Annotated in this window: 68 protein-coding genes; 23 read left to right on the forward strand and 45 right to left on the reverse strand. The window is 56.6% G+C overall.

Features of this window, described 5'->3' with window-relative positions; genetic code table 11:
- Position 1 precedes the first annotated feature (1 nt).
- The 29 genes from rpsK to rpsL form a co-directional block, all read right to left on the reverse strand.
- Positions 2-391: a 30S ribosomal protein S11 gene (gene rpsK / locus H586_RS0101185; protein WP_011368121.1), complete on the reverse strand. Its 390-nt coding sequence runs from the start codon at positions 389-391 to the stop codon at positions 2-4.
- A gap of 142 nt (positions 392-533) precedes the next feature.
- Complete coding sequence (rpsM, locus tag H586_RS0101190; RefSeq protein ID WP_011368122.1) at positions 534-902, reverse strand: 30S ribosomal protein S13; 369 nt, start codon at positions 900-902, stop codon at positions 534-536.
- A gap of 18 nt (positions 903-920) precedes the next feature.
- Positions 921-1,034, reverse strand: a complete 114-nt coding sequence (rpmJ, locus tag H586_RS0101195) for a 50S ribosomal protein L36 (RefSeq protein ID WP_011368123.1) — start codon at positions 1,032-1,034, stop codon at positions 921-923.
- Positions 1,035-1,155: 121 nt separating this feature from the next.
- Positions 1,156-1,920: a type I methionyl aminopeptidase gene (map, locus tag H586_RS0101200; protein ID WP_011368124.1), complete on the reverse strand. Its 765-nt coding sequence runs from the start codon at positions 1,918-1,920 to the stop codon at positions 1,156-1,158.
- A gap of 2 nt (positions 1,921-1,922) precedes the next feature.
- Positions 1,923-3,236, reverse strand: a complete 1,314-nt coding sequence (gene secY / locus H586_RS0101205) for a preprotein translocase subunit SecY (protein WP_011368125.1) — start codon at positions 3,234-3,236, stop codon at positions 1,923-1,925.
- 2 nt (positions 3,237-3,238) lie between these two features.
- Positions 3,239-3,688, reverse strand: a complete 450-nt coding sequence (gene rplO / locus H586_RS0101210) for a 50S ribosomal protein L15 (RefSeq protein WP_011368126.1) — start codon at positions 3,686-3,688, stop codon at positions 3,239-3,241.
- Complete coding sequence (gene rpmD / locus H586_RS0101215) at positions 3,688-3,858, reverse strand: 50S ribosomal protein L30 (RefSeq protein ID WP_011368127.1); 171 nt, start codon at positions 3,856-3,858, stop codon at positions 3,688-3,690. The genes rplO and rpmD overlap by 1 nt, the downstream gene beginning before the upstream one ends.
- Positions 3,859-3,869: 11 nt before the next feature.
- Positions 3,870-4,361, reverse strand: coding sequence for a 30S ribosomal protein S5 (rpsE, locus tag H586_RS0101220; RefSeq protein ID WP_011368128.1), 492 nt, complete (start codon positions 4,359-4,361; stop codon positions 3,870-3,872).
- Positions 4,362-4,379: 18 nt separating this feature from the next.
- Positions 4,380-4,742: a 50S ribosomal protein L18 gene (gene rplR, locus H586_RS0101225; protein WP_011368129.1), complete on the reverse strand. Its 363-nt coding sequence runs from the start codon at positions 4,740-4,742 to the stop codon at positions 4,380-4,382.
- 15 nt (positions 4,743-4,757) lie between these two features.
- Positions 4,758-5,297 (reverse strand): 50S ribosomal protein L6, encoded by a 540-nt coding sequence (gene rplF, locus H586_RS0101230; protein WP_011368130.1) that lies wholly within the window; start codon positions 5,295-5,297, stop codon positions 4,758-4,760.
- Positions 5,298-5,308: 11 nt separating this feature from the next.
- The gene (gene rpsH / locus H586_RS0101235) at positions 5,309-5,689 is read right to left on the reverse strand and encodes a 30S ribosomal protein S8 (RefSeq protein ID WP_011368131.1); all 381 of its coding nucleotides are present in this window, start codon (positions 5,687-5,689) and stop codon (positions 5,309-5,311) included.
- 18 nt (positions 5,690-5,707) lie between these two features.
- Complete coding sequence (locus H586_RS20325; RefSeq protein ID WP_011368132.1) at positions 5,708-5,893, reverse strand: type Z 30S ribosomal protein S14; 186 nt, start codon at positions 5,891-5,893, stop codon at positions 5,708-5,710.
- 12 nt (positions 5,894-5,905) lie between these two features.
- Positions 5,906-6,445: a 50S ribosomal protein L5 gene (rplE, locus tag H586_RS0101240; protein ID WP_011368133.1), complete on the reverse strand. Its 540-nt coding sequence runs from the start codon at positions 6,443-6,445 to the stop codon at positions 5,906-5,908.
- 11 nt (positions 6,446-6,456) lie between these two features.
- Positions 6,457-6,780 (reverse strand): 50S ribosomal protein L24, encoded by a 324-nt coding sequence (gene rplX / locus H586_RS0101245; RefSeq protein WP_011368134.1) that lies wholly within the window; start codon positions 6,778-6,780, stop codon positions 6,457-6,459.
- Between the two features lie 9 nt (positions 6,781-6,789).
- Positions 6,790-7,158 carry a 50S ribosomal protein L14 gene (rplN, locus tag H586_RS0101250; RefSeq protein WP_011368135.1) on the reverse strand — a complete coding sequence of 123 codons (369 nt, stop codon included), beginning with the start codon at positions 7,156-7,158 and terminating at the stop codon, positions 6,790-6,792.
- A 9-nt stretch (positions 7,159-7,167) separates the two neighbouring features.
- Positions 7,168-7,434 (reverse strand): 30S ribosomal protein S17, encoded by a 267-nt coding sequence (gene rpsQ, locus H586_RS0101255; protein WP_011368136.1) that lies wholly within the window; start codon positions 7,432-7,434, stop codon positions 7,168-7,170.
- Between the two features lies 1 nt (position 7,435).
- The gene (rpmC, locus tag H586_RS0101260; RefSeq protein ID WP_011368137.1) at positions 7,436-7,624 is read right to left on the reverse strand and encodes a 50S ribosomal protein L29; all 189 of its coding nucleotides are present in this window, start codon (positions 7,622-7,624) and stop codon (positions 7,436-7,438) included.
- A 1-nt stretch (position 7,625) separates the two neighbouring features.
- Positions 7,626-8,039, reverse strand: coding sequence for a 50S ribosomal protein L16 (rplP, locus tag H586_RS0101265; protein ID WP_011368138.1), 414 nt, complete (start codon positions 8,037-8,039; stop codon positions 7,626-7,628).
- On the reverse strand, positions 8,039-8,680 hold the full coding sequence (gene rpsC / locus H586_RS0101270; protein ID WP_011368139.1) for a 30S ribosomal protein S3: 642 nt from the start codon (positions 8,678-8,680) through the stop codon (positions 8,039-8,041). Before rpsC ends, rplP begins: the two co-directional genes overlap by 1 nt.
- Positions 8,681-8,688: 8 nt before the next feature.
- On the reverse strand, positions 8,689-9,021 hold the full coding sequence (gene rplV / locus H586_RS0101275; protein WP_011368140.1) for a 50S ribosomal protein L22: 333 nt from the start codon (positions 9,019-9,021) through the stop codon (positions 8,689-8,691).
- Between the two features lie 14 nt (positions 9,022-9,035).
- On the reverse strand, positions 9,036-9,317 hold the full coding sequence (gene rpsS / locus H586_RS0101280; protein ID WP_011368141.1) for a 30S ribosomal protein S19: 282 nt from the start codon (positions 9,315-9,317) through the stop codon (positions 9,036-9,038).
- Between the two features lie 9 nt (positions 9,318-9,326).
- Complete coding sequence (rplB, locus tag H586_RS0101285) at positions 9,327-10,157, reverse strand: 50S ribosomal protein L2 (protein WP_011368142.1); 831 nt, start codon at positions 10,155-10,157, stop codon at positions 9,327-9,329.
- A gap of 3 nt (positions 10,158-10,160) precedes the next feature.
- The gene (gene rplW / locus H586_RS0101290; RefSeq protein WP_011368143.1) at positions 10,161-10,451 is read right to left on the reverse strand and encodes a 50S ribosomal protein L23; all 291 of its coding nucleotides are present in this window, start codon (positions 10,449-10,451) and stop codon (positions 10,161-10,163) included.
- A gap of 13 nt (positions 10,452-10,464) precedes the next feature.
- The gene (gene rplD / locus H586_RS0101295) at positions 10,465-11,085 is read right to left on the reverse strand and encodes a 50S ribosomal protein L4 (protein ID WP_011368144.1); all 621 of its coding nucleotides are present in this window, start codon (positions 11,083-11,085) and stop codon (positions 10,465-10,467) included.
- Positions 11,086-11,101: 16 nt separating this feature from the next.
- Entirely contained in the window at positions 11,102-11,731 is a 630-nt protein-coding gene (gene rplC / locus H586_RS0101300; protein ID WP_011368145.1) for a 50S ribosomal protein L3, read from the reverse strand.
- Positions 11,732-11,743: 12 nt separating this feature from the next.
- The gene (rpsJ, locus tag H586_RS0101305) at positions 11,744-12,061 is read right to left on the reverse strand and encodes a 30S ribosomal protein S10 (RefSeq protein WP_010938597.1); all 318 of its coding nucleotides are present in this window, start codon (positions 12,059-12,061) and stop codon (positions 11,744-11,746) included.
- Positions 12,062-12,786: 725 nt separating this feature from the next.
- Entirely contained in the window at positions 12,787-14,868 is a 2,082-nt protein-coding gene (fusA, locus tag H586_RS0101310) for an elongation factor G (protein WP_011368146.1), read from the reverse strand.
- Positions 14,869-14,886: 18 nt separating this feature from the next.
- Positions 14,887-15,357 (reverse strand): 30S ribosomal protein S7, encoded by a 471-nt coding sequence (gene rpsG, locus H586_RS0101315; RefSeq protein ID WP_011368147.1) that lies wholly within the window; start codon positions 15,355-15,357, stop codon positions 14,887-14,889.
- A 15-nt stretch (positions 15,358-15,372) separates the two neighbouring features.
- A complete protein-coding gene (rpsL, locus tag H586_RS0101320) occupies positions 15,373-15,744 on the reverse strand; it encodes a 30S ribosomal protein S12 (RefSeq protein ID WP_011368148.1) in 372 nt (123 codons plus the stop codon).
- 624 nt (positions 15,745-16,368) lie between these two features.
- On the opposite strand from rpsL, the gene sat reads away from it, so the two are divergent.
- A complete protein-coding gene (gene sat, locus H586_RS0101330; RefSeq protein WP_011368149.1) occupies positions 16,369-17,652 on the forward strand; it encodes a sulfate adenylyltransferase in 1,284 nt (427 codons plus the stop codon).
- Positions 17,653-18,094: 442 nt separating this feature from the next.
- Here sat and H586_RS0101335 read toward each other — a convergent pair whose 3' ends face one another.
- The gene (locus tag H586_RS0101335) at positions 18,095-18,748 is read right to left on the reverse strand and encodes a M48 family metallopeptidase (RefSeq protein ID WP_162147933.1); all 654 of its coding nucleotides are present in this window, start codon (positions 18,746-18,748) and stop codon (positions 18,095-18,097) included.
- Positions 18,749-18,897: 149 nt separating this feature from the next.
- Here H586_RS0101335 and H586_RS0101340 point away from each other — a divergent pair, with 149 nt between their 5' ends.
- The 7 genes from H586_RS0101340 to dsrP all read left to right on the forward strand — a co-directional run bounded on the left by H586_RS0101340 (position 18,898) and on the right by dsrP (position 25,648).
- Complete coding sequence (locus H586_RS0101340; RefSeq protein ID WP_027181182.1) at positions 18,898-19,911, forward strand: hypothetical protein; 1,014 nt, start codon at positions 18,898-18,900, stop codon at positions 19,909-19,911.
- A 217-nt stretch (positions 19,912-20,128) separates the two neighbouring features.
- Entirely contained in the window at positions 20,129-20,659 is a 531-nt protein-coding gene (locus tag H586_RS0101345; protein ID WP_011368152.1) for an RsbRD N-terminal domain-containing protein, read from the forward strand.
- A 30-nt stretch (positions 20,660-20,689) separates the two neighbouring features.
- On the forward strand, positions 20,690-21,694 hold the full coding sequence (gene dsrM / locus H586_RS0101350) for a sulfate reduction electron transfer complex DsrMKJOP subunit DsrM (RefSeq protein ID WP_011368153.1): 1,005 nt from the start codon (positions 20,690-20,692) through the stop codon (positions 21,692-21,694).
- 9 nt (positions 21,695-21,703) lie between these two features.
- Positions 21,704-23,314 carry a sulfate reduction electron transfer complex DsrMKJOP subunit DsrK gene (gene dsrK, locus H586_RS0101355; protein ID WP_011368154.1) on the forward strand — a complete coding sequence of 537 codons (1,611 nt, stop codon included), beginning with the start codon at positions 21,704-21,706 and terminating at the stop codon, positions 23,312-23,314.
- 2 nt (positions 23,315-23,316) lie between these two features.
- Positions 23,317-23,697 (forward strand): sulfate reduction electron transfer complex DsrMKJOP subunit DsrJ, encoded by a 381-nt coding sequence (gene dsrJ / locus H586_RS0101360; protein WP_011368155.1) that lies wholly within the window; start codon positions 23,317-23,319, stop codon positions 23,695-23,697.
- Complete coding sequence (gene dsrO / locus H586_RS0101365; RefSeq protein WP_011368156.1) at positions 23,697-24,473, forward strand: sulfate reduction electron transfer complex DsrMKJOP subunit DsrO; 777 nt, start codon at positions 23,697-23,699, stop codon at positions 24,471-24,473. The genes dsrJ and dsrO overlap by 1 nt, the downstream gene beginning before the upstream one ends.
- An 11-nt stretch (positions 24,474-24,484) precedes the next feature.
- Positions 24,485-25,648: a sulfate reduction electron transfer complex DsrMKJOP subunit DsrP gene (gene dsrP, locus H586_RS0101370; RefSeq protein ID WP_011368157.1), complete on the forward strand. Its 1,164-nt coding sequence runs from the start codon at positions 24,485-24,487 to the stop codon at positions 25,646-25,648.
- 412 nt (positions 25,649-26,060) lie between these two features.
- Here dsrP and hydF read toward each other — a convergent pair whose 3' ends face one another.
- From hydF to H586_RS0101445, 13 genes are all read right to left on the reverse strand, one after another.
- A complete protein-coding gene (hydF, locus tag H586_RS0101380; RefSeq protein ID WP_027181183.1) occupies positions 26,061-27,263 on the reverse strand; it encodes a [FeFe] hydrogenase H-cluster maturation GTPase HydF in 1,203 nt (400 codons plus the stop codon).
- A complete protein-coding gene (gene hydE, locus H586_RS0101385; RefSeq protein ID WP_011368159.1) occupies positions 27,256-28,269 on the reverse strand; it encodes a [FeFe] hydrogenase H-cluster radical SAM maturase HydE in 1,014 nt (337 codons plus the stop codon). The genes hydF and hydE overlap by 8 nt, the downstream gene beginning before the upstream one ends.
- Before the next feature lie 100 nt (positions 28,270-28,369).
- Positions 28,370-29,779: a [FeFe] hydrogenase H-cluster radical SAM maturase HydG gene (gene hydG, locus H586_RS0101390; RefSeq protein WP_011368160.1), complete on the reverse strand. Its 1,410-nt coding sequence runs from the start codon at positions 29,777-29,779 to the stop codon at positions 28,370-28,372.
- Between the two features lie 13 nt (positions 29,780-29,792).
- A complete protein-coding gene (locus tag H586_RS0101395) occupies positions 29,793-30,050 on the reverse strand; it encodes a TM1266 family iron-only hydrogenase system putative regulator (protein ID WP_011368161.1) in 258 nt (85 codons plus the stop codon).
- Positions 30,051-30,151: 101 nt separating this feature from the next.
- On the reverse strand, positions 30,152-30,493 hold the full coding sequence (locus H586_RS0101400; protein ID WP_011368162.1) for an iron hydrogenase small subunit: 342 nt from the start codon (positions 30,491-30,493) through the stop codon (positions 30,152-30,154).
- A gap of 9 nt (positions 30,494-30,502) precedes the next feature.
- Positions 30,503-31,822: a [FeFe] hydrogenase, group A gene (locus H586_RS0101405; protein WP_011368163.1), complete on the reverse strand. Its 1,320-nt coding sequence runs from the start codon at positions 31,820-31,822 to the stop codon at positions 30,503-30,505.
- Positions 31,823-32,308: 486 nt separating this feature from the next.
- Entirely contained in the window at positions 32,309-33,961 is a 1,653-nt protein-coding gene (locus H586_RS0101410; RefSeq protein ID WP_011368164.1) for a hydantoinase/oxoprolinase family protein, read from the reverse strand.
- Positions 33,945-35,042: a 4-hydroxythreonine-4-phosphate dehydrogenase PdxA gene (gene pdxA / locus H586_RS0101415; RefSeq protein WP_027181184.1), complete on the reverse strand. Its 1,098-nt coding sequence runs from the start codon at positions 35,040-35,042 to the stop codon at positions 33,945-33,947. Before pdxA ends, H586_RS0101410 begins: the two co-directional genes overlap by 17 nt.
- 102 nt (positions 35,043-35,144) lie before the next feature.
- Entirely contained in the window at positions 35,145-36,050 is a 906-nt protein-coding gene (locus H586_RS0101420) for an isoaspartyl peptidase/L-asparaginase family protein (RefSeq protein WP_011368166.1), read from the reverse strand.
- A gap of 304 nt (positions 36,051-36,354) precedes the next feature.
- Positions 36,355-38,271: a 1,4-alpha-glucan branching protein GlgB gene (glgB, locus tag H586_RS0101425; protein WP_027181185.1), complete on the reverse strand. Its 1,917-nt coding sequence runs from the start codon at positions 38,269-38,271 to the stop codon at positions 36,355-36,357.
- Position 38,272: 1 nt separating this feature from the next.
- Entirely contained in the window at positions 38,273-39,736 is a 1,464-nt protein-coding gene (gene glgA, locus H586_RS0101430) for a glycogen synthase GlgA (protein WP_011368168.1), read from the reverse strand.
- 23 nt (positions 39,737-39,759) lie between these two features.
- Positions 39,760-40,230, reverse strand: a complete 471-nt coding sequence (locus H586_RS0101435) for an NUDIX domain-containing protein (protein WP_011368169.1) — start codon at positions 40,228-40,230, stop codon at positions 39,760-39,762.
- Between the two features lie 365 nt (positions 40,231-40,595).
- Positions 40,596-41,231, reverse strand: coding sequence for an L-threonylcarbamoyladenylate synthase (locus H586_RS0101445; RefSeq protein WP_081701737.1), 636 nt, complete (start codon positions 41,229-41,231; stop codon positions 40,596-40,598).
- A 136-nt stretch (positions 41,232-41,367) separates the two neighbouring features.
- On the opposite strand from H586_RS0101445, the gene H586_RS0101455 reads away from it, so the two are divergent.
- Positions 41,368-41,835 (forward strand): 23S rRNA (pseudouridine(1915)-N(3))-methyltransferase RlmH, encoded by a 468-nt coding sequence (locus H586_RS0101455; RefSeq protein WP_011368171.1) that lies wholly within the window; start codon positions 41,368-41,370, stop codon positions 41,833-41,835.
- Between the two features lie 53 nt (positions 41,836-41,888).
- Entirely contained in the window at positions 41,889-42,107 is a 219-nt protein-coding gene (locus H586_RS0101460) for a hypothetical protein (protein ID WP_011368172.1), read from the forward strand.
- On the opposite strand, the gene H586_RS0101465 is transcribed toward H586_RS0101460, so the two are convergent.
- Positions 42,068-42,757 carry a 16S rRNA (guanine(527)-N(7))-methyltransferase RsmG gene (locus tag H586_RS0101465; protein WP_027181187.1) on the reverse strand — a complete coding sequence of 230 codons (690 nt, stop codon included), beginning with the start codon at positions 42,755-42,757 and terminating at the stop codon, positions 42,068-42,070. The two genes, H586_RS0101460 and H586_RS0101465, sit on opposite strands and share 40 nt — an antisense overlap.
- A gap of 217 nt (positions 42,758-42,974) precedes the next feature.
- Between H586_RS0101465 and H586_RS0101470 the strand changes: the two genes are divergently transcribed.
- The 8 genes from H586_RS0101470 (at position 42,975) to H586_RS0101505 (ending at position 50,209) form a co-directional block, all read left to right on the forward strand.
- Positions 42,975-43,919 (forward strand): ACP S-malonyltransferase, encoded by a 945-nt coding sequence (locus tag H586_RS0101470; RefSeq protein ID WP_011368174.1) that lies wholly within the window; start codon positions 42,975-42,977, stop codon positions 43,917-43,919.
- A gap of 152 nt (positions 43,920-44,071) precedes the next feature.
- Entirely contained in the window at positions 44,072-45,727 is a 1,656-nt protein-coding gene (argS, locus tag H586_RS0101475; protein ID WP_011368175.1) for an arginine--tRNA ligase, read from the forward strand.
- A 37-nt stretch (positions 45,728-45,764) separates the two neighbouring features.
- Entirely contained in the window at positions 45,765-46,463 is a 699-nt protein-coding gene (locus H586_RS0101480) for an SPOR domain-containing protein (RefSeq protein ID WP_011368176.1), read from the forward strand.
- A gap of 88 nt (positions 46,464-46,551) precedes the next feature.
- The gene (locus H586_RS0101485) at positions 46,552-47,364 is read left to right on the forward strand and encodes an MlaE family ABC transporter permease (RefSeq protein WP_011368177.1); all 813 of its coding nucleotides are present in this window, start codon (positions 46,552-46,554) and stop codon (positions 47,362-47,364) included.
- Between the two features lie 12 nt (positions 47,365-47,376).
- A complete protein-coding gene (locus H586_RS0101490) occupies positions 47,377-48,198 on the forward strand; it encodes an ABC transporter ATP-binding protein (protein WP_011368178.1) in 822 nt (273 codons plus the stop codon).
- Between the two features lie 32 nt (positions 48,199-48,230).
- On the forward strand, positions 48,231-48,677 hold the full coding sequence (gene mlaD / locus H586_RS0101495; RefSeq protein WP_011368179.1) for an outer membrane lipid asymmetry maintenance protein MlaD: 447 nt from the start codon (positions 48,231-48,233) through the stop codon (positions 48,675-48,677).
- Between the two features lies 1 nt (position 48,678).
- Positions 48,679-49,326 (forward strand): Tgt2/MlaC family protein, encoded by a 648-nt coding sequence (locus tag H586_RS0101500; protein WP_027181189.1) that lies wholly within the window; start codon positions 48,679-48,681, stop codon positions 49,324-49,326.
- Positions 49,327-49,360: 34 nt separating this feature from the next.
- Positions 49,361-50,209, forward strand: coding sequence for an MlaA family lipoprotein (locus tag H586_RS0101505; RefSeq protein ID WP_027181190.1), 849 nt, complete (start codon positions 49,361-49,363; stop codon positions 50,207-50,209).
- Positions 50,210-51,014: 805 nt separating this feature from the next.
- Here H586_RS0101505 and H586_RS0101510 read toward each other — a convergent pair.
- On the reverse strand, positions 51,015-51,332 hold the full coding sequence (locus tag H586_RS0101510) for a cupin domain-containing protein (protein WP_011368182.1): 318 nt from the start codon (positions 51,330-51,332) through the stop codon (positions 51,015-51,017).
- A gap of 255 nt (positions 51,333-51,587) precedes the next feature.
- Between H586_RS0101510 and H586_RS0101515 the strand changes: the two genes are divergently transcribed.
- The 5 genes from H586_RS0101515 (at position 51,588) to H586_RS0101535 (ending at position 54,932) form a co-directional block, all read left to right on the forward strand.
- Positions 51,588-51,872 carry a LysO family transporter gene (locus tag H586_RS0101515; protein ID WP_011368183.1) on the forward strand — a complete coding sequence of 95 codons (285 nt, stop codon included), beginning with the start codon at positions 51,588-51,590 and terminating at the stop codon, positions 51,870-51,872.
- Entirely contained in the window at positions 51,862-52,464 is a 603-nt protein-coding gene (locus tag H586_RS0101520; protein ID WP_011368184.1) for a LysO family transporter, read from the forward strand. The genes H586_RS0101515 and H586_RS0101520 overlap by 11 nt, the downstream gene beginning before the upstream one ends.
- Before the next feature lie 136 nt (positions 52,465-52,600).
- Positions 52,601-53,341 carry a basic amino acid ABC transporter substrate-binding protein gene (locus H586_RS0101525; RefSeq protein ID WP_027181191.1) on the forward strand — a complete coding sequence of 247 codons (741 nt, stop codon included), beginning with the start codon at positions 52,601-52,603 and terminating at the stop codon, positions 53,339-53,341.
- A 78-nt stretch (positions 53,342-53,419) separates the two neighbouring features.
- Complete coding sequence (locus H586_RS0101530; protein WP_027181192.1) at positions 53,420-54,205, forward strand: amino acid ABC transporter permease; 786 nt, start codon at positions 53,420-53,422, stop codon at positions 54,203-54,205.
- Positions 54,192-54,932: an amino acid ABC transporter ATP-binding protein gene (locus H586_RS0101535; protein WP_011368187.1), complete on the forward strand. Its 741-nt coding sequence runs from the start codon at positions 54,192-54,194 to the stop codon at positions 54,930-54,932. Before H586_RS0101530 ends, H586_RS0101535 begins: the two co-directional genes overlap by 14 nt.
- The last annotated feature ends 86 nt before the right edge of the window (positions 54,933-55,018 follow it).

Raw genomic sequence — 55,018 nt, forward strand, 5'->3', positions numbered from 1 at the left:
ACTAAACGCGGCGCCGTTTGGGAGGACGGCAGCCGTTGTGGGGAATGGGGGTGATATCACGGATGAATGCCACCTTGAAACCGGCGGCATTGATAGCGCGCATAGCGGACTCACGTCCGGAACCGGGGCCCTTAACAAAGATACCCACTGTGCGCATTCCGTTTTCCTGTGCACGACGGGCTGCCTGATCGGCAGCTATCTGTGCGGCAAAGGGAGTGCTCTTACGCGATCCCTTGAAGCCGCTCTGTCCTGCACTGGCCCAACTCACCGTGTTACCCCTGGTATCAGTGAAGGTAATGATGGTGTTATTGAACGTCGCCTGAATATGGGCAACCCCGACGGGGATGGACTTTTTCTCTTTCTTCTTGCCCACGCGCTTAGGTCTTGCCATAACTTCACTCTCTGTGATGGTTTTCTGATTAGGCTGGGGGAACCTCTAACGAGCTCAGTTATGAAAAGAGCCGTGCACGCTGACGACAGAGTTTACTGCAGCCAGGTGAAGTTCCACGCCGATATTGATGCCTAAAAGCTGACTATTTGCGCTTACCAGCCACACCGCGACGCGGTCCCTTACGGGTACGTGCGTTGGTCTTGGTACGCTGACCTCTAGCAGGCAACCCGCGACGATGACGCAGGCCGCGGTGGCAGCCGATGTCCATCAGACGCTTGATGTTGCTAGATATTTCACGGCGGAGATCGCCTTCAACCTTGTGATTCTGTTCGATTTCCTTACGGATTTCGTTCACTTCGTCGGCAGACAGGTCGTCAATGTTACGAGTCCAGTCAACACCGGTGGTATCAAGAATCTCCAGGGCAGTAGCGCGACCGACGCCATAGATGTAGGTCAGCGCGATATCAACCCTCTTGCCACGGGGCAGATCAACTCCAGCAATTCTGGCCACAGTCGAACTCCTGTTCGATTATCCCTGGCGCTGCTTGTGCCTGGGGTTTTCGCAGATCACTCTCAAAACGCCCTTGCGTCGGATGACCTTGCATTTGGGGCATACTTTCTTCACAGAAGGCCTGACTTTCATTTTAGTCTCCGTATTTGGACCTTTAGTGCAACAACGTGCCTGGGTAAAAACAGACCCAGAACGCGGTTAAGTATCACTGCGTCCTGTCTGAGTCAACCCTTATACTTACAAACGTATCCGGTTACGCCTGACTCAGGATTACCGGGCCGTCGGAGGTAATGGCAACGCTATGCTCGAAATGCGCCGAAAGCTTCCTGTCCTTTGTCACCGCTGTCCAGTTGTCGGACAACACCTCCACTTCATACGTTCCCGCCGTCACCATGGGCTCGATAGCAAGCACCATGCCGGGGCGCAAAGGTACGCCGGGAAGGCCGAACGGTACAAAGTTCGGAATTTCGGGCTTTTCATGCAGCTTGCGTCCAATTCCGTGCCCTACAAAGCGCCGGACCACCTGAAAACCGGCATTTTCCACATGCTGCTGAACAGCGGCGGAAATGTCGTACAGGTTGTTACCCGACAAGGCCTTTTCAATGCCTTTCATCAGCGACTCCTGAGTCACCTTGAGAAGACGGGCCGTTTCGTCCGGAACCTCGCCTACGGCATACGTTCTGGCCGAATCTCCGTAGAAGCCTTCGTAAATGACACCCATGTCAAAGCTGACAATATCGCCTTCTTTCAATACCCGCTCGGAAGGAAAGCCGTGAACGACCTCTTCGTTGACCGAGCAGCAAAGAGCAAAGGGAAAGCCCCCGTACCCCTGAAATGCAGGACGGACATTGTGCTTACGGCACAGGTCCTGAGCAAGCTCTTCAAAGTACAAAGTCTTGACGCCTGGGCGAACATTCTCGCCCAGGACATCAAGAATTGTAGCCACAATCCGGTTGGCTTCACGCATGAAGCCTATCTCTTTCTCGTTTTTGAGAAAGATACCGCGATACTTTTTCACCGTCAGCGCCTTCCCTTGATACGGGCCTTGTTCATGAGGCCTTCGTACTGTCGGGAGATCAGATGGGATTCCACCTGGGACATGAAGTCCATGGCAACCCCGACGACAATCAGCAGCCCGGTTCCGCCAAAATAGAACGGAACGTTCATATTGGCGATAAGAACCATGGGCAGAACACATATTGCGGCAATATACAGTGCACCCCACACCGTGATGCGGGTAAGCACTTTGTCAATGTATTCTCTGGTCTTTACGCCGGGACGTATCCCGGGAACAAAGCCGCCCTGATTTTTCAGGTTTTCCGCGATATCTTTGGGATCAAAAATGATCGCAGTATAGAAAAACGCAAAGAAAATAATCAGAGCCACAAAGACTACATTGTACAGCAACGTGTGAGGAGCAAAATACGCAGCAGCCGTCTGCAGCCACTCAACCGAGGAAAAACTGGCCACGGTGGCGGGAAAAAGCAGAAGACTGGATGCGAAAATGGGCGGAATGACACCGGCGGTATTGACCCGCAAAGGAAGATGCGAAGTCTGGCCGCCATACATCTTACGGCCCATCTGGCGCTTGGCGTAATGGATGGGAATCCTGCGCTGGCCACGCTCCATAAACACGATGAAAGCAAGAACAGCCGCCATGAACACAAGCAGTATGAGCACCATGAAAATGCTCAGATCACCCGTGCCGATCAGGCGGATGGTCTTCATCAGGCCGCCGGGCAGTCCGGCGACGATGCCCGAAAAGATGACCAGCGATATACCGTTGCCAAGTCCCTTTTCGGTTATTTGCTCACCCAGCCACATGATAAGCACAGTGCCTGTGGTGAGAGTTAGAATGGTGGTGAGTCGGAAACCCCAGCCGGGCGCCAGTACCAGAGACGCCCCTGTCGGGCTCTGCATGCTCTCAAGGCTCATGGCAATGCCGAAGCCCTGAATCACGGCGATCAGTACGGTACCGTAACGGGTGTACTGCGTGATTTTCTTGCGTCCCGCAGCGCCCTCCTCCTTGGCCATCCGCTTCAGCTCAGGGCTTACGACCTGCAGAAGCTGGATGATGATGGAGGCGGAGATGTAGGGCATGATGCCGAGGGCGAAAATCGACAGATTGCGAAGTCCGCCCCCGGAGAACATGTCAAAGAGGCCGAAAAGGGTGTTCTGAACACTGGCAAAGAAGTCTGCCAAAGCTGCAGAGTCCACCCCGGGCACAGGAACGTGAATTCCGATGCGGTATGCGGCCAGCAACAAGAAGGTCCACAAAAGCTTTTTCTTAAGCTCAGGCAGACGCGCCAGATTTTCTACACCACTCAAAGCCACGGCTAACCTTCCAGTGCCTTGGCTTCGCCACCGGCTTTTTGGATCTTTTCAACAGCAGAAGCACTGAACTTGTGCGCTTCCACTTTTACGGCGACATTGCATTCGCCGTTGCCCAGAACCTTGACAGCTGCGCCGGCACGGGCAAGCCCGCGTGCGTAGATGTCGTCCAGGGTGATTTCAGTCTTGCCTTCAAAGGCGCCAACGAGCTGACCGAGATTGATCACTTCGTAACGAGCCTTGAAAAGGTAGTTTTTGAAACCGCGCTTGGGCAGTCTGCGCTGCAGGGGCATCTGGCCGCCTTCGAAACCGGGGCGGACACCACCACCAGAGCGAGCGTTCTGGCCCTTGTTACCTTTGCCGGAGGTACATCCCCAGCCGGAACCGGAGCCACGGCCCACGCGTTTCCTCTGTTTACGTTCTTCATCGAACGGATACAGTTCGTGGAGTCTCATTATTCCGTTACCTCGACGAGATGCACAACCTTGGCGATCATGCCGCGTACAACGGCATTGTCCTCAAACGTCTTTTCCTGACGGATCTTGCGCAGCCCCAGAGCGTCGAGGGTACGACGCTGGTTGGGGTTGCAGCCGATCCGGCTGCGGACGAGTTTTACCTTGATCATGAGCCGATTCCTTACTTTCTGGGCGCTTCCAGTTTCTTTCCGCGCAGCTGGCTCACATATTCCGCACTGCGCAGCGAGGTCAGACCTGCCATGGTAGCGCGGAGCACATTGTGCGGGTTGTTGGTGCCGATGGCCTTGGCAAGCACGTCGTGAATGCCGACAGCTTCCATGATGGCGCGCACTGCGCCACCGGCGATGATACCGGTACCCTTGGAAGCGGGCTTCAGAAGCACCCGTCCGGCGCCGAAGGCACCAAGCACTTCATACGGCAGGGTGCCGTCCACCAGGGGAACCTGCACCATACCTTTTTTAGCGCGTTCGGTCGCCTTGCGCAGAGCCTCGGGCACTTCCTGGGCTTTACCCATGCCGAAGCCTACGGACCCGTTGCCGTCACCAACGACTACCAGGGCGCTGAAGCTGAAACGACGGCCGCCCTTCACAACCTTGGCAACTCGGTTGAGATCGACGATCTTCTCAATCAAGCCGAATTCGTTCTGTTCCATGCCAGTTCCTACTACCTGTTAGAATTCCAGGCCAGCTTCACGGGCGCCGTCGGCGACAGCCTTGATGCGGCCGTGATAGATGTAGCCGTTGCGGTCAAATACGACGCGCTCGATGTTCTTCTCCTTGGCCAGCTTGGCAATTTCCTTACCGACCAGCGAAGCGTTATCGACGGTCAGGCGCAAGGCGTTGCCGTTCTGCTTGCCAAGAGCCAGGGTAGAAGTGGCGGCAAGGGTGGTTCCGGTCTGGTCGTCAACCAGCTGGGCGTAGATATGCAGGTTGGACCTGTAAACCACCAGACGGGGACGAGCGCCGTTACCGGAAACCTTTTTGCGGATGCGGATTTTACGGCGCATTCTGGATTCATTCTTGGTCAACTTCATGGTCTTACCTGCCTACTACTTTTTGCCGCCGGACTTGCCGGCCTTACGGCGAATCTGCTCGTGTTCATATTTAACACCCTTGCCCTTGTAGGGTTCGGGCGGACGTACACGGCGAATGTTGGCAGCAACTTCACCAACGAGCTGCTTGTCGAAACCGCTGATGGTCAGCTTGTTTCCTGCGGCTGCGGCTTCGATACCCTTGGGCAGTTCAATGACCACCGGGTGGGAGAAACCGAGAGCAAGCTCGATGTTGTTGCCTTTAACGGCGACCTTGTAACCGACACCGTTGACTTCAAGGACTTTGCTGAATCCCTTGGAGACACCTTCGATGCAGTTTGCAAGAAGGGTACGGCGAAGGCCGTGCTGGGCGGATGCCTTTTTGGTTTCTTCGACTCTGGTGATAACCACAGAGCCGTCCTGAATCTCATATTTGAGCAGGGGCGAAACCGGCGTGGTCAGGCTGCCTTTGGGGCCCTTAACCTCTACAACGTCTGCTCCCAGCTTCACTTCCACGCCGGAAGGAACGGGGATAGGCTGTTTTCCGATTCGAGACATGACTGCACCTGCTACCAGATTTCACACAAAAGTTCGCCGCCCACATTCTTGCTGCGAGCGTTGGTGCCTTCAAGGACTCCACTGGAAGTGGAGAGAATGCATATGCCAAGACCATTCTGCACGCGGGGAATGTCGGTGGAACCGACATAAACGCGGCGGCCGGACTTGCTGATACGCTTCAGGCCGGAGATAACCGGCTTGCCCTTGAAGTATTTCAGTTCAATAACGATGGAGGATTCTTCCATCTTGAAGTCGGTGATGTAACCTTCTTCTTTGAGGATGGCTGCAAGAGCCTCCTTCATCTTCGAGCGCGGCACACTCACTTCCTTATGCAGGGCCAAGTGTGCGTTGCGGATACGCGTAAGCATATCTGCAATAGGATCAGTCAGCATTATTAACTCCTTGGCGACTTACCAGCTCGATTTACGGACACCGGGCAGTTCGCCGCGCAGCGACATATTGCGGAAGCAGATACGGCAAATGCCGAACTTACGCATGTAGCCGCGCGGACGGCCGCAGATGGGACAACGGTTGTAAGCACGAGCGCTGAATTTGGGCTTGCGCTTAGCCTTTACTTCCAGACTAGTACGAGACACTGCCGTAACTCCTTACTTCTTGAAGGGCATGCCCAGCTTATCAAGCAGGAACTTGCCTTCTTTGTCAGTCTTGGCACTGGTCACGATGGTGATGTTCATGCCCTTGGGGTTGTCAACACGGTCAACTTCCAGCTCGGGGAAGATGGTGTGTTCCTTAATTCCAAGGGTGAAGTTACCACGGCCGTCGAAGCCACGGTCAGCAATCCCCCGGAAGTCACGCACGCGCGGAAGCGCGAAGTTCATGAGCTTGTCAAGGAAGTCCCACATGGAATCACCGCGAAGAGTCACGCGGCAGCCGATGGGCATGCCTTCACGCAGCTTGAACGAAGCGATGGACTTTTTGGCGCGAGTGATCACGGCCTTCTGCCCAGCGATTGCGGTCAGTTCTTTCACGGCCTCTTCCAGAAGCTTCTGGTTCTGGCTGGCTTCGCCAAGGCCGATGTTAAGGGAGATCTTCTCCAGTTTCGGCAACTGCATAGAGCTCTTGTAGTTGAACTCTTTCTGCAGCACCGGCGCCACTTGTTCACGATATATATTTTGGAGACGCGTCATCGTTATCCACCTTAATCGATGATTTCGTTGCACTTTTTACAAAAGCGAACTTTTTTACCGTCTTCGGTGTACCGATAGCCGACCGTTGTGGCCTTGGCGCACGCGTCGCACATCACCTTTACATTGGAGATGTGGATGGGCATCTCCTTGTCGACGATGCCACCGGGCTGCTGCAGGTAAGGATTAGCCCGCATGTGCCTTTTGGCAACGTTCACCTTCTCGACCAGGACGCGGTCCTTCTTGCGAAGAACTTTCAAGACCTTGCCGATCTTGCCCTTATCCTTGCCGGAGATGACCATCACTTTATCGTCTTTACGAATACGAAACTGTTTCATTGGTATCTCCTACAGAACTTCAGGGGCCAGAGACACAATCTTCATGTAGTTCCGTGCGCGCAGTTCACGTGCAACGGGACCGAAGATACGGGTGCCGACGGGCTCGCCCTGCTTGTTCAGCAGTACGGCAGCGTTGGTATCGAACTTGATGTAGGAGCCGTCGTTACGACGGATTTCCTTGGCAGTACGAACGACAACCGCCTTCATGACATCGCCCTTTTTCACCTTGGAGTGAGGCAGGGCCTCCTTCACGGATACGACGATGACGTCGCCGACGGAAGCGTAACGGCGCTTAGAGCCGCCCAGCACCTTGATGCAGGCAACTTTTTTGGCACCGGAGTTATCCGCCACTTGCAGAGCAGATTCTACCTGGATCATGGCTTACCCCTAAACCGCCTTTTCAAGGATGGAGACCAGATGCCACCGTTTGTTCCGGCTAACCGGACGAAACTCGATGATCTTCACCTTGTCGCCAACTTTGCATTCATTGTTGGGATCGTGAGCGGTGAATTTCTTCCTGCGACGAATGTACTTCTTCAGCAGGGGATGCTTCACCAAGGTTTCGACGCGAACAACAATGGTCTTATCGTTCTTGTCGCTTACAACCACACCGACGAGAGCTCTGCCGTTTCTGTTTTCAATAGCTTCGGACATGTTATGCTCCCTTTTCCTTCAGAATCGTGAGGATGCGAGCAACGTTGTGCTTTGCCGCAGGGATTTCGGCAGTCTTTTCCAGCTGCGCCGTTGCATGCTTGAAACGCAGATCGAACAGTTCCTTTCTGGTTTCGGCAAGCTTGTCCTTCAGCTCGTCAATGCTCAGCTTTCTCAGTTCAGCGGCCTTCATTCTAGAGGCCCTCCCTAACTACGATCGTGGTCTTCACGGGGAGCTTATGAGCGGCGCGGGTCAGAGCCTCGCGAGCCAGCTCAAGGTTTACCCCTTTGATTTCGTAAAGTACACGGCCGGGCTTCACAGGAGCGTACCAACCCACCGGAGCGCCTTTACCTTTACCCTGACGGGTTTCAAGAGGCTTGGCGGTGTAAGGCTGGTCGGGGAAGATGCGAATCCACATCTTTCCGCCACGCTTGATGTGACGCATGGCAGCCACACGAGCAGCTTCAATCTGCTGGCTGGTCAGCTTGCCGTGCTCCAGAACCTTAAGGCCGATTTCTCCGAAAGCAACATTGTTACCCTTGAGGGCGTCACCCTTAAGCCGTCCTTTCTGACGCTTACGGAATTTAACCTTTTTAGGAGTCAACATTACTGTTCTACCTCGTTGTCCAGGATTTCACCCTTGAAGATCCATACCTTGACGCCGATAATGCCGTAGGTCGTATGCGCTTCGGCATAACCGTAGTCAATGTCGGCACGGAGGGTCTGCAAAGGCACACGGCCATCGCGGTACCATTCCGAACGGGCAATTTCAGCCCCGGCCAGACGACCGGCACAGGCAACCTTGATGCCTTCGGCACCAAACTTGCGAGACATGCTCACCGTGCGCTTCATGGCGCGACGGAAAGCAACGCGACGTTCGAGCTGCATGGCGATGTTTTCTGCCACAAGCTGTGCGTCAGTTTCGGGGCGACGGATTTCGTTTACCTCGATGGAGAATTCGCGGCTGAACTTACGACGAAGATCTGCGCGAAGTTTCTCAATCTCAACGCCCTTGCGGCCGATAACGATACCGGGGCGGGCCGTGCTGAGGATAAGGCGAACCTTGCCACCGGCGCGTTCAATTTCAATTTTGGACAGGCCGGCGTGGTACAGGGTCTTCTTAACATACTTGCGGATGTTATGATCCTCAAACACGAAGGAAGCGTATTCCTTCTTGCTGAACCAGCGGGACTGCCAGTTCTTGTTGTACCCCAGCCGGAAACCGAAGGGATGTACTTTCTGTCCCATAACGTATCCTAACTTTCCTCAAGAATGACCGTGATGTGGCTGGTACGCTTCAAAATGCGGTTAGCCCGGCCCATAGAACGGGGCAGGAAGCGCTTCCAGGTAGGGCCTTCGTTGATGATCACCTGCTTTACCACCATTGCGTCAACATCGATGCCGGGCAGCTGCTCGGCGTTGGCAAGAGCGGAATGCATCACCTTGAAAATAAGGCCACCGGCCTTCTGAGGGGTGAAACGCAGGATGTTCATAGCGTCTTCTACAGGTTTGCCCTTCACGTTCTGGGCAACCAGGCGCGCTTTGCGCGGAGACACGCGAACGAATTTAGCAGTTGCTTTAGCTTGCATATCTATTCACCTACCTAGCGCTTGGCCTTGCTCTTCTTGTCGGCAGCATGGCCGTAGTAGGTACGGGTGGGCGAAAACTCGCCAAGCTTATGGCCGACCATGTTTTCGGTAACAAACACGGGAATGAACTTACGCCCGTTATGCACCGCAAAGGTCAGACCAACCATTTCGGGAGAGATCGTGGAACGGCGGGACCAGGTTTTGATAACACGACGGTCACCGGATTCCTGCGCCTTCTCCACTTTCTTCATCACGTGGTCGTCAATAAACGGACCTTTTTTCAGAGATCTAGGCATTCTCTACTCCTACTTCTGGCCACGACGCTTGATGATAAGCTTGGAAGAGGCCTTCTTCTTGTCGCGGGTCTTGAAGCCCTTGGTGGGAATACCCCACGGAGTCACAGGATGACGTCCGCCGGAGCTTCTGCCCTCACCACCGCCAAGCGGGTGATCGATCGGGTTCATGGCAACACCGCGAACCTTGGGACGGCGACCCAGCCAGCGGCTGCGACCTGCCTTACCGTACGAGATCTTCTCGTGATCAAGATTGCCAACCTGGCCGATGGTGGCGCAGCAGGTGACCAGCACCTTGCGCACTTCGCCGGAGGGCATACGCAGCAGTGCGTAGTTGCCTTCCTTGGCGACCAGCTGGGCATAGGTTCCGGCGGCACGGCAGAACTGTCCGCCCTTGCCGGGGTACAGTTCGATGTTGTGCACGATGGTACCCACAGGAACACGGGACAGAGCCATTGCGTTACCGGGCTTGATATCCACGGAATCGCCGGCCACAACCACGTCACCCTGCTTCACACCGAGAGGAGCCAGAATGTAGCGCTTTTCACCATCCGAGTAGTGCAGCAGTGCAATACGTGCGGAACGGTTGGGATCGTATTCGACATGAGCCACTTTAGCCGGCACGCCGACCTTGTCGCGACGGAAGTCGATGATACGGTAAAGACGCTTGTGCCCGCCACCGCGACGACGAGAAGTCACGCGGCCGTAGCAGTTTCTACCGCTCTTTTTGGTCAGGCCTTCAGTAAGGCTGCGCTCGGGCGTGCTACGGGTAATCTCCTCGAAAGAGGAAACGGTCTGAAAGCGGCGCCCAGGAGAAGTAGGTTTAAGCTTGCGAACAGCCATTGTTTACACTCCCTCGAAGAAATCGATCTTTTCGCCGGGTGCGAGGGTAACATACGCCTTCTTGTAACCGGCAGTCTGCCCCGTCACACGTCCGTGTTTGGTGCGGGCCTGCGGCTTGCGGGTAACAACATTGACACCCGCCACTTTGACGTTGAAAACCGACTCGACGGCTTTTTTGATCTCTATCTTGTTGGCCCGGGGATTCACAAAGAAGACAACCTGTTCGGAAGATTCCTTCACAAAGGTGGCCTTTTCGGAAACCAGAGGCTTAATAAGAATCTGCGTATAATCCATGACACCCTTCCTCTTACTTCAGTCGTTCCTGAACAGGCTCAACAGCCCCTTCAAGAAGAACCAGCTGGGCGTGCTTCAGAATTTCGAAAACGCTGAGCTGCTCGGGGGTCATCAGGGTGATCCCGGGGATGTTGCGGGCGCTGAGCACCAGCTTGTCATCCATTTCGGGGGTGACGACGAGAGCCTTACCCAGGCCCAGTGCGCCGGCAACCTTCACCATGTGCTTGGTCTTCACTTCAGGAAGCTCAATGCCCTTGACAACCATCAGGTTTTCTTCAGCCAGACGGGAGCTCAGAGCCATCTTCAGAGCCAGCTTGCGAACCTTCTTGTTAACCTTGAAGGAATAGTCGCGGGGCTGGGGACCGAAGACAACCGCACCACCACGCCAGACCGGAGAACGGTTGCTGCCCGAACGGGCGCGACCGGTACCTTTCTGACGCCAGGGCTTGGCACCGCCGCCGGAAATGGTCGAACGCGTCTTCACCGAATGAGTTCCGGCGCGCTTTGCCGCGCGCTGTGCGCGTACAACAAGGTTCAGGATCTCCGGCCGGACCTCGACCTCGAACACCTCGGGAGCCAGAGTGAGTTCACCCGTCTCCTTCTTGTCCTGATCGTATACTTTAACCACAGCCATGTGATTATCCTCTTTTTTACTGCTTGCGGACCATGACCAGGCCGTTCTTGGGACCGGGCACGGGGCCTTTGACCAGGATCAGGTTGTCTTCCGCGCGGACTTCGATGATCTGCAGGCTCTTTACAGTAACCTGACGGGCACCCATATGGCCGGCCATCTTCTTGTTCTTCCAAACCTTGCCGGGGAAGGTGGCGTGACCGATGGAACCGGGCGAGCGGTGCACAGCCTCGTGACCGTGGCTTGCAGGCATGCCGCCGAAGTTCCAGCGCTTCATCACGCCGGCGAAACCTTTACCAATGCTGGTGCCGGTCACCTTCACAAATTCGCCGGGGGTAAAAAGACCCACGGTCAAGTCGTCGCCGACTTTTTGCTCAGCAGGAGCTTCGAGACGAATCTCGCGCAGCACGCGGAACAAACCGCGACCAGCCTTGTCCATGTGACCACGGGCGGGCTTGTTTACGTGCTTTTCTTTGGCCTCTTCAAAACCGATCTGAACGGCGTTATATCCATCCTTGGCCGCATCCTTGACCTGAATTACAGGACAGGGACCAGCTTGAATCACGGTCACAGCCACCGCACTGCCATCATTGGCGAAAATGCGGGTCATGCCGATCTTGCGACCCAGGATTCCCATCTTCTCAGCCATGACTACCTCTCGCTAGAGTTTGATTTCCACGTCCACGCCTGCGGGGAGACTCAGTTTCCCCAAAGCGTCCACGGTCTGCTGAGTAGGCTCGAGGATATCCATGAGCCGCTTGTGGATGCGCATTTCAAACTGTTCGCGGGACTTTTTGTCCACATGGACGCTTCGGTTTACCGTAAACTTGTGGATGTTGGTGGGCAGCGGAATCGGTCCGGCCACACCAGCGCCCGTGTTGCGCGCCGTATCTACGATTTCAGCCACAGCCTTATCCAGGATGCGGTAATCGTAAGCTTTAAGCTTAATCCTGATACGATCACTGCTAACTGTCGTCATTGTTAACTACTCCATGATCTGGGAATCGACACCCTTGCCTCTGAGGAGCCCGGGACCATCCGGTGCCTCATACCGCGGCGAGCGCGGTGCGGCGACAGAGTTCCTCACTTACGGTGGCGCTTTGTCCGGATTTACAAGACATGCAGCGGGGAAAAAGCATGCGCTGTAAACACAGGACAAACACGTAGGTCGACAACGCTCTCTTTACGCAGAGAACGGAGTCGTGAACTTTCTTCGCGGAACAGTATAAATGGGGGAGAGAGATAAAACGGTGGGCCAGACTGGCACCTCTGTTGCTCTGCTCCGCCGCTTTCGCGCGAAGATCGCCCACGTTGTCGCCAGCCTGTTTTCCATCTGCTTGCGCAGACGGACAGGTGGTCCGCAGGGTTACTAAACAGGAACCATAAGGCTCCGGAAAAATTTTATGTACAGTACCTTACAGCCGAATACCGCATCGGCTGGAACGGCAAGACATTTAATTAGGCATTCAGTAACGCCTGCAAATGTCAAGCTTCAGTCCGCAGACTGAATGAGCAGCAGGACGGACTCAATCCGCCCTTTAAACCCCTTGCGGGGAAGTCTACTGCCTGTGCGGTGAAAACAACCACATCAAGCGAGGTGTTCTTATATAGAGGTGTGCCCTTCCCGTCAACCTTCTTTTTTTATTTTCTGCAAAAAAAAGCGCCCCGCAAAAGCGGGGCGCCGGATAAGCATATTCAGCCAGCTTATTCGCCGGACTTACTCTTGGTAAGTTCTTCGGCAAGGTTGGCGGGAACGCGCTCATAATGGTCGAACTGCATGGTGAAGTTGGCACGCCCCTGAGTGCGCGAACGCAGGTCGGTAGCATAACCGAACATTTCGCTCAGCGGCACGTGACAGCGGATAACCTGTGCACCAGCGCGGGAATCCATGCTCTGGATCTTGCCGCGGCGGCCGTTCAGGTCGCCCATGACGTCGCCGAGGTATTCTTCGGGAGTCACAACTTCAACGTCCATGACAGGCTCGAGCAGCACGGGCGAAGCCTTGCGTGCAGCTTCTTTCACTGCCATGGAACCGGCAACGTAGAAGGCCTGTTCCGACGAGTCGACTTCGTGGTACGAGCCGAACACCAGAGCAACCTTGACGTCCACCATGGGGTAGCCGGCCAGAACGCCGCTTTTCAGCGCATCCTGAATACCCTTGTCAACAGCAGGGATGTATTCCTTGGGAATAACACCGCCGGTGATCTTGTTCTCGAACAGGTAGCCCTTTTCAGGGTTGGGTTCGACCTCGATCACGACATGGCCGTACTGTCCACGTCCGCCGGACTGCTTGGCGTACTTGTGGTCGACCTTGGTTTCCTTGCTGATGGTTTCGCGGTAGGCAACCTGCGGCTTGCCGACGTTGGCGTTGACGCTGAACTCACGGGTGAGACGGTCAACGATGATGTCGAGGTGCAGTTCGCCCATACCGGCGATCAGGGTCTGGTTGGTTTCATCATCGCCCTTCACGCGGAAGGACGGGTCTTCCTTTGCCAGCTTGGCCAGAGCTGCGGAAAGCGCATCGCGGTCAGCTTTGGTCTTGGGCTCGATGGCAACCTCGATAACAGGCTCGGGGATGTCAAGAGACTCAAGAACGACCGGACGGTTTATCTCGCAGATGGTGTCACCGGTGGAAACCTGCTTGAGACCCACAGCGGCAACGATATCGCCGGCGCCGGCCCACTTGATTTCTTCACGCTTGTTGGCGTGCATCTTCAGCAGGCGGCCGATGCGTTCTTTCTTGCCGGTGTTGGCATTATACACGGTCATACCGGCTTCAATGAAACCGGAGTAGATGCGGATAAAGGAAAGGTGACCGATGTAGGGGTCAGATGCCAGCTTGAACACCAGGGCGGCAAGCGGCTCTTCGTCTTTGCAGGGGCAGACGATCTTTTCCTCTTCGTTGTCAGGGTTGGCACCGACCATCTGTTCGATGTCAACAGGCGAAGGCAGGTACTCCACCACCGCATCAAGCAGGGGCTGAACGCCCATGTTGCGGAAAGCGGAGCCGCACAGAACCGGCACTGCGGTTCTGGCGATGGTGGCCCTGCGGATGGCGCTGTGGATTTCTTCTTCGGTCAGCTCTTCGCCGCCGAGGTATTTTTCCATCAGCGCGTCATCTTCTTCAGCCACTGCCTCGATCAGTTCAAGACGCATAACGTCGAACTGGTCCTGAAGCTCGGCAGGAACGCCGGTCACGGCGAACTCGGCACCCTTGGAGGCTTTGTCGAAAACAACAGCCTTTCCGGTGACGAGATCGACGATGCCCTGGAATTCGTCTTCACTGCCGATGGGAACCTGAAGCGCAAGGGGCTTTGCCTTCAGCCGGTCGCGGATCATATCCACGCAACGGAAGAAGTTGGCACCCATGCGGTCCATCTTGTTGACGAAGCAGATGCGCGGAACCTTGTAGCGGTCAGCCTGACGCCAAACGGTTTCAGACTGAGGCTCGACACCGGCAACGGCGTCGAACACGGCTACAGCGCCGTCCAGAACGCGCAGCGCGCGCTCGACTTCAATGGTGAAGTCCACGTGACCGGGGGTGTCGATGATGTTGATTCGACAATCCTTCCAGAAGCAGGTGGTAGCTGCGGAGGTGATGGTGATACCACGCTCCTGCTCCTGCTCCATCCAGTCCATGGTTGCCTGACCTTCGTGCGTTTCACCTATTTTGTGAGACACACCGGTGTAGAAAAGGATGCGCTCGGTAGTCGTGGTTTTTCCCGCATCAATGTGGGCCATGATACCGATATTGCGCTGCTGGGGTATGGCTACTTTTCTGGACACGTGACTAATCCTCGGACGTTACCAACGGAAATGAGCGAAAGCCTTGTTGGCTTCAGCCATACGATGGGTGTCGTCCTTCTTCTTCACGGCACCGCCGCGGTTGTTGAAAGCATCAAGCAGTTCGCCGGACAGGCGTCCTACCATGCCTTTTTCTCCACGTGCGCGTGCGTAGGTGATGAGCCAGCGGATAGCCAGAGACACCTGACGGTCGGAACGCACTTCGACGGGCACCTGATAGGTGGCACCGCCGACGCGGCGGGATTTGACTTCGACGAAGGGCTTTACGTTATCAACAGCCTTTTCAAAGGCCTTGATTGCATCTTCGCCGGTCTTTTCCTGCAGCACTTCAAGAGATTTATAAAAAATCTTTTCTGCAGCGCCCTTTTTGCCGTCAACCATCATGCGGTTGACGAAGCGGGCAGCGAGCCGGCTGTTATACACCGGATCGGGCAGAACTTCACGTCTGGGGATAGGTCCTTTACGAGGCATGAAAAACTCCCTTCGCTACTTCGGACGCTTGGCGCCGTACTTGGAACGTCCCTGGCGGCGATCCTGCACGCCGGCAGTATCCAGAGTACCACGAACAATATGGTAACGTACACCGGGCAAGTCTTTTACACGACCGCCGCGGATCATAACAACAGAGTGCTCCTGCAGGTTGTGACCTTCACCGGGAATGTAGGCGGTCACTTCAATAGCATTGGTCAGGCGCACACGGGCGACTTTACGCAAAGCCGAGTTCGGCTTCTTAGGCGTTGTGGTATACACGCGGGTGCAAACCCCACGGCGCTGCGGGCAAGCCTGAAGCGCGGGAGTCTTCTTCCGCTTAGCAACCTTTTTACGCTCTTTTCTGATGAGCTGGTTGATAGTGGGCATCAGTTTCCTCCGTGGAAATGGATCGATGTCATTCGCTAAAGACGCAAGGCAATACGCCATTGCCGACACACTGTCAACAACGGCGGTCCGAGGAGAACTCCGATCACCTATGAAGCCATCCTTAAAATCACCTGTACGCTTCGCTTGGGGACTTCGACTGAAAAGCCCAGCAGCCTTGCTTTCAATCGTATTCTCACCCTGCAAGCAAACTTGAACATGACCCGATACGCCAATTAGCCGCAGGAGACAAGCAGTTTCTCTGTCTGCCCTGCAAAAAAATCATTCCCTGTACACCTTGTTACAATTATCACATCTACACCGACAACAAAAAGTCGCTTTTCCGCCAGCCGGTAGCCACCGGTGCGGCCACGTGCTGCTAAAAAGCCGGCAAAACCCAACCGTGCAGCCCTTCATGTGCTTACGCTATCACCCCATGTTTATGTCTTTTTTTTATTCTTATTTTGCCGCTTGACATTTTGCTAAAAATTTCACAAGACGTTGTCACGTGCTCACGATCGTTGCTTCATTGCATCGGCACGATCTTTAATGCATGGAATTTTTTGGCTCGCATCCGCCGGATGCGTCCTACATTGCAAAAACTATAATTTTCGGAGGATGGAAGCTATGTCCAATTTGGTCCCCCCTCATGGCGGTAAAGGTCTTGTCTGCTGCCTGCTCGAAGGTGCTGAAAAGGAAGCTGAACTGAAGAAGGCCGCCGGCCTCAAGCAGATCGAGATCAGCTCCCGCGCCAAGGGCGACCTGATCATGATGGGCACCGGCGGTTTCTCCCCGCTGAGCGGCTTCATGAAAAAGGCTGACTGGAAGAGCGTCTGCGAAAAGATGACTCTGGCTGACGGCACCTTCTGGCCTGTGCCTGTGACTCTGGACGTTTCCAAGGAAGAAGCAGCTTCCATGAAGGAAGGCGACGAAATCGCCCTCGTTCGCGGCGGTGAAGTGTTCGCCACCATGAAGGTGGAAGAACTCTACGAAATGACCGATGCCGACAAAAAGTGGGAATGCGAGCTTGTGTTCAAGGGTGAAGGCCCCGACTCTGAAAAGTTCTGGGACATCGCTGAAGAAGACCACCCCGGCGTGAAGATGGTCATGGCTCAGAAAGAGTTCAACGTGGCCGGTCCCGTCAAGGTTCTTTCCGAAGGCGACTTCCCCACCAAGTTTGCCGGTGTGTACAAGCGCCCCGCAGAACTGCGTGCAGAACTCGAAGAACGCGGCTGGTCCAACGTTGCCGCTCTGCAGCTGCGTAACCCCATGCACCGTTCGCACGAATACCTTGCCAAAATCGCTGTTGAAGTGTGTGACGGCGTGGTTATCCACTCCCTCGTGGGCTCCCTGAAGCCCGGCGACATTCCTGCCGAAGTCCGCGTGAAGTGCATCGACACGCTGGTTGAAAAGTACTTCGTGAAGGAAAACGTCATTCAGGCCGGTTACCCCCTCGACATGCGTTACGCCGGTCCCCGCGAAGGCCTGCTGCACGCAACCTTCCGCCAGAACTACGGCGTAAGCCGCATGATCATCGGTCGTGACCACGCCGGTGTGGGTGACTTCTACGGTATGTTCGAAGCCCAGACCATCTTCGACAAGATTCCTTACGCCAAGGAAGCCTGCCCCGAACCCGGCAAGGCTCTGCTTTGCGAACCCCTGAAGATTGACTGGACCTTCTACTGCTTCAAGTGCGACGGCATGGCTTCTCTGCGCACCTGCCCCCACAGCAAGGAAGACCGCGTCCTGCTGTCCGGCACCAAGCTGCGTAAAGCCCTGTCCGAAGGCTCCGATGTTCCGGATCACTTCGGTCGCGAAGAAGTACTCGACATTCTGCGCGAGTACTACGGCGGCCTGACCGAAAAGGTTGAAGTGAAAATGCAGCGCGCTGCTTCCGGTTCCCAGATGTAGCCTCCGGCTGCATCCGCTTTGCAAGTACAGAGGGGGAGACATATGTCTCCCCCTTTTTTATATGCACAGGCGGTCACCGGCCTGCCGGTTTAAAGTCCCGTTGTCCCGCCCCTACGGGCGTCTGCCTGCTGACCACGTCCGGCTCGGAACGTATCCGCACCTGAGGCCCGAAGCACTGCGTAACCTCAGGTATGGTACGGCACTGCCACCGGTGCCGGAAGCAACGGAAGGCATTGCCGACAGGCAACACCCTGATCGCGGACATATAATTCCCTGCAATCGGCCTGCCGTCGGCCCGCAAACCGCCGAAAACCGCCGCTAACTTCACGCAAACCGCACGCAGACGCGGGCACCTGCAAACAGGCGGAAGAACGCAGCCGGACTCCCCCGTCGGACAGCCACCGCGCCAACAGGCTGCAGACCAGATCAAGAACACAGAGTCTCAACGCATGGCAGCCCAGCCGGGCAGATAGCGTCCGGCTTCCTTCAAAGCGGTGTCATGAGTGACAGCATCGGGCTGAAGTTGCACAAGATATCGCCAGAATTTTTGGGAATGATCCAGAAAGACAAGGTGCGCCAGTTCATGATAAATCACCGCATCGCACAGCGCCGGCGGCAGAAAAAGCAGTCTGGCGTTCAGCATGACGGTTCCCCGCGCCGAGCAGCTGCCCCAGCGCCTGCCCGGTACGGCTATGCGCACTGCAGCCGGTTCCAGACCGTGACGTTCAGCCAGCTCTCGACACCGCGGAACAAGAAAAGCATGCCCCTTTCGCTTCAGCCAGCCGAGCAGCATCGTCACAGCCGCATCCGAGCCAGTGCCGGCAACCGCCACGCACAGCTCACTGCGGTTCACGGACAGGCTGGATTTTCCCGTTGCAGCGGTCACGCGCAGCCGGAATGTCTCACCCGTTGCGCGCAGCTGCAGTTCTTCGGGAAACAAGGGGCGACACAGAACCGGCTCCAGACGTGCGCGGTTGCGCTTCACGGCCTCCGCTATCCAGTCGTGGTGTTCACGGACGAACACAGAAGCCAGGGCAGGATCTGCTCCTGCCGGAAGTACAACCTCAAGACCTGAAGATATCAGGCGCAGAGACATACGTCTGGCCCTGCTGCTGTGCCTGACTGTATAATGCGCAAGCACATGCGCTATCAAATTTTCCGTATGCTGACTCATGACGGGTCTTTACCCTTGCTCAAACGCGAAGTACAGTGCCTGCACCCAGTCCGTTGCCAACCGGAGGATACATGTTCGAGACCCGTAGAAAAGCCCATCTGAGCGGAACACTCATAGCGCTTGCCGGCCTTGCCCTCTGTCTTTACGGCGGCATTTTTCAGGCCGAAGCCCTGTGCTTCACCAGCGGCTGCGCCCTGTTCCGTGATATCACCATCGCCGGCATCTCCCCATGGTGGGCAGGGGCGGGCGCCTTCGGCATCACTGCCCTGCTGTGTATGATCGGCCGTACGCGGATGGCACGCGGCGTTGCCATGCTCATGCTGCTGGGCGACCTGTTGTTCTTATTTATAATGATATTCACCGCCCCCTGCATACCCTGCCTGTGTGCGGCACTGATAATCATCTGGCTGTACTGGACGCTGACTGCAGACAGCAAGCGGCCGCAACGGATACGTACGGCACTGGCTCTCATATGGCTCTCGCTCTTTACGCCCAACATTTTCGCGACGGCAGGAGAAATGACCGGCGGCTGGATAATTCACGGACCGGAACAGGCTGCCCTGCAGATATATTTTTCCCCGAGCTGCCCCGCCTGCAAAGAGGCCGTGCTGGCCATCAGCCAGAATAACCCGCAGCAGGTGGCGTACTTTCCCGTTGCAGAATCAACATCAGACCTGCTGCGCATAAAAAAAATGCAGGAGGAGCTGAAGGCGGGGCGAAGTGTATACGCCGCATTCCGCACCAGCATAACCGCCGCTGTACCGCTGCAGAACGGCGTTCCCCCGGCCGAAGTGGCAATGCTGCAGTGGCGCACTCTGCAAAACAAAGCCCGCCTTGCGCGGATGGGCATAACCACGATTCCGGCCATTGTTACAGCCGGCAAACCCGCCCGGCTGGGCGGTGCTGAACAAGGCATGTCCTTTATTCCTGATCCTGCGGGCGGTTTTGCAGGCTGCAGCGAACAGACAGATCAGGACTGCGACGACACCGGCAGGCAGCCCGCCCCTTTGCTGCGCAGTCCGTCTCCCAGCGACAGTCAGCTTGATGAACTGTTCGACAATGTTCCTGAAGATGTTTCAAACTGATTAGCCGCTCAAAAACGTGCTGTTTCATTGACCTTTCATGCGAATCCTACTATGTGAAAAAAATAATTATCTTTACGTACCGGATTGCAGGTCGGAAAGGACAGAAGCGGCGCTCTCAGTCCGTTGAAATTACTTGGACAAGCGCGGCAAAACCCTTTATAGGGGTTGCGCTGTTCCAGCCGGGCACAAACCTGCAACCATCATCAGGTAAGGGCAAATGACTATCTACGATTTGCTGAAAGCGAACAGAGAAACACTGGTCGGCCAATGGATTGCGCAGATACAGGAAACGTATCCCATAGATACTGTTGGCTTTTTGCGCAGCCGTAAAGACCAGTTTCACAACCCCGTAGGTGACAAGACCGAAAAAGCAGTCGCCGCCCTTTTCGATATGCTGGCAGAAGACGGCATAGATCCGGAAAAAGCGGCACAACCTCTGGATGATATCATCCGCATACGCGCCATCCAGAGCTTTACTCCCGAACAGGCCGTCGCCGTCATTTACTTTTTAAAAACCATCGTGCGCAATGCGCTTGGTGCACAGATTGCGGAACACCGGCTTTATCCGCAGCTGCTCGCACTGGAAAGCCAGATAGACACCATGGTGCTCATTTCCTTTGGCATATACGCCAAGTGCCGTGAAAAACTGCACATAATGCGTGCCGAAGAGTACAAGCGTCGCTACGCACAGCTCATACGCAGAGCTGAACGTATATTGGATACGCCGGCAGGGGAACCGGACATATAACAACCGATAGCCTAGCAGCGAGGTAACGGAATGATTATTTCACTCTTGGCGGTCATTGCGCTCGGGTGTATCGCCTGGCTGGGAGCCGCATCTGGCTTTCAGCAATTATTCGGGGTGATTATACCATTAGCCGCAGTGCTCGTGTTCCTGGCGGGATTCGTGTACAGAATCATGGATTGGGCAAAATCGCCCGTTCCTTTCCGCATCCCGACAACGAGTGGACAGCAGAAATCTTTGCCCTGGATCAAGCCCAGTCCTCTGGACAACCCTTCCTCCAACGCCGGAGTGTGGGGCCGCATGATCCTTGAGGTGTTGACGTTCAGATCTCTGTTCCGCAACACCGAAGTGTCTCTGGAGAAAGGCCCGCGTGTGGTCTATTACTCCTCCAAGTGGCTGTGGCTTTTTGCCCTTCTTTTCCACTACTGTTTTCTGACCATTTTCATCCGCCACTTCCGGTTCTTCATGGAACCTGTGCCCTTTGCCGTGGGCGGACTGGAACTGCTGGACGGAATGATGCAGGTTGGCGTTCCGCGCCTGTTCATGACCGATGTCATCATTATGGCTGCGGTGCTCTACCTTATCGGCCGCCGGCTGTTCAATGACAAAATCCGCTACATTTCGCTTCCCAACGACTACTTCCCCCTGTTCCTTATTCTCGGTCTGGTGGGCAGCGGTATCTGCATGCGGTACTTCACCAAGGTCGACATTGCCTCGGTAAAGGTTCTTACCATGGGTCTTGTGACGTTGAACCCCGTTGTCCCCGAAGGCATCGGCGCAATGTTCTATGTGCACCTGTTCCTGCTGAGCGTACTGCTTATGTACTTCCCTTTCAGCAAGCTGATGCACATGGGCGGCGTTTTCCTGAGTCCTACCAGGAACCTGCCCAACAACAGCCGCGCCGTGCGCCACGTGAACCCCTGGAACCCGCCCAAGAAGTACCGCACTTACGAAGAGTACGAGGACGATTTCAGGGAACCCATGTTTGAAGCGGGCCTCCCTCTCATGAAGAAACCTGACGAAGCTTCCAAGGAGTAAGGAGTAGCCATGCCTAAGGTGCCAACCCCTGAAGAACTGGTCAAAGTAGATTACAGCATGCCTGCAGGCTCTTGGATGGACACCAAACCGGAGTTCGTCGACGGCAGCTTCTGCTACCCTGCCAAAGCTGAAATCATGGAAGGGCTGGGCATGCCCAACCCGCACACGTGGAACCCCGCCGAAGAAGACTGGGGCCTGCCCGAAAACTGGGAAGAGATTATCTATAACGCCATGCAGGAGCGGCTGGAAAAATACCGTTCCTTCAAGGTCTTCATGGATATCTGCGTGCGCTGCGGCGCATGCGCCGACAAGTGTCACTTTTTCATCGGCACCGGCGACCCCAAAAACATGCCCGTGCTGCGCGCCGAACTGCTGCGCTCGGTCTACCGCCGCGATTTCACCACCGCCGGTAAAATTCTGGGCAAGCTGGCAGGTGCCAGAAAGCTTGATAAAGACGTGATCAAGGAGTGGTTCTACTACTTCTATCAGTGCACTGAATGCCGCCGTTGCTCGGTATACTGCCCCTACGGCATCGACACCGCCGAAATAACCATGATGGCGCGTGAGCTGCTGCATGAACTCGGCCTCGGCATCAACTGGATCATGGAGCCGGTGTCCAACTGTAACCGCACAGGCAACCACCTCGGCATCCAGCCGCATGCCTTCAAGGAAATCGTGGAATTCCTGTGTGACGACATCGAAGACATCACAGGCATCCGCATCAATCCCCCGTTCAACGAACCGGGCCACGAAGTGCTGTTCATCACCCCCTCCGGCGACGTTTTCGCCGATCCGGGTATTTACACCTTCATGGGATATCTGATGCTCTTCCACGAGATAGGGCTGGACTATACCCTGTCCACCTACGCATCAGAAGGCGGCAACTTCGGTCTGTTCACGTCAGCTGACATGATGAAAAAGCTGAACGCCAAAATGTACGCCGAAGCCGAGCGTCTGGGTTCCAAATGGATTCTGGGCGGCGAATGCGGTCACATGTGGCGCGTGATCAACCAGTACATGGGCACCATGAACGGTTCCACGCCCTCCTGCATGGAAACTCCCGTCAACCCCATCACCGGCACCGTGTTCCATAACGCAGCCGATACAAAGATGGTGCACATCACCGAGTTTACTGCAGACCTGATAAAGCACAACAAGCTGCGTCTTGACCCCAGCCGTAACGACCACCTGCGCGTCACGTTCCACGACTCGTGCAACCCTGCACGTGCCATGGGTCTTTTTGAAGAACCGCGCGAAGTCATCAAAGCGGTGTGCAACAACTACTTTGAAATGCCCGAAGGAACCACCCGCGAGCAGACCTTCTGCTGCGGTGCCGGCTCCGGTCTGAATACGGATGAAATAATGGAACTGCGCATGCGCGGCGCACTGCCCCGCGGCAATGCCCTGCGGTATGTGCAGCAGAAGCATGACGTAAACGCCATGGCCTGCATCTGCGCCATCGACCGTGCCACCCTGATTCCCCTGGCCGACTACTGGGCTCCGGGCGTTTCCATATACGGCACGCACGAACTGGTGGCCAACGCACTGGTCATGAAGGGCGAACAGAAGCGTACCGTTGACCTGAGGCAGGAAGATCTGCCGGGCATGGAGGATGAATAACCATGTATAACAGCAAATACATCATCCCCGGACTGCTCATCTTCGTGGGTCTGGTGACCTTCCCCTTCTGGGTGAATCTGGTTTCCGCCGAATACAAGCGTCCTGAACTGGCTCTGCCCGCAGACCAGAAAGAATGCATCGAGCCTGTGGAATACATGCGCACCGAGCACATGAACCTGCTTGATACATGGCGCGACGAAGCGCTGCGCGAAGGCAAACGCACTTACACCGCATCCAACGGCAAAGTGTGGGAAACAAGCCTGCAGAATACCTGCATGCAGTGCCACACCAACAAGGCCGAATTCTGCGATAAGTGTCACGAAACCAACAGTGTCGATCCCTACTGCTGGGATTGCCACGTAGCCCCCAGGGGGAACCAGTAATGTTCGACAGAAGAAGATTCCTCAAGATTGCTGGTCTGTCGGCCCTCGGTCTTGGCGCTGGTTCCGCGATTGGAGTGGCAGAAGCGCTGGCTGCGCCTAAAAAGGATCCTTACAGCGCCAATGCCCATGCGCTGCATGCCGGTCGCTGGGCCATGGTTATCGATACCCGCAAGTTCGAGACTCCCGAAGACTTCCAGAAGCTCATCACGGCCTGCCACAAGCAGCACAATGTGCCCGACATTCCCAATGATCAGCACATTATGTGGCTGTGGACGGACAAGTACGAGCACACCTTCCCCGAACAGGCCAACAACCATCTGTCCGATGAAGTGAAGGAGCGGGACTTTCTGCTGCTGTGCAACCACTGCGAAAACCCGCCGTGCGTCCGTGTGTGCCCCACAAAGGCCACTTACAAACGCCCCGACGGCATTGTTGCCATGGACTACCACCGCTGCATCGGCTGCCGGTTCTGCATGGCAGGCTGCCCCTACGGCGCGCGTAGCTTCAACTACGGCAACCCCAGAGAATACCTGAAGGATATCACCAACCCCGCATTCCCCACACGTATGCGCGGCGTTGTTGAAAAATGCAACTTCTGCGTCGAACGTCTGGCTCAGGGGCTGATGCCCTCCTGCGTTGAAGCGTCTGAAGGTGCCATTGTCTTTGGCGATCTGAACGATCCGGATTCCGAAGTGCGTCAGGTTCTGGCCGAAAACTTCACCATCCGCCGTAAACCATCTCTGGGCACGCAGCCCGGTGTATACTACATCATCTAAGGGGAGATGCCATGATCGAAAAAGCGCTCAAAGGCTCTCCGGGTTATTACATCTGGCTGGCCTTCCTCGGTTCACTTATCGGCCTCGGCTTGTTTACGTACACCTTCCAGATGAAGCACGGGCTTGCCATTACCGGTATGAGCCGTGACGTTTCCTGGGGATTTTACATTGCCCAGTTCACGTATCTGGTCGGGGTGGCCGCATCCGCTGTTATGCTGGTGCTGCCTGCGTACTTCCACCACTACAAAAAATTCAAGAAGATAATCATCTTCGGTGAATTCATGGCCATCGGCGCGGTGCTGATGTGCATGCTGTTCATCATGGCCGACCTCGGCCAGCCGCAGCGTGCTCTCAACGTGATGCTGCACCCCACGCCTAACTCCGTCATGTTCTATGACATGATGGTTCTTGTGGGCTACCTCATCCTCAATGCCGTCATTGGCTGGGTGACTCTGGAAGCCGAACGTCACGACGTGGAACCGCCTTCGTGGGTGAAACCGCTGATTTACCTGTCCATTGTCTGGGCTTTCAGCATTCACACCGTTACGGCTTTCCTGTACGCCGGTATCCCCGGCCGCCATTACTGGCTTACCGCCATCATGGGGGCCCGCTTCCTGGCTTCGGCGTTCTGCTCCGGTCCGGCAATACTGCTGCTTCTGCTGTTCACACTGCGCAAGTTCACCAGACTGACTCTGGAGACGGAAGCCGTGCAGACCCTGACGAAGATCATCACGTACGCCATGTGCATCAACGTGTTCTTCTTCCTGCTGGAAGTCTTCACCGCGTTCTACAGCGGCATTCCCGGTCACGCACATCCCATCGCCTACATGTTTGCCGGTCACAACGGCCATGTGGACTGGATCACCCCGTGGATGTGGGCAGGCGCCATCATGGCTATCCTGTCTCTTGTGCTGCTCATTCCGCCGCACATCCGCGACAATACCCGCGTGCTGCCTTTTGCGCTGGCTCTGCTGGTTGCCGCAAGCTGGATTGACAAGGGGCTCGGCCTGATCATCGCCGGTTTTACCCCCAACGTCTTTGACAAGGTGACAGTATACGCACCGACAGTTCCCGAGCTGCTCATTTCGCTGGGCATCTTCTCTGTGGGAGCTCTGGTGGTATCCATCCTGTGGAAAGTTGCGCTGGGCGTGAAGGAGGAACGGGGCACACTGTAGCCGCGTTCTGTCCCGACAGATAATACAAGAGCCTGCCCGTTTTCGGGCAGGCTCTTTTCTTTTTATTCCCGTCTTGCCGGAAGAGAACAAAGACCGGCGTGATATGGCCGGTATCTCGGGTCAACGTGACTGCAGGCTGTTCGGAACACCGCACAAAGCAGATGAGCCCGCAATGCAAGTATGTAAGTTACGGAGCCGGCTGCCTTGCCGCAGCGGATATAAGCATGCGCATTGCTGCGTTGCCGGAAGATAATCCATGTACGGCAACCGGCACCGGCAGCATCAGAAGAAAAAACCGAGAAACAGCATACAGGCCGGATGCTGACGGCACACCGCTGCACCGGCGGCAACACAAATCAGCCCTGCAACGGCATTACGGACAGGCTCCGCCGGAAAAGCCGAAACAGCCCCGTTACAACCCGAAAGGAGCGATGACCCGCTCCAGAACGCCCTGCACCTTTGAAATGGCCACGCCGTAATTTGTGACGGGCACCCCTCTGCGTGTACATTCGCGTATGCGCCGCATCATTTCGGCGCGGTTGGTCATGCAGCCGCCGCAGTGCACAGCCAGTGCGTATCTTTCAAGATCTTCGGGGAAATCATGCCCCGCATACATTTCGAATGAAAGCTCTCTGCCGGTGTACTGTGTGATCCAGCGGGGTATCTTCACCCTGCCGATATCATCGGCAACGGCATGGTGCGAACAGGCTTCGCACATCAGCACTGTGTCGCCGTCGCGCAGGGAGTCGATGGCGCGGGCACCTCGGACAAGCAGCTCAAGGTCACCCTTATAGCGGGCAAACAATGTGGAAAAAGTGGTCATGGGAATGTCATCGTCAACGTCACCGGCCACTTTGAGCACCACCTGCGAATCAGTGATCACCAGCGCCGGCGGCGATACAAGCTTGTCCAGAGCAGCTTCCAGTTCGCGCTCCTTCACCACCATCCCCATGGCGTCCGCGTCCAGAACATCGCGCAGCACCTGCACCTGCGGCAGGATCAGACGCCCCTTCGGGGCAGCCAGATCAATGGGGACTACACAAAGAACTGTATCACCTTCGGAAATAAGATCGGAAACAAGCACAGGATCCGCTTTCAGCTCTTCGGGCACCATTTCGACAATGGCCGACTTCAGCTCGCTGATACCCTTTTGCGCCACGGAAGAAACCTGCACATGGCGGACTCCTGCCTCGTGGCAAAAACGAGCATCTTCGGGCCGCACATCTGCTATATCCTGTTTGTTAAAAACAACCAGCGCGGAAATTTCCATTGCCTGCAGATCGGCCAGCATCCGCTTTTCCGCCTCTTCCATACCGGCTTCACTGACAACCAGCAGCGCGACATCCGTACGGGCCAGCACCTTTCTGGCCGAACGGACCCGCATTTCGCCCAGCTCACCGGAATCGTCCAGCCCGGCCGTGTCATAAAAAGTAACCGGTCCCAGCGGCAGCAGCTCATAGGGCTTTGCCACCGGATCCGTCGTTGTGCCGGGAACATCGGAAACTATGGCTATCTGCTGACCGGCAAGGGCGTTGATAAGCGAAGACTTACCGGCATTACGCCGTCCCACAAGAGTAATCACCAGCCGTTCGCCGCGTGGCGCTTTATCAGACATCAGCATTTCCTCCGCATGCCCCGGCAATCCGGCTGAAGCCTTTGTCAGCAACAGGGGTGTACCCGGCATTTCTCAGACGTTCAAAAAGACCGTGCACGGCATCGCGCACATCGCGCCCTGCAGCGTTTTTTCCCGGATATATGGAGTAGCCGCCGCGCACCGCGTCGGGAGTGACCGAAGGCATGACAACGTTGGCCCCGGCATCCAGCCCGCGGGTGCGTCCATCGGCTGCCAGTGCATCCAGAGCACTTGTGGCGGGAATATTGGCCCCGGGATTCAAAAGCCGCAGAACTGCTGTCACCAGCAGGCTTTTTTCAATGGCATGATCCACAGGGGCAGCCAGAGGGGTGCTCGGGTGAGGAATGAACGGACCGGCGGCAATCATTTCAAGGCCGAGCTGTGAAAGTCTGTGTATATCCTCCGCCAGTATGGCGTCGGTCATACCCGGCAGACCTACGATGATGCCCGATCCCGTTTCATACCCCAAGGACTGCAGCATCTCCACGCGGGCAAGCCGGTCAGCAACCGTACAGCCGGGGCGCAGACGCGCATGCAGAGCTTCATCAAAAGTTTCCATTTTGAGAAGATACCTGTCCGCACCGCAGTCACGCCAGTAGGCATATGTGTCCCGGTCAAAATCCCCCAGCGAAAGAGTCACCGCCACATCCAGCGTATCCCTGATGCGCCGGACAAGATCGCCGATAACCCGCCTGTCGTAGCGCAGGTCTTCGCCCGACTGGAGCACCACGGTACCCGCCCCCAGCTCGCGCGCCAATGCCGCTGCCGCCAGAATGCCTTCCGGCTCCAGCCGGAAACGTTCAAGCCCTGTGTTGGCAACGCGCAGTCCGCAGTAATGGCAGTTTTTTCTGCAATGGTTTGAAAACTCGACAACACCGCGGACATATACGCCGCGCCCGAAAAACCTGTCAGCAACGGTGCGCGCCTCTGCGTACACGGGGCCGCCGCCGGTGGCAGCCAGCATTTCCAAAATATCTCTGGATGTCATAACCCGCCCGGGAAAAGAGAAATTTCAGCTATAGAGCACGTAATGGTAAAGCGGCCGGAAGCCGGAGCTTCCGGCCGCTTTATATGCCTGAAAGAACGGATCAGATGTACAAATCGCGCTCGCCGCCGTCTATGCGCTGCAGACGCGAAGCAACAAGCTCGCGCCTGTTTTCCGGACAGCCTGCCGCCTCTTTTTCAATAAGCTTTCTGCCCGCTTCGCGTGTCGATTCAGAAGCGTAGTCATGCAGATATTCATTGAAAGTAAGCAGCGCGTTGGGATGGCAGAATTCCTGAATGAAGCCTTTTTTTGCCAGCTCCATAAAGTGTTCGCCGGTACGGCCCAGACGGTAACAGGCCGTGCACCACGAGGGCAGGTATCCCAAAGAGACAAGCTCCGCTATGACCTCGTCCAGACTGCGGCTGTCGCCTACGCAGAACTGCTGCACATCGGGCCGGTCGTAGCTCGGGTCGCTGTAGGCCCCCGGATAGGTGCGCGAACCCGCACTGATCTGCGAAACGCCCAGCTCAAGCAGTTCACGCCGCATGGCTGCATTTTCACGCGTGCTGAGAATAAGCCCTGTATACGGCACTGCCAGCCGGAGCACGGCAACCATTCGTTTAAACTGGGAATCGGTGAGCGGGTGCGGCGGATTGAATGCCATATCGGCATTGAGGGCCGGTTCCAGCCTGGGGAAAGAGATGGTATGCGGGCCTACGCCGAAATGTTTTTCCAGATCGGCGGCATGCTGCATCAGTGCAAGAATCTCAAACCGGTAGTCGTACAGACCGAGCAGGGGGCCCATGCCCACGTCGTCGATGCCGGCCTCCATGGCGCGGTGCATGGCATACAACCGCCACAGGTAATCCTTTTTGGGACCGCCCAGATGCGCCTTGTCATACGTCGCCTTGTGGTAGGTTTCCTGAAAGCACTGGTAGGTACCTATGCCCACATCGTGCAGCTTTCTGAAGCCGTCCACGGTCTGCGGGGCACAGTTGATGTTCACACGGCGGATTTCACCGCTTTTTTCAGAAACAGTATCATACACCACCTGAATGGTGCGTGCCATCCAGTCAGCATCAAGGCGCGGGTGCTCTCCGTACACAAGCAGCAGGCGCTTATGCCCCAGACGTTCCAGCACTTCCACTTCGGCCCGGATTTCATCTTCCGAGAGAGTCCGGCGCTTCAGATCGCTGTTTGTGGCGTTAAATCCGCAATAGGCACACCGGTTATAGCATTCGTTGGTAATATAAAGAGGAGCAAAAAGAACAAGCCGGTTACCGTAGATGGTCTGTTTAACCTTTTTGGCTGTGGCAAACAGCTCCGCATCCAGTTCTTCGTTATCGAGTTGCAGCAGGGTTGCGGTCTCTTCGGCATCAAGGCCCTTTGCTTCACGTGCCTTGGCGAGAATTTCGCGCACACGCACAGCGTCAGGTTTGGCCGTTGCGGCAATCACAGATTCGATTTTTTCTTCGTCTATGAAGCCTGGCAGGGAACGGGAATCAAAAGACATACGTACTCCGGCATCAGACTAGAGACGCTTTCACCGTTACACTTTCCAGCCGTCCCAGCCTGCCCGTCAACGAACCTATCTCGTCCGTGGAGGCTTCGACGATCAGGGCAATGACGGCAAGCCCCCGCTCGGGACACGGCAACCCCATGCGGGCCAGAATCAGCTCTCCGTGGGTTGTTAGTATCTCATTTACAGCAGTGGCATCGCGCTTTCTGTCGCTGATGATAATGCTGACAACCCCCATTCTTTTGCGGGTCGTAGCGTTGTTCATGGATGTATACCCCGATCCGGTGCTACCTGCGCACCGGACACAGTAGAGGGCAGGCCTCTGGGTCAGTGTAATACCTTCCCGCAGACTGCCCGTTGATGCTTTTACAGGCTCAGCTTCACGCCTTTGGCGCGCAGAGCCTCAAGAGCTGCACTTCTGTCCACATAGTGGGTATGCAGCAGTTCGTGCGATTTATGACCGCAGGGGCCATCATGCAAAAAACCGTCTTTGGCATACAGTTTCTGCACCATGGGGTTGTCCTGCGATTTACGGATGGCGTAGACATTGCGGTCCGTCGCATAGACGGATTTCTGCCGGATTCCGATGAATTCCAGCGTGGCGGCGCATGCCTGCCGTGCCATATTAAAGCCGAAAACGGCATAACCGGCCGCAAAGCCGGCGAGCTTGATAAATCCGCGACGGGATACCGTACCTAATCTGCTCATGCCATCCTCCTATGCCACAGACCGTCTGGTAAACCGACGGTTGATCTTGGTGATAGTGCTCTTGAAAAGGGAAGACTGCAGCATGCCCGGTTCAAGCGGTTGCCCGCCGCCGTTTACGCAGCCGCCGGGACACGTCATCACCTCGATGAAGTGGTAAGGCGATTTGCCTGCGCGCACTTCCTCGCACAGCTTGGCGGCATTGTCCAGACCGCTTGCCACGGCCACTTTCACGGTGCCGAAGTTGGGTACGGGCACTTCTGCCGTATTTATACCCTCATGCGTGCGCACCACCTTGATGTCGGGGTCGGCAAGGGTGCCGCCGGACAGCGCTTCATACGCCAGACGCAGGGCAGCTTCCATTACACCGCCGCTGGTGCAGAAAATGGTGGCAGCACCAGTGGACATGCCCAGCGCGGGATCCGGTTCTTCGGAAGGCAGCGAAGTGAAGTCGATGCCCGCTTTTTTAATCATCCATGCCAGCTCACGCGTGGTGATGGTGGCGTCGATGTCTCTGTACCCGCTGGCATTCATTTCAGGCCGCATACCTTCAAACTTTTTGGCTATGCAGGGCATGATGGACACGGTGTACATTTTTTTGGCGGGTACCCCGGCCTCCTGCGCGCCATACGTTTTGGCAAGCGGGCCGATCATGGCAATGGGGGATTTACAGGTGGAAAGGTGCTTTTCCAGATCGGGGTAGAACGTTTCGGCAAACTTGATCCACCCGGGGCAGCAGGAAGTGAACTGCGGCAGCGGCATATTGCCGTGCTTCACGCGTTCCAGCAGTTCGGTGCCCTCTTCCATGATGGTCACGTCAGCCGTCCATTCCGTATCCCACACCAGATTAAAGCCCAGACGGCGCAGGGCGGCATGCATCTGCCCGCCCACATACGTACCCGTAGGCAGCCCGAAGCATTCACCCAGCGCATAGCGCACGGCGGGAGCAGGCATGGATACGACAACCGTGTCAGGATCCTTGAGTTTTTCGTATAATTCGCCTACAAACGACACCTCTTCATGGATGGCGCCGAAGGGACAGTTTGCAAGACACTGCCCGCAGTTGACGCACGCCACGGGGTCCACGACACCGCGATAGCCGTCTTCGGTCACTTCCTGCATGACGCCTGTGGGACAATGATACTCACACTCGCCGCACGCCATGCACTTGTCGTGGTCGACCTCCACAAACCGGATGGTTGCGGGGTCTACATCCTTGGGGGCGTTCATTTTATAACGAACACCTTCCATGGTTACCTCGGAGCCTGCGGCAGGTACTTCCAACCCTGCCAGATAGGCTGCGGGCGGGTGCTGTGCTTTGCATCCAGCCATAACCTTCTCCTTGCTTCAGTGTTGCCTGCTCTTATAGACAAGAGCAATGGAAAAAGTGTTACTAAATTAACATTAGTAATACTTGCACTGCTTCAGTGCTATTCTGCGGATATGGCTACCACATCTATGATATCCGCCGCAACACCTGAAATGGAGAATCACTTGAAGAACATCCCGTCCATACTCATTTTTTGCTGCCAGCCCAAACGACAACCCGGAGCAGAAGCAATGACTGGTGCACACTCCCGCGCCGGTGGCAAGCAAAAAAGCAAAGACAGGTAGCACGAATAATAAAGCTGGTGCACCAGAACAGCACACCTTGTGACTGAGGGATATATCTTTACCCCGCCGCGCTGCCGGAGTCACCCCCCGGAGGCCCGTGTGCCATATTGAAACACTGCGGCGGTCGCTTTTACACGCAAAAGGCGCGCCCCGTTGCCGGAACGCGCCCCGTGAATACAAAGGCCATATGAGACCCGCGGTGCATCAAAGCGAAATGCCGGGCCGTACCTGACACTTCACACGGATATTACGGCCCTTGCCGCCGTACATATCCACCATGTTGAAAGAACCGGCCTCAAGGACATCCACATCTTCCGGACGGATATGTATTCCCATGCCGGCCAGTGATTCCGTCAGGTACCTGCCGGCATCGGCCACAGCGTCATCCAGATTGTATCCCAGCGGTGCCTCGCGGCGCAGCCCGAGCGTGGGCACAAAAACAAGGCCCTTTTCAGTATCGGCAAAAAGCTCCAGCTCAGCCGTGGTGCGTGTGAGCGCAGCCCCCACGGCGTTGGCCACCGCATGGTCACGGGGTACATCTATGCGCCTGTTCATGACATTACGCAAAAGCGGGGCAAACGCGGCGGCGGGACCTCCCATCACAAACACCCTGCCGGGATTCAGCTTCACACCGTCAAGCAGTTCGATGATGGTATACACAGGCTGCGCATTGACTTCGTCAAGCAACCTGTCCACGGCGGCGCAGATGGTGTTTACCGCTGTGTCCAGCGCTTCGCGGGCCAGTTTTTCCGGATACATGTCCCACAGAGAGGCCAGCTGCCGCACAGCCTCGCGCGAGGCTTCCACGTCGCCCACGGCAGCCACTTCCAGATAATTCATGGCATCCATCAGCGCCACATGTGTTCCGCCGTTGGCAACACAGGGTCCGGACCTGTCCGGCCCCACCCGCACAGCACCCGCGGCAATGCGCAGGCGAGAATCACCGCCCACGCCTATGGAAAGCGTACGCAGCGCCCTGACCAGTGTAGGATAACTGCCGACAGAGATACCGTCATTTTCGATAACCGGAGAACCGGAGGCAAAAAGCGCAATATCTGTCGTTGTCCCGCCGATATCCAGAATCACAGCGTCTTCTCTGATATCGTAAAGAGCCACAATGCCCATAACGCTGGCCGCAGGGCCTGAAAGAATGGACTCGACGGGCATACGCCGTGAAACAGCCAGCGGCATGGTGCCGCCGTCGGCTTTGAGAATATGCACAGGCGCGGTTACGCCCTTGGCACGGGCAGAAGACTCCACGGCATCGGCAAAGCTGTTGTAAAGCCGCCACACAGCTGAATTGTAATACGCAGTTGCCACCCTGCGCGGAAAACTGAGCTGACCTGAAAGCCGGTGTCCCATGGATACAAAGTCGCCGCACTGCATGGCTTCATGCGCCATGGTTTCTTCATGATCGGGGTTACGCGTGGAAAATTTACCCACCGCCGCATAGACACGTATGCCTGAATCGCAGCACCGGCGCACCGCAGCGGCCAGTTCGTCCTGCTCCATGGCGGCTATTACTTTACCGCGGTGGTCGATGGAACCGGAAAGAGGAAAAAAGAATCCGCCCTGCCGGAAATTTTCAGGATCAATGCCCGGACCGGACGAAACAAGCACTCCGACATCCTCGGTCTTGCTTTCCACAATGGCATTGGTAGACAGTGTGGTGCTCAGATTCAGCCGTACTATATCCTGCGCCGCAACTGACTGCAGAACACTGTCAAGCGCCTGTGTGACGGAAGACAGCAGGTCGTGGTGCAGTGTGGGCACCTTGGCCCATGCCTGAATCCGCTTCTGTGCATCCAGCACCACAGCATCGGTATGGGTTCCGCCCACATCAATTCCCAGATACATTGACGCACCTCCGTGCACACATATCCGCCGCAAGACGCAGTGCGCTTTCAAAACTGCCGGTGTCCGCCGTATTTCTGCCTGCTATGTCAAAGCCTGTTCCATGATCGACGGACGTACGGACAAAAGGAAGACCCAGCGTCACATTTACGGCATCGGAAAAATGCAGCAGTTTGAGAGGGGCCAGCCCCTGATCGTGGTACATGGCCAGCACCGCGGCAAATTCGCCCTGCGCGGCCCTGTAAAAGACCGTATCGGCGGGATACGGACCTTCGGCATTCAGGCCCATACGCTTTGCCTCGCGCACGGCCGGCGCGATGATGCTTTCGTCTTCGGCACCTATTTTACCCGATTCACCGGCGTGCGGGTTGAGGCCACATACGGCCACGGGTTTGTGGCCGGCTCCCAGCGCCCGGACAAACTCCACAGTAAGCGCGATGCAGCGGGCCACGCGCTGGCGGGTCACAAGGCGGGGAACATCACACAGCGCGGGGTGCGTGGTCACAAGGCTGACCCGCAGCACGTCACCGCACAGGTGCATGCAGACATCTTCATCACGCAGCCCTGCGTGCCGCGCCAGAAACTCGGTATGGCCCGGAAAATCAAAACCGGCCTGCTGCAGCATGGCTTTGTGAAGCGGCAGTGTGACAACACCCGTGGCAGCTCCGTCATTAAGCATGCTGCAAGCCTCCTGCAGAGCCAGTCCGGCAGCGCGCCCGCCGTCGGCTGTGGCTTTGCCGGGGGTCACAGTCACAGTCTCCATCCCCGGGGGTTCGTACAGCAGTACCTGCCCCGGCCGGGCCTTTTCCAGCAGCGCGGCCAGCTGCTGCCTGTCAGCGGCCGCAGTCCAGAACCGGCCGTTTATGCCGCACAGCGTCATAAACGTATCCAAAGCTTTTCCGCTGCCCAGAAGCACCACCGGAGACGCGACTCCGTAACGGAGCGCGCCTCTGCCGCCGTCAGCGCCCAGCACCCGGCAGGCCAGCTCCGGCCCCAGCCCGTTGACGTCGCCCATGGTCACCAGCAAAGGGCAGCGGGCGGCCGCAACATCCTTCAGAGGATCCTGTTTTCTTATTCCAAGCATCCGGTAAAACTATTCCCTTTCGCCGCTGCTGTCCACACTGCACCTGCACGACCGGATAGTGCGGTAGCACACCCGCCCGCATAAAACGGAGCATGCCGCAAATCATTCCGCCATATGCACCGAAGCATGTACGCTGCCGTCGTGGCGGGCATAGGCAAATGCCATATGATCCGTGTTGTGATAAAAACCATATTCTCCGCGGTTATCCAGCATGATCAGACCGGCATGGCCCTGCACACGCCTGTGCAGCAGTTCTATGCCCATGCGGGCCGCCTGCATGGCGTCATGCCCGCGCAGACAGTCGCAGGCGCTGCGGGTCATCAGCGTACGGATGATTCCTTCACCGAATCCGGTGGCGGAGGCTCCTCCGGTTTCGTTGTCGGCATAGGTGCCTGCTCCGCACAGCGGAGAATCACCCACCCTTCCCGGTTTTTTACACGGAGTCCCCCCCGTGGACGTGGCAGCGGCAATATTGCCCCGCACATCCATGGCCACAGCGCCCACGGTACCCTGCGGTACAGGCTTGAAGGCGTCATGCGTGCAGTATCCTTCTCGGCTGCACAGCTTCTGGTACAGCTCCAGCTCCCTGTCGGTCAGCAGCTCGCGGGGATCAACCTCCGGCAGCCCGCATTCGCGGGCGAAACGCTCCGCACCGTCGGCAATCAGCAGGCAGAATTCCGTTTCGAGCACCTTGCGCGCAATGTCGACCGGTGTCATAAAACGCCGCACTCCGGCTACTCCGCCATAATTCAAAGTACGACCGTCCATTATGGCCGCATCCAGCTCTATCTGGCCGTCTGCATTGAGCACCGCTCCCCGGCCGGCATCAAACGTAGGGTCAGCTTCCATCACGTTGACGGCCGCCTGAACGGCGTCAAGCGCATCAGCTCCCTGCTCCAGCAACGGCCAAGCGGCCTCCACCGCAGCGCGCACACCGTCCAGATGTTCCTGCCGCCGCTCCGCGGGTATGGTCCATGCCCCGCCGTGCACTATTATTCTGGGTCTCATCCTGACATCCCCTGTATCGGTACGAAATGTTGTGCAGTTCACGGCATACAGTACAGCCGTTTTCAGGCAGCCGTACACTCTGGTACGGGAACGCCGCAACATAAAAAACGGCACGCGCCGCAAAAATGCAGCCGTGCCCGATGCCGCGGTCTCGGTTGCGGCAGGTCTGCCCTGCCGGCGGACAAAACACACACATAAATACCCTCTGCGTGACTGCAGAGCCGAGGCTCCGGCACTGACAACCGAAAGCCCCTGCGCCGGTCGTATCCGGCCATGCCCTGACTGCATTCCTTTACCGGCAGAATCACACAGGTTTTAACGCCACGGCCGCCAGCGGAGGCAGAGTCAGCTCCATAAAATGCCCGCCGTGCCAGTTGTCGGTGCAGGCTACCGCACCGCCCCCGTTGCCCACGTTGCTGCCGCCGTAGTAACCGCTGTCCGTATTCAGCACTTCCTGCCATTCTCCGGCTCTGGGGCATGGAACACGGTACCAGCGACGGACTACCGGCGTAAAATTGAACACCCACATCACAGGCGGACTATCTTCCGCAAAACGGGCAAAACTGATGACGGAACATCCGTAATCACTGAAATCGAGCCAGCGGAACCCCGACCAGTCGTGGTCGTGGCGGTGCATGGCCGGTTCCTGTGCATATATGCCGTTAAGGTCGCGCACCAGATTGCGTATGCCTTCGTGGGCAGGAAATTCACGCAGGCACCAGTCCGGTTCACGGCTTTCGCTCCACTCGTTCCACTGACCTATCTCACCGCCCATAAACAGCAGTTTTTTACCCGGATGCGCCCACATGTATGCGTACATCAACCGCAAATTGGCCTGCTGCTGCCACATGTCGCCGGGCATTTTAGAAAGCAGCGCCCCTTTGCCGTGTACAACTTCATCATGCGAAAGCGGCAGGACAAAGTTTTCGGAAAAAGCATACAGCATGGAAAATGTCAGGCTGCTGTGCTGGTATGCCCTGAACACAGGGTCCTGCCGCATATAATTCAGCGTATCGTGCATCCAGCCCATGTTCCATTTAAACGTGAACCCCAGCCCCCCCGTGTACAACGGCCGCGACACCCCCGGCCATGAGGTGGATTCTTCCGCTATCATCATCACACCGGGGTACTGCTCGTGCACCACTCTGTTCAGTTCGCGCAGAAAATCAATGGCTTCCAGATTTTCATTGCCTCCGTGCACATTGGGCAGCCACTCTCCTTCCTTGCGGGAATAGTCAAGATACAGCATGGATGCCACTGCATCTATGCGCAAACCGTCCACATGAAATTCCTTGAACCAGTAGAGCGCGTTGGCAAACAGAAAGTTGCGCACCTCATGCCGTCCATAATTGAACACATAGGTACCCCAGTCCGGATGCTCGCCGAGACGCGGGTCCAGATGCTCGTACAGGGCTGTGCCGTCAAATCGCCCCAGACTCCAGTCATCCTTGGGAAAATGCGCGGGCACCCAGTCCAGAATCACCCCTATGCCCTGCTGGTGGCAAAGGTCTACAAACCGTCTCAAATCATCGGGCGTTCCAAAGCGCGAAGTGGGCGCATAGTAGGCGCCGGTCTGGTATCCCCACGACTGGTCCAGCGGATGCTCAGCCACGGGCATAAGCTCGATATGTGTAAAACCTGCGTCGCGGACATAGGGTATCAGTGTACCGGCCAGTTCATCCCAGTTTACAAAAGGATGCCCTTCACCATGGCGGCGCATCCACGAACCGGCATGGAGTTCATATATGCTGACCGGCTGCTGCAAAGGCGGACCGGCTTCACGTCTACGCTGCATCCATGCAGCGTCGTTCCACGCATAGCTGTCAAGCGACCAAGTAAATGACGCCGTGCCGGGCCGCATTTCGCAATACAAGGCATAGGGGTCTGTTTTCAAACGCACAGTGCCGTCGGCACCCTGCACGGCAAACTTGTACAGCCGCCCGTGTTCCATGCCGGCGACAAATCCGGCCCAGATGCCGGATGTTCCGACAGGAAACAAAGGAAAATCGCCGGAACGCCAGTCATTGAACGGCCCAACCAGACTTACCGCATGCGCATTGGGCGCCCATACCGCAAACCGGTATCCGGTTTCACCGTCCTGAGCATGGGCATGCGCGCCCAGCACTCTGTATATATCCCAATGCTCTCCGCGACCGAATAGATACACGTCAAACGGTTCCAGACTGCACGGCACGGTTCCGGACTCGACAGGTGTTGCCACGTCATTCTCCCGCGGGGACAAACCCCAGCTGCTGATAAATGTCCAGATACTGCACTGCGGCTTTTTCCCATGTGAATGAAACTTCCATGGCTCTTCTGACCATACCCGCCCATGCTGTGTGATCATTCTCCCACAGGTTGACTGCCTGCATGATGGCATTCAGAAAACCCGCCGGGCTGACATCATCGAAAGTGAATCCGGTGGCATCGGGAGCAGGCCAGGGCGTGATGGTATCACGCAGCCCCCCCAGCGAAGACGCCACCGGCGGCGTGCCGAAACGCAATGCGTATATCTGTGTCAGGCCGCACGGCTCGTAGCGCGATGGCATCAGAAAGATATCCGCTCCGGCCTGTATGCGGTGGGCCAGGTCTTCTGTGTATTCAACGCGCGCACACAGCCTGCCTTTGTATTCTTCCATCAGGTGCAGCACCTGCGCTTCATATTCCAGACTGCCCTCACCCAGAATAACAACGCCCACCTGCCGCTCCATCAACTGCGCAATATTGTCTATCAGCAGGTCAATGCCTTTCTGGTCCCTCAGGCGCCCGATGAAACCCAGTACCGGACGTTCCATCAGGGAACTGTCCAGCCCCAGTTCATCCAGCAGGGCGCGTTTGCAGCGCTGTTTGCCCGCAAGTCTGTCCGGGCTATAGGTACAGGGCAAAAAACGGTCGTCCTCCGGCTTCCAGATGTCGTAGTCTGCCCCATTCAGAATTCCGTGCAGGGCATGCGTACGCCTGCGCAGAATTCCTTCCAGACCGCACCCGAATTCCGGTGTGGTAATCTCCCGCGCATAGCTGGGACTGACAGTGGTCACTTTGTCGGCATAGGCAATGCCGCCCTTGAGCAGGTTGAAATCGCCGTAAAATTCCACACCGTCCATGGACCATGCCTGCGGCGGCAGCCCGCAGTTTTCGAACAGGCGCGAAGAAAAGCGCCCCTGAAAGGCCAGATTGTGAATGGTCATGACAGTGCGCGTGTCTTCCCAGAAGGAATCATACCGGCGCCAGTGATACAATAAGGCAGGAAGCAGCGCCGTCTGCCAGTCATGGGCATGCACCACGGCCGGAGCTTCGCCGAGACGACGGCACATGGACGCCGCGGCGCGGCAGAAAAAAACAAACCGCTCGCAGTTGTCAAAATAGTCGCCCTTGTAGTCGTTGTAATAAAAACGCCTGTCAAAATATTCGCCGCGGCTTATGAAATAGACGGGCATGCCGTGAAAGTCGGCTTCGTACACGTCTGCGGTAATGGGGCCCCATGGGTACCCGACAGGAATATCGCTCATGGTCAGGTGAATGCCGTATTCCGCAGTCTTCAGACGCCCGTAAAAGGGCGTGACCACGGCGGTGCGCACCCCCATGCGGTGCAGGGTCAGCGGCAGGGCACCCAGAACATCGCCCAGTCCGCCGCTTTTAGAAAAAGGGTACATCTCGGAAGTGGCAAAAAGGACCAACGGTTGCATCCGCCGCATCCCTCCTTCGGATATTATCCGCACTTTCTGTCCGCAGGCTGTGCATACCTTGCGGAAAAATCAGCAATTATTACGGCATGGTCAAAAGCAATATTCCGGGGCAGTGCGTCCAGAGGAAAAAAAACGGCCTCGGCGGCATCATCACCCGCGGCCAGAGCATCCGCATCCAATGCAGCACCGCAGAATACCACACTCATGGTGTGCTGTCTCGGGTCACGGTCAGGTGCGGAATATACCCCGAGCAAACCTGTCAGCTCCACGTCCAGCCCTGTTTCTTCCTTCATTTCCCGCACGGCAGCGTGTTCCACTGTTTCACCGTAGTCCACAAAACCGCCGGGCAGCGCCCAGCCAAGCGGAGGATTAGTCCGCCGCACAAGCACAATGCCCCGTTCCGGTTCGTACACCACCACATCCACCGTGGGCACCGGATTTCTGTATACGGTAACAGGCGCTCCGCATGCGGGGCAGGGGATGGTACGGGTCATGCTGCTGTCCTCCACAGGTTCCGTTCAACGACCTCATGCGGCACGGCGATACTATCAATACCGTATCGCAGAGGTTCCTTTCGCAGTACATCGAAAACGCGGGCAACGCCACCCTGCGCGCGACTGAAGCAGAAAAAAACACAGACGGCAGGCCCCAATGAAAAACGGTCTGCCGACCGATTCGACAGACCGCTATTCGCAAAACAAGGAAGGTACACTCCACATAGCATCAAGCGTGCCATTTACGTAACACTCTGAAACCATGGATATGACGCATGAAAGCCCCCCAAAAAACCACGCAGAGTGTACAAAGATTTTAACCCGCACGCCCGTATGCCACGACCGGTAAAAGTTGTTGAACGCCGTCAGACCACAACGCTGATACCCGCTGCCTGCAGAGCATCTTCCGTCACAACCCCGGGGCGCACTATCCGCACATGAGCGGGGCCGGCAACTTCCACAAGAGTGGAAGGTTTGCCCCCTGCGGGAGCCGGCGGCATATCAACCACGGCCGCCACCTGTCCGACCAGTTCAGGGTCAAGACCGGACGCAGCGGTCACTGCCTGCCTGCCGCTGATGTTGGCACTGGTTGAAACCAGCGCGCCTCCGCATGCGGTGCACAGAGCGGCAGCCGCAGGATGGGGAGTAACCCGCACCGCTACCCTGCCGGTTTCACCGGTCAGAATGGCAGGTATTCTGTCTGACGCGGTTACCAGCACCGAAAGCGGACCCGGCCAGAAAAGTTCTGCCAGACGTGTAACAAGCGGCGAAGACACGGCGGTAACCAGCCCCAGCTGACCGGCACTGCCGATGATCACCGGCAAAGGCATGCCCGAAGGACGGCGCTTGATGCGGTACACCGCATCCACGGCGCGCACGTCTGTGGCCAGACACCCCACGGCAAAAAACGTCTCGGTGGGGTACACCACCACTTTACCTTCCTGCAGCAGAACTGCCGCCTCGTTCACGTCCGTCACGGGGATGGTCTGTTGCGTCATCATGCAACCTCCGTTAATTCAATCACCTGCAACCAGTTATGCCCGCCACCGGTGAACGGCTTGAGGCTTTCGGTCTTGCAGTATACAAAGCGCCCATGCGCATTAACAACACAGCATCATATTTCTGCCGGAGCGGCATATGAGAAGCATACGCATCATAGCCGTGGGCAGGTTGAAAACAGCACACTGGAAGACGGCTGCGGAACACTATCTTACCCGTCTTACCAGAGCATTCAAGGTTGAAGAAACTATTATCAAGGACGGAAACGCCGCCCTGCCGCCGCTGGAGCGTAACGCGCAGGAAGGCGCACGCATTGTTGCGGCGCTGACGCCCGCCGATCTGGCTGTCTGCATGGATGAAACCGGCAGGCAGTTCACTTCGCAGCAGTTTTCGGCCTTTCTGACTCCCATGTGGGAAAACGCCAACCTGCGCCCGTGCTTTATCATCGGAGGAGCCTACGGCCTTTCGGATGAAGTACGCGGCAAAGCGCGGCACACCATGGCCCTTTCCGCCATGACCTTTCCGCACGAGATGGCGCGCGTGGTGCTGTACGAACAGCTGTACAGGGCAGACGCCATACTGCGGGGCACTCCCTACCATCACTAGCTGCGCAGGGCGGCGCCGCCGCACCGGCCAACCGCAACCGCAAAGGATCAACCATGCTTGAATTCAGCTATCTGGAAAAACTGGAAGAATACATGAAGTCCGGCAGAATGGCCGAAGACTTCGAATACTCCCCCGAAGAACGCCGGTATGAAATCCTCGAATTTCTGGAGCGTTTCATGGATGTGGCGGAACTTGCCGACAAAACCGCCACCAAGCTGATCTTCAAAAATTCTCAGCTGGGCGCTTTTTTTGAAGATAACGCCCAGAAATAACGGGCAGAGCCTTCCACTTCGTAGACATACTGCGCGGTCAGGTCCCAGCCGGACGGCAGGGGCCTGCCGTGTGCGGCATCGGGGCGGTCATGGTCCGGTGCAGGCTCGTTGGCAAGCACAATGACATACCCGCCCTGACGGATCCGGCCCTCAAGCAGTGAAAGCAGCTCCGGCCACGGCATGAACGCCCTGCTGACCAGCATGTCAGCCGGTGCCCTGTCCGCCATGAAATCCTCCACGCGGGCGCGGTGCACAAAGGTTCCTGACAACGGGTGTCTGGCCAGTACCATCTGCATGAACATGGTGCGTTTTTCGCGCACGTCCACCATATGGTACTCCCCGTGCTGCCAGACCATGCGCAGCGGAATGCCCGGCAGACCGGCCCCCGCCCCGAAATCCCATATCTGCGGGCCGCACTGGGGCACTGCATCGCGCAGAAATCTGTCAAGATGCAGACTGTCCACTATCAGAGTCCGCACCATGGGCTGCCATGTGCGCGGCCCCACCAGATTCATCACCGCGCTCCATTTCTGCAGCATGTTAAGATAAACTGTCAGTCCGGTAACGGCGGCGGGCGGCAACCGGAAGCCCAGTTCGCAACACAGGGCTTCCACCTGAGGTTCTTCAGCGGGTTTTGCGGGTCTGGCCATATAGCACAATCCTCATGTTCTCATTGAATAGCGGCATAAAACCGTGCGCACACCTACCCCAGCACGGGCCGGCAATCAACCCCGCACTTGCCAGCGCCGCCGTCTTGCACTATGCAGCGTACCACATACTGTTCCACCCCGCTGCCCTGTCTGCATCAGACATGCGGCAGAGGAACCGCATACGGCGGCGGGTACGGAAACCGAGGAGTGAAGCGATATGACAACAGCGAAAACAGCGATACTGTTTCCCGGACAGGGCGCCCAGCAGACCGGCATGGGCCGCGATGTGGCCGAGGCCGACAAAGACGTGATGGATCTCTGGAAAAAAGCCGAATCCATCAGCGGGCTGCCCCTGCGTGAAATATACTGGGACGGCGACGCACAGGCAATGGCCGACACCCGCAATCTGCAGCCCGCCCTGACGGTGGTCAACATTTCCCTGTGGATGCAGGTGGCGGGGCGCATGCAGCCTGCCGCCGCGGCAGGACACAGCCTGGGCGAATACGCGGCTGTTGCGGCCTCCGGCGCTCTTTCCGCCGCGGACACCATAGAACTGGTTTCCCTGCGGGGGCGCCTGATGGCCGAAGCGGACCCCGAAGGCCGGGGCACCATGGCGGCCGTGCTCAAACTGCCGCTGACCGACGTGGAAAGCGTGGTGCGCGAAACAGCCGAAGCCACAGGCGAAATGATTCTGATTGCCAACTACAACACCCCTGCCCAGTTTGTGCTGAGCGGCACCGCTGCCGCCATAGCCGACGCTGCCGCGCGGGTGAAGGAACGACGCGGCCGGGCCATGCCGCTGGCTGTCAGCGGCGCCTTTCACAGCCCCATGATGCAGCAAGCCGCGGACGAGCTGGCCCGTGTCATGGACAAACGCCACTGGAACAACATGAAGTTTCCCGTATACTGCAACGCCACCGGACTGCCCGTGCAAAACGGCGACAGCCTGCGGTCGGTGATGAAAGGCCAGATGGCCGGCAGCGTGCGCTGGATAGAAACCATCGGCAACCAGTGGAACGACGGCGTACGCCGCTGGGTGGAACTGGGCCCCAAAAACATACTGGGCAAAATGCTGCAGCCCATTCTGACGCAGTGCGGCGCCGCCGACGGCGAGTGGTCAACCAGCACGGCTTCGACCCGGGAAGAAACCGGCACCCTGTAAAACAGCGGCCCCTTTTCAGCTGTGCCGAAAAAAGGTATAGCAACTGAGAAAGGAAGACGGAGGCGACCCAGTGCGGTCGCCTTTCCACGTCCAGACAACCGACGGAATCCGCCTCTTGCAGGCACATCATACTTAACAACAACGGTGGTACAATGCGCGCAAAAAACCATCTGCAGACGGCACTGAAAGCCGTCGTGGCCGATCTGGAACTCCCGTGGCCCGATAAAGTTTCCATCGAGCCGCCCAAGGACAAAAAATTCGGCGATCTTGCCGCCAATATCGCACTGGTGCTGGCCAAGCCGGCGGCGATGCCCCCCCGCGAGCTTGCAGCACGCATCACGGAACGCCTGCAACAGAAATATCCCGAAATATCGGGAGTGGAGATAGCAGGTCCGGGGTTCATCAACGTGACCTATGCGCCTGACTTCTGGCACAGGACAGTGCACATGGTGGAACAGGCAGGCGGACGTTTCGGCAGTGTGAACGTGGGCAACGGGCGCAAAGTGCAGATCGAATATGTTTCCGCAAACCCCACAGGTCCTCTGCACATCGGCCACGGCCGCGGAGCCGCCATAGGCGACAGTCTGGCGCGCATGATGCGCTTTGCCGGTTTTGAAACCAGCACCGAATACTACATCAACGATGCAGGACGCCAGATGCTGCTACTGGGGGCCTCTGTCTACTACCGGGCAAAGCAGATCAAAGGTCTGGATGTGGCGGAACCGGAAGAATATTACCGCGGTGACTACATACGCGACATTGCGTCGGAAGTGCTCGGCTTTACTCCCGACCTGCTGGAAAAACCCGAAGAAGAAGCGCTTGCCGTCTGCCAGAAATACGCCGTCGACACCATAATGGCCGGTATCCGGCAGGATCTTGCCGACTTCTCCGTCAGCCACGATGTCTGGTTTTCCGAAAAATCGCTGGTGGAAACAGGTGCCGTGGACAAGACATTCGACAGGCTGCGCCGGTCCGGTCTTGCCTATGAAGAAGACGGAGCCCTGTGGTTCCGGACCACTGATTTCGGCGATGACAAAAACCGAGTCCTGAAGAAATCCAACGGCTATCTGACATACTTTGCGTCCGACATCGCCTACCACGACAACAAATATGACCGCGGGTTCGACCTGTGCGTCGACATATGGGGCGCCGACCACCACGGCTATGTTCCGCGCATGCGCGCCGCCGTACAGGCGCTGGGCAAACCGGCAGACAGCTTCGATGTCATTCTGGTGCAGCTTGTCAACCTGCTGCGCAACGGTGAACAGGTGGCCATGTCCACCCGCGCCGGTGAATTCGAAACCCTTGCCGATGTGGTCAAGGAAGTAGGCGCCGATGCCGCGCGCTTCATGTTTCTGTCGCGCAAAAGCGACAGCTCGCTGGACTTTGACCTTGAACTGGTCAAGCAGCGCTCCATGGACAACCCCGTGTACTACGTCCAGTATGCGCACGCCCGCATATGTTCCGTGCTGCGCAAAGCCGCAGAAAGGGGCACCACGCCTGAGACGCATTCGGACGAAGAACTGCTGAAGCCCCTCGTGCATGCCGACGAAATCGACATGCTGCGTCTGGTCGACCGGTTCGAAGATACGGTGGAGGCTGCCGCAACCAGTCTGAGCGTGCACCATATCAGCTACTATCTGCAGGAGCTTGCAAGCGCGCTGCACCGCTTTTACGCCAACCATCCGGTGCTCAACGCTCCGGATGAACAGATTCTCAAAGCACGGCTTGCTCTGCTGCGTGCTGTGGCACAGGTTCTGCGCAACGGGCTGGACCTGCTTGGTGTCAGCGCGCCCGAGGCAATGTAGCCGCTACCGGCATTATCCGTAACCTTCAGGCATCCGCATGAGCTTCAGCATCCGCAGTGAAAAAGGGTCCGCCGGCGCACGCCGGTTCATTATAGAAATGACCGCAGGCAAATTTGCGCTTGTCTGTTTTCTGCTGCTGTTCGGCTTCAGCTGGATGTTCACTTTCGGCGTCATGCTCGGGCGCGGGTTCAACCCCGAAGAATCCGTGCCCGCGCTGGCGCGTGTCATGCCTTCGCCGGATACGGCCGATGTATTGCCCGCCACACTGGATAACGAAGATGATGCAGATAAGGATGCGGCGGACAACGGCATTATAAAAACAGAAGAGCTGAACCTTCTGCGCTCGTTACGCAGCAGAGACGAGCACCAGCCGGCGCAGCGGCGGACGCCTCCGCGTCCTGCGGCGCCGGAACAGGCTTCCGCTGCGCCTGCGGCACCCCGGAAGGTACCGGCTACCGCCGTACGCAGCGTACCGCCGGACAGCATCCGCTACCGGTATCTGTATCAGGTGGCATCGCTGCAGGACGCTGCGGCGGCGCACCGTTTTGCCGAACATCTGCAGGAGTCGGGCATCAGCGCCGGTGTGGAGCGCGTAAACACCAGCAAAGGGGTCTGGCACAGAATTAATGTGACACTGAGCGGCACCACTGAAGAAGCTCAGGCACTCAGACGCAGACTGGCCACTCTGGGTATCAGGCAACCTCTTTTGAAAGAACAGGAAACCATTTCTGATTAACAAGCAATCTGAACCCGTTATCAGGTTGACGTAAGAGCGCACTTACATGTAGTTCTATCAACTCCATCTTTCAGTGAGCGAGAGACATATGCAAACAGGCACTTCTGCATCAGGACTGACCGCCCCCTTACAACAGCTCGGGCGCAATACTCTCCGGTTTATCGGAGAGCTTGGCGCGGTGCTGCTTTTTTTTCTTGATGCAGTCCGTCATATATTCATAGCTTCCCGCCTGTTCCGCAAGGTTGTCCAGCAGGTGTATTTCATCGGCTCCAAGTCGCTGTTTGTCATTGCCCTTATCGGCATTTTCACCGGCATGGTTCTGGGGCTGCAGGGCTACTACACTCTGGTCAAATTCGGCTCTGAAGGCTTGCTGGGGGCGGCTGTGGCGCTTACGCTCATCCGTGAACTGGGGCCGGTGCTTACGGCAATCATGGTCACAGGTCGCGCAGGTTCTGCCATGGCGGCCGAAATCGGCGTCATGCGCATATCCGACCAGATAGATGCGCTGGAGGTCATGGACGTCCCGCCCATGGGATACCTTGTCACTCCGCGGCTTCTCGCCTCACTCATCGTGTTTCCCATGCTTACGGCGCTGTTCAACACCATAGGCATCATAGGCGGATATCTGACCGGCGTTGTGCTGCTGGGCATCAACTCCGGTGTCTACTTTTACCGCATAGACAGCAGTGTGGGCTGGTCAGATGTGAGCGGCGGCTTTTTAAAAACCATGGTTTTCGCGGTGATAGTGTCCATTATAAGCTGTTATCAGGGCTATTTCACGCATATGCGTAAAGACGGCATGGGGCCGGAGGGCGTCAGCAACTCCACCACATCGGCCGTGGTGATGTCCTGTGTGCTCGTTCTGGTTTCAGACTATGTCCTGACCTCATTCCTGCTGTAGGATATGCATACCATGAAACAGACACAGAGATGGGACATCGGTCTGCACGACCTGACGCTGGGCTACGGGGACTCCGTGGTGCTCGACAAGCTGAACGCCACCCTGCCAGCCGGAAAGATCTCCGTCATACTGGGGGGGTCCGGCTGCGGCAAATCGACATTGCTGCGACACATTCTGGGCCTGAACAAACCCAAGAAAGGCAATGTGCTGCTGGGCGGCAAAGACCTGTTCAGCCTGAGCGGCAAAGAGTTCCGCAGACTGCGCAGACGCATGGGCGTGCTTTTTCAGGACGGTGCCCTGCTGGGGTCACTGACTCTGGGCGACAATGTGGCGCTGCCGCTTGCAGAGCACACAGCGCTGGACAAGGACACCATAAACACCATTGTCCGGCACAAACTTTCACTGGTCGGGCTGGCTGACTTTGCCCATTATTACCCCAGCCAGCTTTCAGGCGGCATGCGCAAACGTGCAGGTCTGGCGCGGGCCATAGTAATGGATCCGCCCATATTGCTGTGCGACGAGCCCACTTCGGGGCTGGACCCGATCAATGCCGCGCAGATGGACGCCCTGTTGCTGGAAATGAAAAAACGCTTTCCCGACATGACAATTGTCGTGGTAAGCCATGATCTGCAAAGTCTCGACTCCATTGCCGACTATGTGCTTGTACTCAACGAAAAACACGCTGTGTACGAAGGCGACCTGCAGACATTACGCCAGAGCGAAGACCCTTTTCTCCGGCAGTTTCTTGACCGGAAGGCCGGAGCGCCGCAAAGCGTTGACGCTCCTCTGGGCGAAACAGTACGTAAAGCGCTGGCCGACTGGCTGGACAGCTAACCGCAACCTTTTGTGAAGCGCACGGGAAAAGTATGAACAAGTACACAAAAGAAACCTCCGTCGGCATTTTTGTGCTCATCGGCCTTCTGTGCCTCGGGTACGTCACCGTCAAGCTGGGAAAAATGGAAGTATTTTCCAGTGAAGGATATACCGTTCAGGCCCGCTTCACGTCCGTGACCGGTCTGCGGGTAGGAGCCGACGTTGAAATTTCCGGCGTGCCTGTCGGCAAGGTCAGCGGCATCAATCTTGACCAGATGGACAACGTGGCGGTGGTCAGTCTGAGGCTGCGCCCCGATGTTGAGTTATCGGAAGACACCATCGCATCCGTCAAGACCAGCGGACTTATCGGCGACAAGTATGTAAAGCTGTCACCCGGCGGTGCCATGGACCTGCTGAAAGAGGGTGACGAGATACTGGAAACCGAATCGGCTCTGGATATTGAAGAATTAATCAGCAAATACGTGTTCGGAAAGGTGTAACATGCTTGCAATGCGTTCCGTTTTCACCAGAAGCCTTCTGGCGTTTGTTTTCTGTACCGGGCTGCTTTGCACCGCCCCGCAGGCGCAGGCGGCAGACCCCGGCGAAGAAGCGCGGGAAGCTCTCAGACACAACGTTGACGGTATCATAACGTTGCTGTCCTCGGCGGAGTTCAAAGACCCGCAGACCAGACCTCAAGTTCGCGGCGAAATTGAGGCGCTTATCCGCCAGAGCTTTGATTATGAAGAATTCGCCATGCGGACCGTCGGACCGCGCTGGCGGTCTTTCAATGACGACCAGCGTCACCGCTTTGCAGAAGCCTTCGCCGCACTGCTCCGGTCGTCATACATGGATCAGCTGGAAAGCTACAACGGCGAGAAGGTGGAATATGCGGACGAAAGGGCTTCTTCTGACGGAAGCCGCGTAGAGGTGCAGACATTCATTGTACAGCCCGATAAAAAAATTCCCGTGGCATACCGCATGTTGCATAAAGACCGCTGGGTAGTATACGATGTTCTTGTGGAAGGCATCAGTCTGGTAAAAAACTACCGGACACAGTTTCAGGAACTGCTGCGCAAGGAATCTCCTGACGAACTTATAACGCGTATCATTGCCAAGGCCGAAGAAGTCGGCAGGGCAAACGGCAACTGATACTGCGTCACCAGAAACGAGCAAAGAGGCATATATGAAAAGGGGAGTTTTTACCGGTCTTGCAGCAATAATGCTGCTTGCCGCGGTCTGCACGGCACAGGCGGCACCGGTATCACAGGGGGAACTGGTGACGCCTGAGCGCCTTGAAAAAGCGCAGATGGCTCCCGATGCCCGGGATGCGGCTCTTGCACAGCAAGAAGAAGAATTTCTGCTTGTTCTCAACAGAGACAATATCGACCCTGAGTTCGAAGACTACGGAACAGAGACATCTTCTGTTCATGTGGCCGACCCCATTGAAGGCTGGAACCGTTTCTGGTTCGGCTTCAATGACTGGTTCTATAATAATCTCGCCGATCCGGTCTGGCGCGGGTACGCTTATGTCACCCCCAGCGAACTGAGAACCGGTGCCGACAACTTTTTCCGCAACCTCGCCTACCCTGTCCGGTTCATCAACTGCATTCTGCAGGGCAAATTTGTGGCTGCCGGAGTGGAAACATCGCGGTTCATTGTCGACAGCACCATCGGCGTGGGCGGTCTCATGCAGCCCTCACGCGCCAAGAAGCCCCTTGTAGAACCCGACAGAGAAGACTTCGGGCAAACCTTGGGATATTGGGGAGTCGGTGAAGGTTTCTACATCGTATGGCCATTTCTGGGACCATCGACGCTGCGAGACAGTGGCGGTCTGGTGGCCGATGCCGTCACTCACCCGCTGTACTATGTTACGCCCATGTGGCACGGATTTGCTCTGGCAGGGTACGATCAGCTGAACAAGTTCGGCGGCGTATATGACAACTACATGGCCATCAAGGCACCTGCGCTGGCCCCCTACACCGCCATACGCGATGCATATATCCAGACGCGGCGAAGCCGCATTGCGCGGTAAAAAACAGCATCACAGGGGCGCTCAGGCGCCCCTTTTTCATGACCTGTTTTTTTCCGGCCGCGCAACGCGGGCTTGTCCGCATGCGCCGTAAACCTGTCTGCCCTGCTGTCCCTACCGTACCCGTACCTGAAAAAACGCCCCGCAGCCGGACAACCGGCTGCGGGGCAATACAAAAAATCGCAGGGGCACTGCCCCTGCGACCCTGCCCTGCGCTTTTCTCTTCCCCGCCGGTACACACGGCCTCAATGTAAAATTTTCCTGCACACTTCCGGTCCCGTATTGTCCCGCAAACAGAGAGAACTCGGCTCACATCTGTCAGGCCCTGCCAGCAAGCTGCCCCGCACCGCACCCCACGCGCACCCGCTGCTGCCGGAACATCACAAATATTTCGTTTCCGCAGCCGGTCCACAGCGCACGGGCACACAGGGATTACCGGTCCGGACACTACCGCAAACGTACTTCCTGCTGTGGTGTTTTCTTCTCGCCCGATGTCCGGTGCTGCGGCGTGTTGCGGCAAAAAGCCATGCGGTCCGAGCCATAACGCCATGAAAAGCACACCCAGCCCTGCCTGGCACAGAACACCGCCTGTGCCGGAATTGCGCAAAAAACAGACCGGCAGATCAAAGACATAACAATGCGGGCTGACCGCAGTCAGCCCGCCAATACGCGTCTAGGGCCATCCATTATCTGATGCAGGCGGCCGCGCACCTGTCTGCAGGCGGAATGAACAACGCACCAAACGGCTGCCCCGTCATAAGACACCTGCATCACCGGTCCCCCCCGCTATTCCGGTTGCCCTTTCCCGCTAGATGGGCGGGGCAATAGTTACAAGCACCTTCATGTCCGTGACAGCGCGCACGCCGTGCGGAGTACTTATAGGTGCCACCAGCACCGCTCCGCGTGGTGCGGGAATCACTGCATCACCGTCGCCCACAAACTCGCCTTCACCTTCGAGGACCACGATATTCAGTTCGCCCTCGATATTATGGCTGTGCACGGGCAGTTCCTGTCCGGCCTTGAACGTAAAGCTGACTATCTTGAAATTTTCCGACTCGTGGACCAGTTCCATGACAAACCGCTGATCGTCAAAGCGGACAGCTTCAAGCAGATTGTGACTCTTCATATGTGCCTCCATGGCTCTGCCGGCTCCGGCAGCTGGCGGAATGTCCTGCTGCAGCAGACCGGCATCTGTCTGTACCTGAACAATAGTCCCTGCCGCTGAAGACCGGCGTGACCCACGTCAAAAAAGAGTCTGCTTTATGCGGCAACCGCAAAAAAACACCGTGAAACACCGGAACATCCTGTTATTACAGAATTGACAATTCATGTCCGCCCAGATACCGCTTTGTTTTTATCACCTTTAACCTACGGACAAGACATGCTAACAGAAGTAGGCTTCATCGCCCTTGGCATTCCGCTGGGGCTTGTGCTGCGCAAGCGCGAAGCCGTGGTAAAGGCCGTGGACAAACTGACAATGTGGGCCATCTACACCCTGCTGTTTCTGCTGGGAGTATCGCTGGGCACCGACCAGAACATAGTCTCGCAGGCGGCGGGAATCGGTGCCAAAGCCCTGCTGATAAGCACCGGTTGCGTTGCAGGCAGTGCCGCGGCCGCGTGGTTTCTGGGCAGGTTCATCCTGCGCGGAGGCTTTGATGAAAGGTAGCCTGATTATTCTGGCTTTTTTTATAGCCGGTGCTCTGCTGGGATATTCCGGTATCACACCGGAAGTTCTCTCCAGCGATACCGTTTCCGCGTACGCGCTGTACTTTCTGCTTTTCATCGTGGGGGTGGGCATAGGGTTCGACACCCGCTGCTGGCGCATACTGCGCGAGATGCACATAAAGGTACTTCTGGTACCCGTGTTCATCATGCTCGGCACATTTGCCGGAGCGCTGGCCACGGCCCCTTTCATTCCCGGCCACAGCATCCGCGATGTGCTGGCTGTGGGGGCGGGGTTCGGCTATTACAGCCTGTCCAGCATCATGATTTCACAAATGGGTGACACAGTTCTCGGGTCCATCGCACTGCTTTCAAATATCATCAGAGAACTGATAACACTGCTTGCCGCGCCGCTTCTTGTAAGGTATTTCGGCAAATTAGGCCCGCTTGCCAGCGGCGGAGCCACAGCCATGGACACCACCCTGCCGATAATCACCCGCTTCTCCGGCGAACGATACGGCATCATTGCAGTATTCAGCGGCATGTTTCTTACCGTTGCAGTGCCATTTATGGTATCCGCCATAATGAGCTGGTAACCGCAGCGTATGTCCCGTGGTGTTTTCCGGCATGATTGCAGCCATACTCCTGCCCGTGCACATTGACAACCGGCTGCAAAATGAGCCATTATACATTTTTGTCTACTCCGGCAGAACACACAAAAGGAGAATGAGGATGCTGAAAAAAATTTGTCTGGCCATGCTCGCCGTCATGATGACAGCCAACGTGGCACTTGCGGAACGGACCATTGTTTTTGCCCATGACGCCACCTGGCCGCCCATGGAATACATGAGCGCCGACAAAAAGGTTGTGGGCTATGCCGTTGACTACATGGACGCGGTAGCCAAGGAAGCCGGCTTTACGGCCGAGCACCGCAATGTGGCGTGGGACGGCATTTTTGCCGGTCTTGCCAACGGCGAATATGATGCCATCGCCTCTTCCGTTTCAATCACCGAACAGCGCAAACGCGCCATGGACTTCAGCATCCCCTACTTTGAAGTCAAACAGGCAGTGGTACTGAACAAGTCTGTCGAAGCCAAATCGTTTGCCGACCTCAAGGGCAAAACCCTCGGCGCGCAGATTGGCACCACCGGCTACTTTGCCATCAAAAAAGCAGAAGGCGTCACCCCCCGCTCTTTTGACGAAATCGGCCTTGCCATGGAAGCGCTGTACAACGGCAACATAGACGGTGTGGTCTGCGATGACCCTGTGGCCGCCAACTACGCCCTGCAGCAGGAAGAATACGCCAAGCGCCTGAAAATCGCCTTCATCGTTGAAGCCGAAGAAAAAGAATACTACGGCGTGGCTGTAAACAAAGGAAACTCCGAAGTGCTGGCCCTCATCAACAAGGGCATAAAAGCCGTGAAGGAAAAAGGCATAGAAGAGCAGCTGCGCAAAAAGTGGATAGGTCAATAGCCGTACGGAAGTCGAATCAACGGGACTGGTGCATCCTGCACCGGTCCTTTCATTTTGCAAGCACACGGATACACTATCATGGCTGATAAAAAAGTCCGCATTGAAGTAACGGACGGCATGCTGATTCCCGACCCGAAAGACCGCAATTTTTTCAATGCGTGGTCCATCAGCTTCATCGGCGCCATCGGCATCATCATATACCTGTGCGCCAGCCGTCCCGATGTTTACTGGCGGCTGCTGCAGTATCTGCCCGACGGCATCGCAGTCACGTTCAAAGTCACCATTCTGTCCATTCTCTGCTCCATACCTCTGGGGCTGCTTACCGGACTGGGCCGCCTGTCACGCAACAAACTCATCAACACCATAGCATCCACATATGTCGAAGTTGTCCGCGGCATTCCCCTGCTTGTCCAGCTTTTCTACATATATTATGCACTCGGACGCTTTCTGCAGGTACCCAGCATGGTTGCCGCCGTCATTGCCATGAGTGTATGCTACGGCGCATACATGGGCGAGGTTTTCCGCGCGGGCATTGATTCCATAGACAAAGGCCAGACCGAGGCATCGCGTTCTCTGGGATTCAACAACGTGCAGACCATGTTTCTTGTCATTCTGCCGCAGGCATGGCGCACCATTCTGCCTCCTGTGGGTAACGAATTCATTGCCATGCTCAAGGACACCTCGCTCGTCTCCATTCTGGCCGTGGCCGACGTGCTGCGGCGTGGACGCGAGTTTGCAGCGGAGTCCTTTCTGTACTTTGAAACCTACACCATGGTGGCCCTTATCTATCTTGTAATAACCCTGCTGCTTTCCAAAGCCGTCAGCATCATGGAAGCGAGGCTGAATTATTATGACCGCGACTGAGCCAATCATCAGCATTAAAAACATCTACAAATTCTTCGGTGAACTGACGGCCCTCAATGATGTATCGCTGGACGTGCAGCCGGGAGAAAAGGTTGTGGTCATCGGCCCTTCCGGTTCGGGAAAATCAACCATGCTGCGTTCCATCAACAAGCTGGAAACCATCGACAAGGGCAGCATTCGTGTGGACGGCATGGACATAAATTCGCCGGAGAACGACATAAACGCCATCCGGCAGGAACTGGGAATGGTCTTCCAGAGTTTCAACCTTTTTCCGCACAAGACGGTCATGGGCAACCTGACCATGGCTCCTGTGCGGCTGAAAAAGGTACCTCTGGAAGAAGCGGAAGCCCGTGCTCTCATGCTGCTGAAAAAAGTAGGCATCAGCGACAAAGCCAATGTCTTCCCTTCCAACCTGTCGGGCGGACAGCAGCAGCGCGTTGCCATAGCGCGCGCTCTGGCCATGAACCCCAAAATCATGCTGTTTGACGAGCCCACATCGGCACTTGACCCCGAAATGATCGGAGAAGTGCTGGACGTCATGGTGGCCCTTGCCAAAGAGGGTATGACCATGGTGGTGGTTACGCATGAAATGGGCTTCGCCCGGGAAGTTGCGGACCGCGTGGTCTTTATGGATCACGGCCAGATTCTGGAAGAAGGCACACCGGACAGGCTGTTTGATTCGCCGGAACATCCCCGTCTGCAGAAGTTTCTCAAACAGATTCTCTGATTGTACTGCACCAGAACAGGCGGCACGGTACTGACAACAACGGGGAGCTCCATCAGGGGCTCCCCGTTTTACTGTATGCACAGGTT

The organism is Oleidesulfovibrio alaskensis DSM 16109 (genome assembly GCF_000482745.1).
Classification (GTDB): domain Bacteria; phylum Desulfobacterota; class Desulfovibrionia; order Desulfovibrionales; family Desulfovibrionaceae; genus Oleidesulfovibrio; species Oleidesulfovibrio alaskensis.

Coding starts and splice junctions, on each gene's coding strand:
- rpsK (WP_011368121.1), bottom strand. CDS start 391: ATGGCAAGACCTAAGCGCGTGGGCAAGAAGAAAGAGAAAAAGTCCATC.
- rpmJ (WP_011368123.1), bottom strand. CDS start 1,034: ATGAAAGTCAGGCCTTCTGTGAAGAAAGTATGCCCCAAATGCAAGGTC.
- rplO (WP_011368126.1), bottom strand. CDS start 3,688: ATGAGACTCCACGAACTGTATCCGTTCGATGAAGAACGTAAACAGAGG.
- rpmD (WP_011368127.1), bottom strand. CDS start 3,858: ATGATCAAGGTAAAACTCGTCCGCAGCCGGATCGGCTGCAACCCCAAC.
- rpsE (WP_011368128.1), bottom strand. CDS start 4,361: ATGGAACAGAACGAATTCGGCTTGATTGAGAAGATCGTCGATCTCAAC.
- rplR (WP_011368129.1), bottom strand. CDS start 4,742: ATGAAGTTGACCAAGAATGAATCCAGAATGCGCCGTAAAATCCGCATC.
- rplF (WP_011368130.1), bottom strand. CDS start 5,297: ATGTCTCGAATCGGAAAACAGCCTATCCCCGTTCCTTCCGGCGTGGAA.
- rpsH (WP_011368131.1), bottom strand. CDS start 5,689: ATGCTGACTGATCCTATTGCAGATATGCTTACGCGTATCCGCAACGCA.
- rplE (WP_011368133.1), bottom strand. CDS start 6,445: ATGACGCGTCTCCAAAATATATATCGTGAACAAGTGGCGCCGGTGCTG.
- rplX (WP_011368134.1), bottom strand. CDS start 6,780: ATGAAACAGTTTCGTATTCGTAAAGACGATAAAGTGATGGTCATCTCC.
- rplN (WP_011368135.1), bottom strand. CDS start 7,158: ATGATCCAGGTAGAATCTGCTCTGCAAGTGGCGGATAACTCCGGTGCC.
- rpsQ (WP_011368136.1), bottom strand. CDS start 7,434: ATGTCCGAAGCTATTGAAAACAGAAACGGCAGAGCTCTCGTCGGTGTG.
- rpmC (WP_011368137.1), bottom strand. CDS start 7,624: ATGAAGGCCGCTGAACTGAGAAAGCTGAGCATTGACGAGCTGAAGGAC.
- rplP (WP_011368138.1), bottom strand. CDS start 8,039: ATGTTGACTCCTAAAAAGGTTAAATTCCGTAAGCGTCAGAAAGGACGG.
- rpsC (WP_011368139.1), bottom strand. CDS start 8,680: ATGGGACAGAAAGTACATCCCTTCGGTTTCCGGCTGGGGTACAACAAG.
- rplV (WP_011368140.1), bottom strand. CDS start 9,021: ATGCAAGCTAAAGCAACTGCTAAATTCGTTCGCGTGTCTCCGCGCAAA.
- rpsS (WP_011368141.1), bottom strand. CDS start 9,317: ATGCCTAGATCTCTGAAAAAAGGTCCGTTTATTGACGACCACGTGATG.
- rplB (WP_011368142.1), bottom strand. CDS start 10,157: ATGGCTGTTCGCAAGCTTAAACCTACTTCTCCTGGGCGCCGCTTTCAG.
- rplW (WP_011368143.1), bottom strand. CDS start 10,451: ATGGATTATACGCAGATTCTTATTAAGCCTCTGGTTTCCGAAAAGGCC.
- rplD (WP_011368144.1), bottom strand. CDS start 11,085: ATGGCTGTGGTTAAAGTATACGATCAGGACAAGAAGGAGACGGGTGAA.
- rplC (WP_011368145.1), bottom strand. CDS start 11,731: ATGGCTGAGAAGATGGGAATCCTGGGTCGCAAGATCGGCATGACCCGC.
- rpsJ (WP_010938597.1), bottom strand. CDS start 12,061: ATGACGACAGTTAGCAGTGATCGTATCAGGATTAAGCTTAAAGCTTAC.
- rpsG (WP_011368147.1), bottom strand. CDS start 15,357: ATGCCTCGTAAAGGACCTATCCCCAGACGTGAAGTTCTGCCCGATCCG.
- rpsL (WP_011368148.1), bottom strand. CDS start 15,744: ATGCCCACTATCAACCAGCTCATCAGAAAAGAGCGTAAAAAGGTTGCT.
- sat (WP_011368149.1), top strand. CDS start 16,369: ATGTCCAATTTGGTCCCCCCTCATGGCGGTAAAGGTCTTGTCTGCTGC.
- H586_RS0101335 (WP_162147933.1), bottom strand. CDS start 18,748: ATGTCTCTGCGCCTGATATCTTCAGGTCTTGAGGTTGTACTTCCGGCA.
- H586_RS0101340 (WP_027181182.1), top strand. CDS start 18,898: ATGTTCGAGACCCGTAGAAAAGCCCATCTGAGCGGAACACTCATAGCG.
- H586_RS0101345 (WP_011368152.1), top strand. CDS start 20,129: ATGACTATCTACGATTTGCTGAAAGCGAACAGAGAAACACTGGTCGGC.
- dsrM (WP_011368153.1), top strand. CDS start 20,690: ATGATTATTTCACTCTTGGCGGTCATTGCGCTCGGGTGTATCGCCTGG.
- dsrK (WP_011368154.1), top strand. CDS start 21,704: ATGCCTAAGGTGCCAACCCCTGAAGAACTGGTCAAAGTAGATTACAGC.
- dsrJ (WP_011368155.1), top strand. CDS start 23,317: ATGTATAACAGCAAATACATCATCCCCGGACTGCTCATCTTCGTGGGT.
- dsrO (WP_011368156.1), top strand. CDS start 23,697: ATGTTCGACAGAAGAAGATTCCTCAAGATTGCTGGTCTGTCGGCCCTC.
- dsrP (WP_011368157.1), top strand. CDS start 24,485: ATGATCGAAAAAGCGCTCAAAGGCTCTCCGGGTTATTACATCTGGCTG.
- hydF (WP_027181183.1), bottom strand. CDS start 27,263: ATGTCTGATAAAGCGCCACGCGGCGAACGGCTGGTGATTACTCTTGTG.
- hydE (WP_011368159.1), bottom strand. CDS start 28,269: ATGACATCCAGAGATATTTTGGAAATGCTGGCTGCCACCGGCGGCGGC.
- hydG (WP_011368160.1), bottom strand. CDS start 29,779: ATGTCTTTTGATTCCCGTTCCCTGCCAGGCTTCATAGACGAAGAAAAA.
- H586_RS0101395 (WP_011368161.1), bottom strand. CDS start 30,050: ATGAACAACGCTACGACCCGCAAAAGAATGGGGGTTGTCAGCATTATC.
- H586_RS0101400 (WP_011368162.1), bottom strand. CDS start 30,493: ATGAGCAGATTAGGTACGGTATCCCGTCGCGGATTTATCAAGCTCGCC.
- H586_RS0101405 (WP_011368163.1), bottom strand. CDS start 31,822: ATGGCTGGATGCAAAGCACAGCACCCGCCCGCAGCCTATCTGGCAGGG.
- H586_RS0101410 (WP_011368164.1), bottom strand. CDS start 33,961: ATGTATCTGGGAATTGATGTGGGCGGAACCCATACCGATGCTGTGGTG.
- pdxA (WP_027181184.1), bottom strand. CDS start 35,042: ATGCTTGGAATAAGAAAACAGGATCCTCTGAAGGATGTTGCGGCCGCC.
- H586_RS0101420 (WP_011368166.1), bottom strand. CDS start 36,050: ATGAGACCCAGAATAATAGTGCACGGCGGGGCATGGACCATACCCGCG.
- glgA (WP_011368168.1), bottom strand. CDS start 39,736: ATGCAACCGTTGGTCCTTTTTGCCACTTCCGAGATGTACCCTTTTTCT.
- H586_RS0101435 (WP_011368169.1), bottom strand. CDS start 40,230: ATGACCCGTACCATCCCCTGCCCCGCATGCGGAGCGCCTGTTACCGTA.
- H586_RS0101445 (WP_081701737.1), bottom strand. CDS start 41,231: ATGATGACGCAACAGACCATCCCCGTGACGGACGTGAACGAGGCGGCA.
- H586_RS0101455 (WP_011368171.1), top strand. CDS start 41,368: ATGAGAAGCATACGCATCATAGCCGTGGGCAGGTTGAAAACAGCACAC.
- H586_RS0101460 (WP_011368172.1), top strand. CDS start 41,889: ATGCTTGAATTCAGCTATCTGGAAAAACTGGAAGAATACATGAAGTCC.
- H586_RS0101465 (WP_027181187.1), bottom strand. CDS start 42,757: ATGGCCAGACCCGCAAAACCCGCTGAAGAACCTCAGGTGGAAGCCCTG.
- H586_RS0101470 (WP_011368174.1), top strand. CDS start 42,975: ATGACAACAGCGAAAACAGCGATACTGTTTCCCGGACAGGGCGCCCAG.
- argS (WP_011368175.1), top strand. CDS start 44,072: ATGCGCGCAAAAAACCATCTGCAGACGGCACTGAAAGCCGTCGTGGCC.
- H586_RS0101480 (WP_011368176.1), top strand. CDS start 45,765: ATGAGCTTCAGCATCCGCAGTGAAAAAGGGTCCGCCGGCGCACGCCGG.
- H586_RS0101485 (WP_011368177.1), top strand. CDS start 46,552: ATGCAAACAGGCACTTCTGCATCAGGACTGACCGCCCCCTTACAACAG.
- H586_RS0101490 (WP_011368178.1), top strand. CDS start 47,377: ATGAAACAGACACAGAGATGGGACATCGGTCTGCACGACCTGACGCTG.
- mlaD (WP_011368179.1), top strand. CDS start 48,231: ATGAACAAGTACACAAAAGAAACCTCCGTCGGCATTTTTGTGCTCATC.
- H586_RS0101500 (WP_027181189.1), top strand. CDS start 48,679: ATGCTTGCAATGCGTTCCGTTTTCACCAGAAGCCTTCTGGCGTTTGTT.
- H586_RS0101505 (WP_027181190.1), top strand. CDS start 49,361: ATGAAAAGGGGAGTTTTTACCGGTCTTGCAGCAATAATGCTGCTTGCC.
- H586_RS0101510 (WP_011368182.1), bottom strand. CDS start 51,332: ATGAAGAGTCACAATCTGCTTGAAGCTGTCCGCTTTGACGATCAGCGG.
- H586_RS0101515 (WP_011368183.1), top strand. CDS start 51,588: ATGCTAACAGAAGTAGGCTTCATCGCCCTTGGCATTCCGCTGGGGCTT.
- H586_RS0101520 (WP_011368184.1), top strand. CDS start 51,862: ATGAAAGGTAGCCTGATTATTCTGGCTTTTTTTATAGCCGGTGCTCTG.
- H586_RS0101525 (WP_027181191.1), top strand. CDS start 52,601: ATGCTGAAAAAAATTTGTCTGGCCATGCTCGCCGTCATGATGACAGCC.
- H586_RS0101530 (WP_027181192.1), top strand. CDS start 53,420: ATGGCTGATAAAAAAGTCCGCATTGAAGTAACGGACGGCATGCTGATT.
- H586_RS0101535 (WP_011368187.1), top strand. CDS start 54,192: ATGACCGCGACTGAGCCAATCATCAGCATTAAAAACATCTACAAATTC.